Origin of the sequence: Microlunatus ginsengisoli (assembly GCF_039537205.1) — a bacterium.
GTDB lineage: Bacteria > Actinomycetota > Actinomycetes > Propionibacteriales > Propionibacteriaceae > Microlunatus > Microlunatus ginsengisoli.
The window spans coordinates 1-57671 of sequence record NZ_BAABAB010000007.1; the positions used below are offsets into that span (position 1 = coordinate 1).

A 57671-nucleotide genomic window follows, 5' to 3' on the forward strand; every position below is an offset into this window, starting at 1 on the left:
CGGCGTGAGGGTGCGCAACCCGCCGGGCCGCCGCCGGCCCCACCCAGTGCCGCCGCGCTGGCAGCCGGGGTGGCGGTCGAGCTCGAGCGCACCGTGACCGCGATCGGACTGGTCGCCCTGGGCGGCCGGTTCCTGCAGGTCGGATCCCCGCTGGCCGGGCAACGCGTCACCCTGCGGCTGGACGACCATCTAATCCATGTCATCGCCGACGGCCGGCTCTGGCGAACCCTGCCCTCACCGATCGATCCGGCCACCCGCCGCCGGCTCCGGGGCGCCCGCGTCGCCGGACCCCCGCCACCCATCGAGCACGATCCGATTCGGGTTCAACGGCGGGTCTCCTGCCGAGGCCAGGCTCAAGTCTGCGGTCAACGGATCCAGATCGGCCTGCCGCACGCCGGCAAGATCGTCACCATCGAGATCGGCGACGATCACTTCAACATCTACGACCAGCACGAGACGATGCTGTGCATGGTGCCGCGCACAACCACCAAGGAGGTGACCCGCTACAAGGCCTACGGCCATAAGGCCGCGAGCGCCTAGAAAGTGTCAAGGATCATCTGAAGCCGATCCGTCCACCATCAAGTGAGTCCAGACACATGACGGGGGGGCAATGACCGGGGGGGCAATGACCGGGGGGACAATGACCGGGGGGACCGGGGCATGACCGGGGCGCGTGTCCTGTCCCGGTATGTACTTGACAGTCTCGTGTCAGCTGATGCTTGACACGTGGTCGGGGTCGGCTGATCGTCAGACGACGTGGCCGTGTTCGAGGTAGGCGGCAGTGTGGCGGCGAGCGGCTTCGGCGACGCGGCGGGCGAGGCGGTCAGGCATGAGTTCGCCGAGCTGGTCGACGTCAAAGAAGCGAGCCTCTGAAATCTCGCTGGTCTTGAGGTCGAGCGCGGCGACCTCGGCGTCGGTCAGGTGTCGTCCGCTGAAGATGATGAGGAGCTTGTCGCCCTCAGCGGGGTGTGGGGCCCAGTCGAGGACCAGGAGTTCGCCGACCTCAAGGCTTGCGCCGAGCTCCTCACGCACCTCCCTGAGCGCGGCCGCGAGCGGGCTTTCGCCCTGTTCGACGTAGCCTCCGGGGATCTCCCATCCGTCCTTGTATGTGGGCTTGACCAGCAGCACACGATCGCGATCGTCTCGGAACAGGACGCCGGCCGCGACGCGGGGGGTGGCGAACTTCTCGGACTCGCTGGACACGGGAGCCAGGATAGGGGCTACGTGCTGAGCACTCCGGTGCGCCTGGCGAGGCCGTGTAGCTCGATGGTCGGCTTGAGGCGGCGGCTGCGGAGCCACTCGTGGACGAGCGAATGGGTCAGGAAGTGGCGGCGGACCTGCTCGGGGGCCAGCGTCTCTGCGGTGAGGACCCGAGCGAGCGCGTCGGTCTGCGCGTGTCGGAAGTGGAGCGCGCGGGCGACCTCGAGATTGTGGCGCACCTGACGCTCCATCGGCATCGGGGAGGCGTCGACCAGCTCACCGAGATGGGCTGCGCGCTGATAGTCGCCCAGCTCCGCGGCTACTGCAACTTCGTGAATTGCGACGTTGGTGGGCCCGAACGCAGTCCAGAGGTGGTTCGCGTCCGCGCCTAGTGTCTCCGCGGCCCTCTGGGCGCCGGCCAAATGGCGCCGGGCCAGGACGCGGTCTTTTGATCGTGCGCTGACCATTGCTCCCACCAGATGCGTTGTGCCGACTGCTGATAGGAGGGCGGGCGTCCGGCTCGGCTGGCGCGCGGCACTGAGCGTCTGATCAACGACTGCAAGGGCGTCATCGAATTGCGCGTTCGAGAGGAGAGCGTGAGCGATGGTTCGTTGCACCGAGATCCGGGCCGCCAGATTTGAGGTGTCCTGTACGAGACGATCGCCTCGGTCGGCACAGATGAACGCCAGGTCGGTCTCCCCCACCTTGGTCAGTACGGCCGATGCAACCTGATACAGGTAAGCCATCTGGGTTCGGGCCTGCTCAGCAGCCTCTTCCCTGCTGTTCTCGACCGTGGATAGTGCGAGCGGCAGTAGCCGTTGGAGGTCCGCGATGACAAAGCCGAACTTTGACGACTGATACGCCGACCAGATCCGTGAGACCGATCCCTCAAGGTCCGCGATGGAAATCGGGTCTGCAGCCTTCCCCAGATAGCGTGGATTGACGAAGCGGTAGCTGAGGAGTTGGCGACGGAGCGCCGGCACGCTTCGCCCGCGAGTCGCGTCGTCAACCTGAACGATGTCGTCCGGCAGCAGCTCCAGGGGCGAGATGTCCAGCACCTTCGCGAGTAGGGCGATGTTGGGCAACATCTGAAGGGTCGCCCGGCCGGACTCGATCTTCTCCACCCAGCTCTCGGTCTTGCCGACGAGGTCGGCGAGCGCAACTTGAGAGATGCCGCGACGGCGGCGGTAGTAGCCCACCTTCTCTCCCGGCGTCAGGTGGTTTGCAGCGCCCTTCATGGAGACAGGATCGCACGGATTCTGACATACCCCGGAAAAAGATTGCGGGTTGCTTGATCGAACCGCCCGCAAGGTGGGTTCAGGCGCCTTTTGCAACCGAATCCGGATGCACGCCTGAAGGAGAGGGACCGGTCATGGCGATCGAGTTGGAGTTGGTGTCGGCGGTGGCGTTGATCACCGGCGATGTGCGGGAGAAGAAGACGTATGAGGGTCGTGGTGAGGCTCGTCGGGAGACCGGTCGCGCCACGGATGCGGATGGTCGTCCGGTCTCGATCGCGAACGCGGTGGTGATCACGGAGCCGCTGGGGCTGCTCGGGGATGCGCAGGTGCAGTTGCCGGATGTGCAGCTGTCGCAGGTCGAGCCGGGCTCGGTGATCAAACTGGACGGCCGGCTGGGCGCACGATTGGCGGGTCGCGACTTCGGCGGGATCGGCGCCACGGTGTCGGGCGAACGGGTCATCCCGGTCGGCAACTACGTGGAGTGGACCGTGGCGGCCGCGAACGGCAAGAAGCCGGCCGAGTCCCGGGCGTCTTGATCATGGCGGGGCGTGCGGCCGCGGTGGGCAGGGTGCTGGCCGCGATGGTGCGGGGCACGGGCCGGGAGGCATGGTTCTGGCTGTCCGGGTTCGCCGGCCTGGCCCGCCGCTACCGGGTCGCGGTGGTGTCGTCGACCGGCTGGTTGACGGTGACGGCGTGGCAGGCCTGGTGGCAACTGTTCCTCCTGGCCGCCGCCCCGATCATGTTCTTCGCCGGCTGGTGCCGGGTCTGGCCGGTCTCCTATACGCGGCGGGTGTCGGAGCCGATGTGGCGCCGCCGGGTCCGCCGTTGGGTCCGGAAACAGTGGCCGATGATCACCGACAGTTGCGGCCTGACCCGCCGCACCGGCCAGCTGGTCGGCGGCCCGGTCCAGGTGATCGTCCCCCGCCTCGCAAGGTTGCGGTGGCAGGGCGGCCGGCTGTGCGGGGAGCTGGAGTTGCTGCCCGGTCAGACGGTCGATCAGGTCGAGGCGGCCGGGGACGCGTTGCGGGTCACGGTCAGCGCACATCGGATCCGGATCATCCCGAACGCTGCGGTGACCGGGTGCGGGGTGGCGTGGACGTTCGGCGACCCGCTCGCCGTCCCGATCCCGATTACCGTCCCGGCGCCGGATACGCCGGTCGACGGGTTGGAGTCGATCGTACTCGGGGTGACGGAGGATGGGGAGCCGTGGCGGCTGCCGCTCCGGGTCCCCACATTCGGCGCCGGCCGGTCGGGGGCCGGGAAGTCGTCCCTGATTCAGGGCATGTTGATTCAACTCGGCCCCGCCATCCGGGCCGGTCTGGTCGAGGTCTGCGGGATCGACTTGAAATGCGGGGTTGAGTTGGCGTTCGCCGCACCCATGCTGACCCGCTACGCCACGAACCCACGGGAAGCGGTCGTGCTGCTGGAGCAGCTGGTCGAGTGGATGGAGGACCGGCTGGCCCGGCAGGCCGGGATCAGCCGGGACCACACCCCGAGCGTGGCGGAGCCGTTGGTGGTGGTGGTGGTCGATGAGTTGGCGATGCTGACCGCCTATCTGACCGATCGGGACCTGACCCGCCGCGGCGAGGCGGCCCTATCCAGGTTGTTGTCGGCGGGGCGGGCGGCCGGGTTCGTCGCCCACGGGTTCGTGCAGGACCCGCGGAAGGAGACGGTGAAGATGCGGCACCTGTTCCGCCAGGCCGTCGGGCTCGCCCTCCGCGAACGCGAAGAAGTATCGATGGTGCTCTCGGACGGTGCGGTCGCGGCCGGGGCGTGGTGTCACAAGATTCCCGCCACCACTCAGGGTGTCGGCTATGTGCTGGGTGAGGCGGACGGTCGGCCGGTCCGGGTCCGCGGGTTCCTGGTCACCGATGACGACATCAAGCTGGCCGCGGAACGCTTCCCCGCCCCACGACAGCACCGCATCGACACCACCCTCGCTGAGCCCGAACCGGGCAGCACACGAGCCGGCGGCCGGGCCAGGACCCGACGCAAACCCGCCACCACGACCACGGCAACGGACGGTGACGGCACCGGCTGGGAGGAGGCAGTTTCATGATCAGGATCCGTGACGGGTTCCCGGAGACGGTGGGCCAGCTGCGGCCAGGCCCGGTGCCAGAGGTGTCGTCGTGGACGGGCACGGTGACGGGGCTGTGGCAGATCCCGGTCCGCTATGACTGCCGGGCGTCGTCGGTGGATCAGGCCCGGCTGGTGATCGCGCGGATGGCGTCGTGTGACCCCGGTCAGGTGGCGGATCTGGCCAGAACCTGTCCGGTGTTCGGACGGCCCGAGGCGGGTGATCCGCGATGACAACGACTGCTGCGCTGGTGGGTGGTGGGCCGGCGTGTGCGGGGACGGATACGGAGACGTGGTTCTCGACCGTGCCGGCGGATCAGGTGGTCTGTTTGCGGATCTGTGCTGATTGTCCGGTCCGGGAGGCGTGTCTGGCGGGGGCGTTGGCCCGGGATGAGCAGTGGGGCATCTGGGGTGGTCGGATCTTCACCCCACGGTTCGTGACGGCGGCGGTCGATGACGTGGCCGGCCGCTGGATGGTCCGCGGTCTCACCCGTGATGGGGTGCAGCTCGGCCGGGGCTGGTTCAAACGCCGGGAGGATGCGGAAGCGTTGCTGGTCGAGCTGATGGCCGACAGCGCTGACCGTGCCCGGTGTGCGGAGACGGCACCCGGTTGGCGGAAAGGGCCGCACTGGTTCACCGACGCCGATGCCGCATAACCCCGGCTTCCAACGACCGACCCTGGGTGGCCGGCCAGCACGGCAACGGTGATCGAGACGAGAAACGGAGGTGGAGCGGTGAGTTACACGACGAGTGTGTGCGTGTTGGTGTGCTGTGACGGGTGCCTGCAGGTGTTGGAGTGGGAAGACGACGCGATCTGGCACCACACCACGGCCAGGGAGGCGGCGGAGTCGGCCCAGGCGTCGGGCTGGTTGATCACCGACCGGACCCAACTGTGCCAGGCCTGCGCGGAGGCCCGGGTCGAGCACGGCCAACCTTCCGAGCTGACCCGCTGGCTGGGCGCGGACGGGTTGCCGCCGGCTCCGCAGCCGATCCATGGTGAGGGATTGGCGGGGTTCGGCTGCTGATGTTGTCGACACGCATGCTGCCGGCGTCGGTGCGGGATCAGGTCCATGATCGGCTGTCCCGACCCGATCTTGGCCGTTGGTTGGGGCAGGTGGAGCAGGTCGGTCATTGTGCCCATCCGATCCGGGTTACTGGTTGCTCGGACACGATCGACGCGACGACGGGTGTCGTGCTCGCCTCGTACAGTTCGGGGTCGGAGCCGGACGGGATCACGTATCTGCGGTGCGGGAACCGGCGCCGGGCGGTGTGTCCGTCGTGTTCGTTCCAGTATCAGGGTGACGTGTTCCATCTGATCATGGCGGGCGCCGCCGGCGGTTCGAAGGATGTGCCGGCGTCGGTGGTGACGCATCCGTTGGTGTTCGCCACCCTGACCGCACCCTCGTTCGGGCTGGTGCATGCGGCGAAGAAGCCGGGTCGAAGTGGTGGCCGCCGCTGTCGGCCCCGCTCCGGCGACGGCCGGAAGGTGTGTCCGCATGGCCGGCCTAGGTGGTGCATGGCCGTTCATCAGCACACCGACCCGCTGGTCGGCGATCCCCTGTGCGTTGACTGCTATGACTATCACGCTCAGTTGGTGTGGCAGTGGTGGGCGCCGGAGTTGTGGCGGCGGTTCACGATCACCCTGCGCCGGCAGCTGGCCCGGCATCTCGGGATCTCCGAGGCGGCGTGTCGGCGGCGGGTCCGGGTCCAGTTCGCGAAGGTGGCCGAGTTCCAACGCCGCGGCCTGGTCCACTTCCATGCCTTGATCCGACTCGACGGCCCACCCACCGCGACCGAGGACTACCCGCCGCCGAGGATCGGGTTCGGCGCCGACACCCTGGCCGAGCTGGTCGAGACCGCCGCCGGGATGGTGTCCTGTGAGGCGGCACCGGTCGACGCTCAGGATGTGCCGCGGTTGTTGCGGTTCGGCCGGCAGGTCGACGCCCGCCCCGTGCACGACCAAGCCGACCGGGATCATCCCGAGCAGGGTGGCGGGTTGCATCCGGAGACGGTGTCGGCGTATGTGGCGAAGTACGCCACCAAAGCCGCCGCCGATGTACTCGACGGCACCGGGAGCGCGGGTCGGCACCTGGTCCAGCTGCGCCAGGTCCTCGGTCGGCTCGTGGTCCGGGCCACGATCGCCGGCCTGACGGGTGCGGACGGTCCGTACAAGGGCTGGGGCCGGTGGGTCGACATGCTCGGCTTCCGCGGCCACTTCGCCACCAAGTCCCGCCGCTACTCGACAACCCTCGGCCGGCTCCGACAGGTCCGACGCGACTACACCCGCCGCCGACACCTCGACCGGCAGCGCGCGGGCGACGACAGCGCGGCGGGTTGGGCCGATCGTGACGACCAGGACCAGGCCGAGCCCACGACGTTGGTGATCGGCTCGTGGCGGTTCGCCGGCATCGGCTGGCTCACCACCGGCGACGCCGCGTTGGCGGCTGCTTCGGCTGCCCGGGCCCGTGACGACTAACCGAGTGTCTTGGTCTTTCTGGCCTCGCGCGGACGACTGGTCGAGCTGACCACATCTCGGCCTCCCCCGATGATCAGCCGCACTTGGTCGGAGGACCGGTTGTCAAGGGTGAGCGCAGCGAATCACGAAGTGACGCCGAAGGCGCTCTTGATGGCCGGGCCGGAGACCAAACGATCCCAATCGGGGGAGGCCGAGAACGGAACCAGGCAGGAAGGTGAGTTGATCATGGAGGAGCTGTGGACGACGGAGGAGCTGGCGCGGTATATGCGGGTGAATCCGTCGACTATCCGACGGTGGCGGTTGGATGACGTTGGGCCTCGGTTCGTGCGGGTCGGGACGGTGTACCGGTATCCGGTCAGTGCGGTGGAGGCCTGGATGGCGGACCGGGTTCGGAGCAGTCTGGCGTCATGACGGGTGAGTTGTTGCCGCCGCTGGGTGTGCGGCTGACGGTGGACGTGCAGGTGCGTGAGGGTGCGCGCGGTGTCACGTACTACGCGCGGGTCCGTTGGACTCATCCGGTGACGCATCATCGGGAGGGTGTGAAGCGGAGCCACGCGAGTCTGGAGGAGGCTCAGGCGTGGATCGAGCGTCTCGAGGGTGTAGCGCGGACGGGCATCGACCCGGGCCAGCTGTTGTCGGAGTATGTCGGGCAGCTGGGTGATCGGTGGGCCCGTGGGATTGATTCGACGTCGACGTTCGACCCGTATTCGGCGGGCTTGCGGAAGCGGGTGGTGCCGACGCTTGGTCATCTGCCGGTGTCGATGATCACGGCGGGGCTGGTCGATCGAGCGATTGATGCGTGGGAGACGGAGTTCGGCCGGTCGACGGTGAAGAACACGGTTGCCGTGCTGGTCCTGGTCCTGGACGAGGCGGTGCGTGATGGGCTGATCCAGCGGAATCCGGCGAAGGATCGGTCGCGCCGGCGCACTGTCGGTCGGACGCCGGTCGTGCCTGCGGGGCCGGAGAGCCCGCGAGATCTCGCGTTGCCCGATGTTGCGGTGTTGACTCGGCTGGTCGAGGCAGCTGCGGACCGGGGCGGGCACCAAGCGTGGGGTGACTGTGTGATGATCCTAGCGACGACGGCTTTGCGGATCAGTGAGGTTGCCGGTTTGCAGGTCGGTGACGTGGATCTGTCGCGGGGGCTGCTGCATGTGCGCAGGCAGACGTATCCGGGTCGGGGTGGTCTGGTGACGAAGCAGACGAAGGGTCGGCGTCGGCGGACGGTGCCGATCATCGATCCGCTGAGGGGCACGCTCATCCGCCTGACTGCGGATCGCGCGAGCGATGCTCGGCTACTCGTGGGACCGCGCGGCGGCGTGATCACGACGGCGACGCTGCGGGACGCGACCGGCTGGGACGAGATGGTCGAGAAGCTGGGGCTGGCCGGTCTCGTCCGTCATGGGTTGCGGCATACGGCCCTCACGTGGATGGCCGATGCCGGCGTCGAGCTGCACCTGCTCCAACGCGTTGCGGGGCACCAGGACCCGGCGGTGACCAGCCGCTATCTGCACCCGGATCACCAGGCGATGTTGGACGCTGGCGCCGCGTACTCGCGCTGGTGGGCCCAATCTGGGCCGACGAAGCCTGCTCTGACGCTGATCGACGGTGATGCATCGTGAGCGCGAATTCCGCTTCTGACCAGGCAGAATGCTCCGCCGATCGTGTGTCGGGCTGACAGGATTTGAACCTGCGACCCCTTGACCCCCAGTCAAGTGCGCTACCAAGCTGCGCCACAGCCCGTGACGTGGCCCTTCCCGTCGGGAAGTGGGCCTCGGACACTATAGCGGCTCCGGGCGGGCACTCCTCGCCAGTTATGCGGCGAGGTCGTACCGGCCCGACTTCGCGGCGCGCCAGAACGAAGCGGCCAGCCGTCCCGATCCCAACGGGTACGTCCCCGCGTGCGGGGTGGTGATCCAGTGGTGCCCCGTCGGTGATCGCCAGACGAACACCCCGGGCTCGGGTTGTCGGACCCGCCAACCGCTGTGGGTCTTCAGCCGGTGCTCCGAGCGGCTCAGCGGGCCAAGATTGCCGACACCGGTCTGCCCCGGCGGACCGCCGCGATCGCTCGGCACGTACGGCACCGTGTGATCGAGGTCGAGCCGCCGGCCGGTCGCGCCGCTGTGGGGGAACATGCTCGCCGGCATCCGCAGACCGATCAGCCGGCGGAGTGACCGGGGGATCTCGTACCCGTCCAGTGGAGCGAGCTCGGCCCCGAGGTCGACGACCGGACGAATCGTCACCCGGCAGCCGGTGTCGGTCAACCAGCGACGGACCTGGCCGAGCACCAGGGTGCCGAGACCCTCCAGCCGGGCCGGGCCGGTTCCGAGCGCCAGGGTCTCGGCGGAGACATGGACGACCAGCTCGACCCGCGGCCGCGCCACGTCGGCGTCGACGGCACGGGTGGTGACGTCGACCGACAGGTGTCCGTCCCCCTCCGGATCCGGATCGGGAGCGCGATCCCGATCCGGCGTGGTCCGAGTCGGAGCCGCGGCCGAGTGACGCCGGAGCAGGTTGAGCGCACGGTCCGGCCTGGCGAGGATGCCGATCGCCTTGGATCGGCGCACGTCCACCGAGTCCGTGTCGCCCTCCGCTGCGAGGATCTCGGCGATCCGGTCGACCATGGCCAGGAACCAGATCACGTCGCCGGCGGCCGCCCGCGCGATCAGCAGCTTCAGGCCGCCCTCGCTCGCCCTGCCGCTGCGAACGAACCGCTCCGCCTCGTACGCCCTTGCCCGTGCCTCCTCGCCCGCCGGGTCGGCTTCGACGATCTTCGCCGCCAGCAGGTTCTCGAAGCGCGCCCAGGACAGTGCCGAGATCACGCCGTCGATCGCGGCGTCGACCTGCAGTGCGCCGTCCAGGCTCAGCCGGCGCGTCTCGTGCGCGACCCGCCGGGCCTTCCAGGCACGCACTCTCCCCGCGCCGACGGCGGCCCACAGGCGCGGAAGCCGGTGTCGCAGGTCGAGTGCGTCGCCGATCAGCTCCCAGGCGGCACCGGTCGTGGTCTCCAGCTGCGCACCGAGCTCCGCGGCGGCGAACTCCTGGACCGGCGGCGTTCCCTCGCCGCCCGGCGTCCGCGCCCGCTCGCCCTCGATCTGACGACCCCGCGGATCGACGGAGCCACTGTGCAGGTCGGCCCAGTGGCAGGCCAGCTCCAGCAGCCGGCACTCCGCCCGCACTCGAATCCGATGCTGCTCGGCAACGAGCCCGGACAGGCTCCGCGCATCGAGCTGCGTCTGGTCGGATTCGAACATACATTCAGCGTACGAGACCCCACCGACAGTTCCGCCGACACAGCCCCGGTCCGGCCGCGCGGGCTATCGCTTCCGCAGCGCGCGGATCAGCCCCTCCTGGGCGACCGAGCCGATCAGCACGTCGTCCTGGAACAGCCGCCCCAGGGACAGTCCCAACCCGCTCGATGCCGAGGGCGAGTTCTGGTCGTACAGCAGCCAGCGATCGGCCCGGAACGGCCGGTGGAACCACATCGCGTGATCGATCGAGGCGGCCTGCACGTTGAGCCCGATGAACACCCCGTGCGGGATCGTGCTCGCCGACAGGAGGGTCAGGTCGCTCAGATAGGCCAGTGCCGCCTGGTGCAGCCGCCGCTCGTCCGGCAGCGGCGCATTGGTCCGGACCCACATCCGGGCCAGCGCCGGATGGGTCTGATCCACCAGCGAACCGCCCGGGCGCGAGTCGCCGACGTACCGGACGTCCAGCACGCCCCACTCCCGCTCCCAGACCGAGATCGGCCGGCCGGACACCTTCGACAGCACCTCGCCCAGCGCCGGGCACTCCTCCGGCGGCGGTACGTCGGCGGGCGCCACGTCCTGGTGCTCGAACCCCTCCTCGGCCTCGTGGAACGAGGCGGAGAGATAGAAGATCACCGACCCGGCCTGCCGCGCGACCACCCGGCGGGAGGAGAACGAGCCGCCGTCGCGGACCGCCTCGACGGCGTACACGATCGGGACGTCGGTGCGCCCCGGTCGCAGGAAATAGCCGTGCAGCGAGTGCACCACCCGGGTGACCGGTGCGGTCCGGGCCGCGGCCATCAGCGCCTGCGCCAGCACCTGGCCGCCGAAGACACGCTGCAGCGAGGTGTCGGGCTGCCTCGCCCGGAACAGATCGCTTTCGATCTCCTCCAGTTCGAGCAGGTCGATCAGCTGGTCGACGGACTGCACCACGGCCCGAGCCTAGCGGTGCCTAGACTCGGCACCGTGCCTACCGAGCCGCCGACCACCGAAGCGCCGCTGAGCGGAACCGTCGCACTCGTCACCGGCGCCTCCAGCGGGATCGGCCGCGCCACCGCGGGCCGGTTGGCCGCGCTCGGTGCCGATGTCGCCATCGTCGCCAGGCGCGCGGACCGGCTGCGGGAGCTGGCGGCCGATCTGGTGGACGGCTCGGGAGATCGTGCGCCCCGGATCGTTCCGATCGAGACCGACGTCACCCGGCGCGACGAGGCCGAGGCCGCCGTCCAGCGCACGGTCGACGAGCTCGGCCGGCTCGACATCCTGATCAACAACGCCGGCGTGATGCTGCTCGGTCCCATCGTCGACGCACCGGTCGAGGAGTGGGACCGGATGCTGGAGGTGAACGTCCGCGGCCTGCTGTCCTGCGCACACGCCGCCCTGCCCCACCTTCTCGCCGCCGCCGACGAAGGTCCGCGCAACGTCGCAGACCTGATCAACGTGTCCTCGGTGGCGGGCCGGGTGCCCAGGCTCGGCAGCGGCGTCTACAACGCGACCAAGCACGCGGTCGGGGCGTTCAGCGAGTCGCTGCGCCAGGAGGTGACCCAGCGGCACGTCCGGGTCGCGCTGATCGAGCCCGGCGCGGTTGCCACCGAGCTGGCCGGGCACAATCGCCCCGAGGTCCTCCAAGGGCTGCGACAGCGGTTCGCCGATATGGAGCGGCTGGCCGACGACGACATCGCCGACGCGATCGGGTACGTCGTCACCCGGCCCCGCCACGTCGCGATCAACGAGGTGCTGATCCGGCCCACCGAGCAGCAGCAGTAGCAGGAGGGGTAGATGGCGCTCAGACCCTTTGTCGGCAAGCGAGGCAGGCAGCGCACCGACCTGCCGCCCGGGCAGTACGACGTCGGCCGCGACTTCCCGGTGCTCACCGCCGAGGTGACGCCGCGGATCGACACGGCGCGTTGGACGATGACCGTCGACGGGCTGGTCGAGCGGCCGACCACGTGGAGCTGGGACGAGCTGCACCAGCTGCCGGAGACTGCCTACGAGGGCCCGATCCACTGCGTGACCACCTGGTCGAAGTTCGACACCAGCTTCGCCGGGATCGGCGTGGACGTGCTGCTGGACGCGGCCCGGCCGCTGCCCGGCGCCAGTCACGTGCTGGCCACCTCGACCACCGGCTACACCACCAACCTGCCGCTCGACCATCTCCGCGGCGGCCAGGCCTGGATCGCCTGGACCTTCGACGGGAAGCCCCTCCCCCGCGAGCACGGTGGACCGGTGCGGCTGCTCGTCCCGCACCTGTACTTCTGGACGTCCGCCAAGTGGATCACCCGGTTGACGCTGCTCGACCACGACGAGCGCGGCTTCTGGGAACGCAACGGCTACCACGACCTCGGCGACCCGTGGCGCGAGCAGCGCTACTGGGGGGACTGAACCGTGGAGGGGCGATGCTGAACCCGGTCGGCCGGTGGTGTCGAGGACGAGTCGTGGAGGTCGCGCACCCGAACGCCCGGGCCGTTGTGCTGCGGGTCGAGGTGCCGCAGCGGCTGGACCACCTGCCCGGCCAGCACTACGTGATCAGGCTGCGGGCGGAGGACGGCTACACCGCGTCCCGCTCCTACTCCCTCGCCTCGGCGCCGGACGAGGAGGTGCTCGAGTTCTATGTCGAGGAGCTCGCCGACGGCGAGGTGTCGCCGTACCTGGCCGAGGCGGTCGAGGTCGGCGACGAGCTCGAGCTGCGCGGACCGATCGGCGGCTGGTTCGTCTGGGACGGACGTACGCCCGCGGTCGGGATCGGCGGTGGCACCGGCGTCGTGCCGCTGGTGTCGATGCTCCGGCACGCGCGCCGGCTCGGCACCGAGGGGCTGTTCCATCTCGCCGTCGGTGCGCGGACGCTGGCCGAGCTGCCGTACGCCGACGAGCTCGGCGAAGCGCACGCCGCCGTCGCGCTGTCCCGTGAGCGCTCCGCCGCCGGGCGGCCGGCCGGGCGGCTCGCCGCCGCCGAGATCGCCCCGTTCGTCGATCCGCAGAGCACCTACTACATCTGCGGCTCGGCCGGCTTCGCCGAGGCCGCGTCGGAGCTGCTGATGAGCCTCGGGATCCCGCCCGGAGCGGTCCGGGTGGAGCGGTTCGGCCCGTCCGGCTAGCTGTTGCGCCCGGAGCCCGGCGCTACTCGTCCTTCTCCCGGTCGGCGAGGAACTTCTCGAACTCCGCCGCGATCTCGTCCGCGCTCGGCATCTGCGACTCTCCCGCGCCCGCCAGCGCGTCGTACTGCTGCTCCAGGGTCGCCACCAGCTCCTGCACCTCCGACGATCCCGACATCTCCGCTGCGATCTCGTTCATCGTCTCGGCGGAGGCGGTCTCCAGCGGCTCGATCGGCACCGCCAGGCCTGTGGCGGCGTTCAGCGAGCGGGTCAGCCGCAGGGTCGCCTCCGGAAACGCCGCCTGGGCCAGGTAGTGCGGCACGTGCGCGACGAAACCGAGCGCCGCCCGCTCCCGCTGGCCGAGCCGGAACTCCAGCAGGCCGGCGAAGCTGCCCGGCACCTCGACCCGGTCGATCCAGCTGCGATAGCCGGTGACCAGGCCGGGATCGGTGCTGTGCGCGGTCAGCATCACCGGCCGGGTGTGCGGAACCGCCATCGGGATGCCGTGCAGGTTCACCGAGAGCCGGACGCCGAACTGCTCGACCAGCCCGATCACCGCGGCCGCCATCCGCTCCCACTGGGTGTCCGGCTCCGGCCCGGTCAGCAGCAGGAACACCTCGCCGTGCTCGTCGACCACCCGATACAGCCGCAGCTCCAGGTCGGCGTAGGACTTCCACTGATTGGTGTCGAAGATCATCACCGGCCGGCGCGACCGGTAGTCGTGCAGCTGGTCGTGGTCGAAGGTGGCGAGCACCTCGTGCTCCAGTTGCTCGATCACGTGAGCGGTGAACAGCCGCCCGGTCTGGCCCGCGTCGATGAAGCCGTCGAACTGATAGACCAGGACCGGCCGCTGACCGGCCAGCTTGGCGGCGACCTCCTCGTCGAGCGTGTAGAGCCCGCGCGGGTCGGTGAACATGCCGCCAAATCTACGCGACCGACGGGCGCGCTCCGGCGATGGCGTTCAGCACGCGCTTCTCCGAGACGGACACCTTCGTACGCAGGCTCTGTGCGAACAGGCTGACCCGCAGCTCCTCCAGCAGCCAGCCGATCTCCTCCACCGGTTCGGGCAGCCGGCCCGGCGGGGCGAGGTCGCACAGCTGGGCGTACGCGTCCTCGCAGCGCGCGATCACCTGATAGCCCGCGCGTTCCCGTCCGGGGGCGGTCCGCAGACCGACCAGCCGCTGCCGCGCGGCGCTCAGATAGCGGGGCAGGTCGACCAGATGACGGTACCGCGTGGCGGCCAGGAAGCCGGCGAAGACGAGGTTGCCGACCTGCTCCGTCACGTCCGCGGCCGCCGACGCGTCGACGGCCGCGACCGCCGGCAGCTCGGCCAGCAGCTGCTGGTGCAGCCGCAGGATCTCTGCGGTCAGGTTCACCATCGAGCGCATCAGCTCGGCGTTGTCGACCCGGACGGTGTCGCAGAGGGCGACGAACGCGGCCTCGGTCCGCACCGACGTGCCGCCCGCCCGCTCGATCAGCTCGCCGACCGAGGCCAGCCGGGCGTCCGCCAGCAGCGCGGGTACGCCCGGGTACGGGCTGTGCCCCAGCGCGAGCTTGTCGACGTTGCTCAGGTGCCCGACCACCCACCGGGTCGGGTCCGGGGTGTTCAGCAGCACCAGCCGGCGCAGACCGGCGACGTGGGCGACGTCTTGTCGTTCGGGCGTCTCCAGCACCCGCAGGCCGACCGCCGTCCCCTCGTCCACGAGTGCCGGATAGCCGACCAGCCGCCGGCCGCCGCGGTCCAGCTCGAGCTGGTCGCCGATGGTGCCGAACACCCAGCCGGTGGCGCCCGAGCGGGCGAGTTCGGCGCCGGCCAGGGTCAGGCTCTCCCGGACCTGTCCGGCCAGCTTGTCCTTCAGCTGGGCGAGGTCACGACCGGAGGCGACCACCGCGCCGTCGGCCGCGGTCACCTCGAACCGCACCTGCAGGTGACGCGGTACGTCCGCCGGTTGCCAGCCCGTCGCCGACTGGCCGGTCAGCCCGCGGATCGCCCGGCCGAGCGCGGTCGGCAGATCCTCCGTGCCACCGGCGGGATGGGCACCTGCGGGATGATCGTGCAACCAGTCCAGCGCCCGGCCCGCGAACTCCGCCGCCGGCACCAGCTGGCGGCGGACCTCTTTCGGCAGGGTCTTGATCAGCTCGGTGGCCAGTTCCCGGCGCAGGCCCGGGACCTGCCAGCTGAACGGCGCCGGCTCCAGCTGGTTCAGCAGCGCGAGCGGCAGCACGACGCTCACCCCGTCCGCGTCCGAGCCCGGGTCGAAGACGTACCTGACCGTCAGTTCGTGGTCGTCGATCAGCCAGCTCGACGGGAACGCGTCCGCTCCGGTGAGCGCGCCGACCAACAGGTCGTCCAGACCGAGATCCAGCAGCTCCGGGGTCTGCTGCCGGGCGTGCTTCCACCAGTTGTCGAACGGCACCGCGCCAGTCACGTCGGCCGGGATCCGCGCCGCGTAGAAGTCGAAGATCACCTCGTCGTCCACGGTCAGGTCGCGCCGGCGCGCCTTCTCCTCCAACTGCTCGGCCTCCGCCCGGACCTCCGCGTTGCGGGCGAAGAACCGGTGCCGGGTGCGCCAGCGCCCCTCGACCAGGGCGCTGCGGATGAAGATGTCACGGGCCTCGGCCGGGTTGATCTTGGCATAGCCGACTCGCCGGCCGGCGACGATCGGGATGCCGTAGAGCGTGACCTGCTCGTACGCCAGCACCGCGCCCGAGCGGGACGACCAGTGCGGCTCGGAATACGACCGCTTCAGCAGGTGCGCGCCGACCTCCTCGACCTGCGTGGCGTCGATTCCGGCCACGGTGCGAGCCCAGAGCCGGGTGGTCTCGACGATCTCGGCCGCCATCACCAGCGGCGGCTGGACCCTGGCCAGGCTCGAACCCGGGTTGATCGCGAACCGGGTGCCGCGGGAACCGAGGTATTCCCGGATGGGAGCCCGGCGGCGGCGCCCGCCGGTCTGCGGCGTGCCCGGTCGGGGCCGCTCGTCGCGCAGGTCGGCCAGCCCGACGTGGGACAGCAGCCCGGCCAATGCGGCGGTGTGGATCCGCTCCGGCCCGGCCGGCTCGGTGTTGCGGTTCAGCCCGAGGTCCTTGCCGATCTCGCGGAGCTGGGCGTGCAGGTCCTGCCACTCCCGGATCCTGAGGAAGTGCAGGAACTCGTCGCGGCAGAGCCGCCGGAACGCGTTGCCGGACAGCCGGTGCTGCGCGTCGCGGACGTACTCCCACATCCGGAGCAGCGCCATGAAGTCGCCGTCGGCAGGTGCGTTCTCGCGCCCGCTCTCCTCCTCCCCCATCGGGGCCCAGAACCGCCGGTGCAGCTGGTCTGCCTTCTCCCGGTGCTCGGCCGGCCGTTCCCGCGGGTCCTGGATGGACAGCCCGGCGACGATGATCGACATCTCCCGCAGGCAGCCCTGGCGCTCGGCGGCGAGCAGCATCCGGCCCATCCGCGGATCCACCGGGATGGCGGCCAGCCTCCGGCCGATCGCGCTGAGCCGCGGGTGGTCGCGGTCGCTGCCGCCTTTCAGGGCACCCAGCTCCTCCAGCAGCCGGATCCCGTCGGTGATCTGGGTCCGGTCCGGCGCCTCCACGAACGGGAAGGACGCGATGTCGCCGAGGTCGGCGGCCGCCATCTGCAGGATCACCGCGGCCAGGTTCGTCCGGAGGATCTCGGGCTCGGTGAACTCCGGCCGGCCCAGAAAGTCCTCCTCGTCGTACAGCCGGATCGCGACCCCGGGCGCCAGCCGGCCGCACCGCCCGGCCCGCTGGTTGGCCGACGCCTGGGAGATCGGCTCGATCGGCAGCCGCTGCACCTTGGTCCGCGCCGAGTAGCGCGAGATGCGGGCCGTGCCGGCGTCGATCACGTACCGGATGCCGGGCACGGTCAGCGAGGTCTCGGCGACGTTGGTGGACAGGACGATCCGGCGCCCCGGATGGGACTGGAACACCCGGTGTTGCTCCGCGGCGGACAGCCGGGCATACAGCGGCAGCACCTCGGTGAACCGCAGCTGCAGACCGTTGATCGCCTCGGCCGTGTCGCGGATCTCCCGCTCGCCGGAGAGGAAGACGAGGATGTCGCCGTTGCCGAGGGCAGACAGCTCCGCGACCGCATCGGTGATGCCCTTGAGCTGGTCCGCCTCCCCGTCGACCAGCAGCGGCCGATAGCGCACCTCGACCGGGTACGTCCGCCCGGACACCTCGATGATCGGTGCCGGATGTTCTTCGGTGTCGGCGAAGTGGGCCGCGAACCGCTCGGTGTCGATGGTCGCCGAGGTGACGATGATCTTGAGATCGCGCCGGCGGCTGAGCAACTGCTTGAGGTAGCCCAGCAGGAAGTCGATGTTCAGGCTGCGCTCGTGCGCCTCGTCGATGATGATCGTGTCGTAGCGGCGCAGGTCCCGATCGTGGGCGATCTCGGCCAGCAGAACTCCATCGGTCATGATCTTGAGCCGGGTGTCCCGGCCGGCCCGCCGGGTGAACCGGACCTGATAGCCGACCAGGTCGCCGATCTCGACCTTCAGCTCCTCGGCCACCCGCTCCGCGACCGTCCGCGCCGCGATCCGGCGCGGCTGGGTGTGCCCGATCGAGCGGCGGCCCAGCTCGAGGCAGATCTTCGGCAGCTGGGTCGTCTTGCCCGAGCCGGTCTCCCCCGCGACGATGACCACCGGGTTGTCCCGGATCGCCTCGGCGATCTCGTCGTGCCAGGCGGTGATCGGGAGCGCTTCGTCGTAGCTGATCTCCAGCACCGGTGCGGGCTGGGTCCGGGCGGGCTGGGTGCGCGCGGTCTGCATCAGTGCGGGGGGTGCAGCGGCGAGTGCGGAGCGCCGAGGTGGTGCAGCAGGTCATGGGCGGCGGCGTCGGTCAGCGTCCACCGGCTCAGCCGGCCGTCCCGGGTGTTGGCCACCAAGCCCGAGTCGCGCAACGAGACCAGCGCCTGGGTCACGGTGTTCGGGCTCAGTCCGGTCGCCGTGGCCAGCGCCTTGACCGGCGAGCCCGGCGCGGCGTGGATCGCGATCAGCAGCTGGAGCCGGGTCGGGTCGGAGAACGCGGCGAGCCGGCCGACCAGATCGGGCAGGTCCCGATGGGCGACGTCGACCGCCTCCCGGGCGACCTCACCGGGATCGACCACCGGGTCCGGGTTCGGATCGTCGGCCACCAATCCGCCCTCCCCTCGGTTCCGAATCTGGCGCGAGACATGTGTTCATCCAGACACATGTGCCGTAGCGTGTCCCCCGGACCAGGACCGGGGACCGGTGAAGCGAGGTTACGCCATGACCGAGACGAGCCTTCAGACCGAACGGGCCCGGCCGAGCCTCCGGGCGCTGCTGACCACCGACGGCCGGGCCGCGCACTCCTTCCGGACCCGGGTGACGGCCGCGTTCGTCACCATCGCCGCACTGCACGTGGTCGGCCTCGGACTGCTCGGTCTCGGCGTAGCCGCCGGCACCGCCGGTGCGGTGACGGTCGGCGCCGCCGCCTTCGCCTACTTCCGCGGGCTGATCCATTCCTTCGACTTCGACCACATCTCGATGATCGACAACTCCACCCGCAAGTTCGTCACCGAGGGTCGCAACCCCGCCTCGGTCGGGTTGGCCTTCTCTGCCGGGCACTCGACCGTGGTGGTCCTCACCGGCGTCCTGGTGATCGCCGGCGCCGGCTTCGTCCACGTCGCGCTGGACGAGTCCTCCGGCGCCGCGCGGGCGCTCGGTGTGATCGGCCTGTCCATCTCGGGCCTCTATCTGCTCCTGGTGGCCGTGGCGAACCTGGCCACCTTCGCCCAGGCCTGGAAGTTGCGCCGGGCGTTACGGAGGAATCCCTCGATGGAGCTGCCGCCCGGGGCGCTGACGCCGCGGGGACCGGCGGCCCGGGTGATGACCGCTCCGCTGCGCCGGGTCCGGCACCCTCGGCACATCTACCTGATCGGCTTCTTGTTCTCCCTCGGCTTCGACACCAGCAGCCAGATCGGTCTGATGATGATCACCGCCGGCGCCGCACTGGCCGGGGCGCCGCCGCTCAGCCTGCTCTGCCTGCCGATCCTGTTCGCCGCCGCGATGACCCTGGGCGACACGTCGAACGGCCTGATGATGCTGAAGCTGTACCAGAGCGCCGACGAGGATCCCGCCCGCAAGGTGAACTACAACCTGCTGATCACCGGCGTGAGCATCCTCTCGGCCCTCGCGGTGGGCACCATCGCGCTGAGCACGATCCTGTCCGAGGTGTTCGGCCTCCACCTCGCGCTGGTCGACCGGGTGGCGTCGGTGGACACCGAGTACGCGGGCTATCTGTTGGCCGGGTTGTTCGCCACGATCGGGGTCTCGGCCTGGCTGTTGTGGCGGCGGGTCGGTCTCGACCGATCGTGAGCGGCCCCGGCCTCAGCCGATCGTCAGGGGGGCCGTGCCGGCCGCCAGCAACGCCTGGGCGATCAGCTTGTGGCCCGCGGCGTTGGGATGGTCGCCGTCGTCGGCCAGCAGGTCGGTCGGGTCGTCGCTCCCGTCGCTGCCCTTGAACGGCGCGTAGAGGTCGACGTACGTCGCGTGCTGGGCCGTGGCGACCTGCTGCACGATCCGGTTGGTGGCGAGGGTCAGCGCGTCGCTGTCGGCCAGACCCTGCGTGGTCATCGACTTCTTCGCGACGTCGCCGTCCTCGAACACGTTCCAGTAGCCGGTGAGCAGGATGGCTGTCGGCTTCTGGCCGCGGAGCTCCCGGATCCGCTTCACGATCGCGGTCAGGTTGTCCTGCACGGAGCCGAGCGAGTCCTCCACGCACGCCAGCTGGTCGCTGCCCCCGCACGTTCCGGCCACGATCTGGTCGTAGGAGGGCCCGAAGTCGTTGGCGCCGATCGTCACCAGGACGATGTCGGCGCCGGAGATGTCGTCCTGCTCGGCCCCGTCGTGCTCGAGATCGTCCAGGACGTCGTCGCTGGTCTCGCCGCCCTGCCCGTCGTTGCGGACGTAGGTCTTCACGTCGTATTCGTCCGCGATCGCGGTCGCGTACTGCTCGGGGAACGGGGTGCAGTCGCAGTTGGTCCCGGCCGTGACCGAGTCGCCGATCGCCACCACGTGCACCTTCGACAGCCCGGGGCTCGGCGCCGCGGTCGGCGCCGGGAACATCGACGGCACCACCGGTGAGCGGGACGGCGGGTCGACGACGACGATCCGGCGCGCGGCCGCGCCGGTGATCACGGCGGCGGTGGCGGCTGCCACCAGGGCGAGCAGCGCGAGGACGGCGATGGCGTGCCGTCGGGCCCGGGACCTGGGCGTCAAGTCTGGTCGCCGCGATCGGAGAACGTCGTCCGCCCTTTGAGCTTGGTCGCCAGCTCGTCGTCGATCCCGTCGGCGACATCGGACATGATCCGGACCGCCTGGTGGAGGTGGGCGGCGACGAACGGCCGGGCGGGCACCGAGATGGTCACGAACACCCGGTCTCGGACCAGCTGGAACTTCACCCAGCGAGCCTCCACGTTGAGGTCGTTCAGCACCTCGGCGGCCCGCGAGCGCCCCTCCAGGTCGTGCACGACGGCGGCGAAGACAACGACCTCCTGGGCGTCGGTGGCGGTGCGCAGGAAGATCATCGTCGAGCCGACCCGGATCGCGACGTCACCTTCGTCGTCGCGGATCGGCGGGTGGCCGTACAGGGCCGTCAGCTCGGCGTCGATCAGGTCGTTGAGGTGCTGCCGGTCCCGCGGCAGCACGCAGCGGAACTCCACCGGCGCAGCAGTTCGCTCGAGGCCCCGGCCTGGGGGCTCCTGCGGGCCCGGCGGCTGGAGCACCTCGGCCAGCTGATCGGGCGCGAGGAAGACCGGATGCTGGACGCCGTACACGTCCCGCAGGGCCGCGACGGCCAGTGCGGCGAGCCGGTCGCAGTCGTCCGGCGAGACCTCGGTCCAGAAGTTGGGGCCGGCCTCGACGCTCGGCGGCAACCAGCCGAGGCTCTCCATCGCGGACAGATCCTCGGCGTCGAGCTGGAAGTGCTCGCCCAGCTCGGCGTTGCTGGCGGCCTCGGCCCGGACGGTGTCGCGCGCGGGTGCGCTGAACCGGACGTACGGGCCGCGCTCGACGGCGCCGGTGTCGGTGCCGATCGTCAGGTCTCCCGAGTCGTCGATCATCGAGACCACCTCGGCCAGGCGACCCTCGAACTCCGCCCACGCCTGCACCGTGCTGCGGTCCAGGTCGAACCCGTCGATCTCCATCCGGCACCTCCTCGCGACCGAACCTAGCGCACCGGTCGCAACCGGCTCAGGAGGTGATCGGCACGGTCAGGCTGTCGATGGCGGTCTGCTTGTAGTAGTCCTTGGAGTCCTTGCCCACCTGCAGCAAGAACTCGTAGGTGAAGTCCAGCGTGACCGAGGTCGCGCCCTCGTCCAGGGCGGGGATCACGAAATCCTGGCCGTAGGTGTAGGGGAAGGTCACGATGAAGCCGGGCGAGATGTTGGCGGTGTCCACCAGCGGCCGCGGCGAGTCGAGCGGACCGGAGTCGTCCCGGGCGGTGATGGTCATCGTCACCCGGGTCAGGTAGATCTTCTGCCCGGCCCGGCCGTTGACCGTGGTCAGCGACAAGGCGAGCGGCTTGTTCACCGAGGCGGTCCAGTCCTCCACCGGCACGCGCGGGGTGTACGAGGCGTTCACCGTCACACCGCTGGCCTTGATCACGTGCTGGGTCGGCACCTTGCTCAGGTCGTTGCGGGGCGGGCTCGGCTGCGCCTCGGGATCGGTTGCCGTGGCGCTCGGAATCGGTGACGCCGCAGAATCGCCGGGTGCCGAACTGCTCACGGTGCCCGCCGGCGGCGGCGTCGCGGAGTCGTCGGCGCAGCCCGCCAGGGCGATCAGGGCCGGGGTGACCAGCGCCACCGCGACGGCGTGAAGCAGCCGCCGCCCGACCCGATCGCGAACCGCCACGACACCCCCGTCTGTCGCGGTCAATGTAGCTGCCGGGCCGTCCGCGCGGTGGCGATTCGGTCGATCCGTGACCGAATCGCCACCCCCGGGCCCGGGTCAGCTGCAGCCGCTGGTGCTGCCGCAGCCCTCGCAGACGTAGCAGGAGCCACTGGGCCGCATCTTCGTCCCGCAGGTGAGGCAGAGCGGGGCGTCCACGCTGGTGCCGGTGATCTTCTCGAACAACTCCGACGTCGTTCGCGCCGTGGTGGGGACCGGGGCGTCGAACTGATCGGTGTCGACCTCGTCGCCGGCGTCGTTCTTCAGCGACTCCGACTCGCTGACCTCCTCCGCCTCCGCCGGCAGGTACGACCCGGTCTCCACCTGCCGGGCACGCTCGGTCGCGGTGTAGATCCCCAGCTCGGACCGCTCGTCGAAGGACAGGTAGTCCAGCGCCAGCCGGCGGAAGATGTAGTCCATGATCGACTGCGCCATCCGGATGTCCGGGTCGTCGGTCAGGCCGGCCGGCTCGAACTTCAGGTTGGTGAACTTCTGGACGTAGGTCTCCAGCGGCACGCCGTACTGCAGCGCGATCGAGACGGCGATCGAGAACGCGTCCATCACGCCCGCCAGGGTCGAGCCCTGCTTGCCGAGCTTGAGGAACACCTCGCCCAGACCGTCGTCGGGGTAGGAGCCGGAGATCATGTAGCCCTCGGCGCCGCCGACCGAGAACGACCGGGTCTGGCTCGGCCGGGCTTTCGGCAGGCGCTTGCGGGTCGGCTGCTTGTAGACCACCTTCTCGACGGTGACCGGCTCGGCCTTGGTCTCCTCGACCTTGGCCGCCTTGGCGTCGGCGAGCGGCTGACCCACCTTGCAGTTGTCCCGGTAGACCGCGAGCGCCTTCAGACCCAGCTTCCAGCCCTGCAGGTAGACCTCCGCGATATCGGAGACGCTCGCCGACTCGGGCAGGTTCACGGTCTTCGAAATCGCCCCGGACAGGAACGGCTGAGCGGCCGCCATCATCCGGACGTGGCCCAGCGGCTTGATGGCGCGCTGCCCCATCGCGGTGTCGAACACCTCGTAGTGCTCCGGACGCAGCCCGGGCGCGTCCACCACGTGGCCGTTCTCGGCGATGTATTCCACGATCGCCTCGGCGGTCTCGGCGGTGTAGCCGAGCTTCTTCAGCGCCCGCGGAATGGTCTGGTTGACGATCTGCAGCGACCCGCCGCCGACCAGCTTCTTGAACTTGACCAGCGAGAAGTCCGGCTCGATGCCGGTCGTGTCGCAGTCCATCATGAAGCCGATCGTGCCGGTCGGGGCGAGCACCGACGCCTGCGCGTTGCGGTAGCCGTTCGCCTCGCCGATCTTGACCACGCCGTCCCAGGCCTTGGTGGCCCGCTTGTGCACGGCCGCGTCGAGCGAGCCGATCGGCCGCAGCGAGTCGTTGGCGGCCTGGTGCTTGCGCATCACGCGCTTGTGCGCGTCGGCGTTGCGGGCATAGCCGTCGTACGCGCCGACGATCCCGGCCAGCTCGGCCGAGCGGCGGTAGGCGGTGCCGGTCATCAACGACGTGATCGCCGCGGCGAAGGTCCGGCCGCCCTCGGAGTCGTAGCCGTGACCGGTGGCCATCAGCAGCGCGCCCAGGTTGGCATAACCGATACCCAGCTGGCGATAGGCCCGGGTGGTGTCACCGATCGCCTCGGTCGGGAAGTCGGCGAAACAGATCGAGATGTCCATCGCCGTGATGATCAGCTCGACCGCCTTCTCGAACAGCTCGGCGTCGAACGTGTCGTCGTCCCGCAGGAACTTCAGCAGATTGAGGCTGGCCAGGTTGCAGGAGCTGTTGTCCAGGCTCATGTATTCCGAGCACGGGTTGGACGCGGTGATCCGGCCGGTCTCGGGGTTGGTGTGCCAGTCGTTGATGGTGTCGTCGTACTGGATACCCGGGTCGGCGCACTCCCAGGCGGCGAGCGCGATCTTGTCGAACAGCGCGCGGGCGTCGACGGTCTCGATCACCCGGTTGTCCAATCGCGCCCGCAGCCCGAAATCGGCGCCGTCCTCCACCGCGCGCATGAACTCGTCGGTGACCCGCACCGAGTTGTTGGCGTTCTGGTATTGCACCGAGGTGATGTCCTTGCCGCCGAGGTCCATGTCGAAACCGGCGTCGCGCAGCGCGCGGATCTTGCGCTCCTCGTTGGCCTTGGTCTCGATGAACTCCTCGATGTCGGGGTGGTCGACGTCGAGCACGACCATCTTGGCCGCCCGCCGGGTGGCGCCGCCGGACTTGATCGTGCCGGCGCTCGCGTCCGCTCCGCGCATGAACGAGACCGGCCCCGAGGCGGTGCCACCGGAGCTGAGCAATTCCTTGCTGGACCGGATCCGGGACAGGTTCAGCCCCGCGCCCGAGCCGCCCTTGAAGATGAAGCCCTCCTCGCGGTACCAGTTCAGGATCGAGTCCATCGAGTCGTCGACGCTGAGGATGAAGCAGGCGCTGACCTGCTGCGGCGACGCGGTGCCGACGTTGAACCAGACCGGTGAGTTGAACGAGAAGTACTGGTGCAGCAGCATCCAGGTCAGCTCGTGCTCGAAGATCTCCGCGGAGTCCGGATCGGCGAAGTAGCCGAAGTCCTCCCCCGCCTTGCGGTAGGTCTTCACCACCCGGTCGATCAGCGCGCGGAGGCTCTGCTCGCGAACCGGGGTGCCGAGCGCGCCGCGGAAGTACTTGGTGGTGACGATCGTGGAGGCGTTCACGCTCCAGAAGTCCGGAAACTCCACCGACCGCTGCTCGAACACGACCTCGCCGGTCTTCCAGTTGGTCTGGACGACGTCGCGACGCTCCCAGCTCACCTCGTCGTACGGGTGCCGGCCGGCGGTCGTGAAGACACGCTCGATCCGCAGCCCGCCCGCGCTTGACGCGCCGGCGCTCGCCGCTGACTGGCTCGCGCCGCGGGCGCGCTTGTCGGCGCGCCCGTTCGTCGGACGAGTGGTTTCGGTCATCTTGTGCCTCTCTCGGTGCGAACTGTCGTGCTGCGAGTGGTGCCGGGGTGAACCCGCGCAGGCCTTCCCCTGCCACGCGGGCCCACCCCGAGAACGTGGAGCCCTTACGGGCTGCGGGTGGGGCTGGTCGGGGCCGGCCGGCCAGGCGTGAGCTTGTGCGGGGTGAAGGCGCTGACCTTGCGGTCGGCGGCGAGATCGGGGATCAGGGGCTCGAGCCCGGTCGGCTCGGACTCGACCCGGAGCAGCGCGATCTCGTCCTCGAAGTCGTCGACCGAGTCGAACTGCCGGTAGACGCTGGCGAACCGGAGGTAGGCCACCTGGTCGAGCTCACGAAGCGGACCGAGAATCGCCACTCCGACCTCGTCCGCCGGCACCTCGGGCTGCCCGCTGGCGCGCAGCGAGTCCTCCACCAGCTGACCGAGCCGGGCCAGCTGATCCTCGGTCACCGGGCGGCCCTTGCACGCCTTGCGCACGCCGCCGATCACCTTGTCTCGCTGGAACGGCTCGACCACCCCGCTCCGCTTGACCACGACGATCTGCATCTGCTCGATGGTGGTGAATCGGCGCTCGCAGCTCGGGCACTGGCGTCGCCGGCGGATGCTGCCACCGTCCTCGGCGACGCGCGAGTCCAGCACCTTCGAGTCGGTGTGCCGGCAGTACGGGCAGTGCATCGGACCGGCTCCTCACGGGCTGAAGGGGGATGACGCGCGCTGGATGGGGATAACGCTGGGGATGACTTGTGGGTGATGCTGTGGAACTGTGTGGATCATCGACCACAATCTGTGGATGAATGACACCTGTGTAACTACTAGATATGGACACCGTACGTCTGAACACCATTGTCCGCAAGACCTCTGACAGAAATCTCGTCGCGTGTCGGGACGGGTCGGCGAAGCCCCTGGCGAGAGCCAGGTGGTGGGCGATCGAGGATGGCGAGAGAGAGGCTCAGAGCAGGTTGCGCAGCACCGTGTAGACGGCGGCGACGATCAGGCCGATGACCAGCCACCGGGTCGGATGCACCCGCACCAGGCGGTCCGCAATCCGTCGCGGCGGGCGCACTTTCGGCCCGCCGGCCGCCTCGACGATCCAGAGCAGGCCGAGGATCGTCACGACGCCCAGGCCGATGAACGCCAGCGGATTGAAGGCGAACGCGGCCGCGACGTCTCCGTGCAGCAACGCGGCCCCCATCCGTGTCCCGCCGCACAGCGGACAGTTCCAGCCGGTCATCGTCCGGAACGGGCACGGTGCACCGACCCCGGTCGTGGCATAGAGGGTGCTGATGCCGAGACCGAGAGCGAAGAAGCCGCCGACATAGGTCAGCGCCGAACGGGCGACGAACTCCTTCGCCCGGTACGGCGTCGGCGCCGGTGCGCTCTCGAGGGTCACCAGACCATTGTGCCCACGTGCCGGGCCGGTCGCAGCGCCACGCCCAGGCATTCCGAGCCTAGACTTCGACGTGATGTCGAGCCCTCCGCCGATCTACGGGCCGGTGACCCACCAGTACGGCGAGCCACCGCCGCCGCCGGCGTACGGCGCGGCGGGCCGTGCCGCGCCCGACGCCCGAACCACACCCGACGCTCGAACGACGCCGACCGCGACGGCCGGTCCGGCGAGCTGGGGGCGCCGGTCGGCCGGGTTTCTGATCGACGTCGCTCCCCTGGTCGCCGCGCTCGTGCCGCTGACCGTCGGCTATCTGTGGCTGGTGGCCGCGCTCGTCCGGGCGCCGCTGGGCACCGAGTCGACGCTTCCCGATCTCTCCTCGATCGTGGTGTGGCTCGCCGTCGGCGGAGTCGCACTGCTGGCCGCACTCGGGTGGACCGTCTACAACCGGTGGATCCTCGGCGGCGGCACCGGGCGCTCGCTCGGCCGACGCGCCCGGAAGGTCTGTCTGCTCAGTGTGCAGACCGGCGAGCCGATCGGCGCGCCGAACGCCTTCGCCCGCGACCTGGTGCACCTCCTCGACGCGCTCAGTGTCGTCGGCTTCCTCTGGCCGCTCTGGGACGACAAGCGCCGGACCTTCGCCGACATGATCACCGAGACCGTGGTCGTCGACGAGCGCTGAGGCTCAGGGAAGGGCGGCATGGCTCGTCGCGGCCGGCCGGTAGTCCTCGCCGGTGACCTGCAGCGCGGTCGGGATCACGACGGCGAGTGCGGCCACCGCGAGCATGGCCGCGGCTACCAGCACCAGGGCGATCCCCCGGTCGGTCAGCCGCCACGGCGCCGCCGTCGCCGCCGACGACACGCCAGCCGCTGAGGCGGCACGGATCCGCGTCGGAGGCGCAGGGGTGGACCGGCAGGCGCGCGGCTGGGCCGACGCTGCCGCCGACCGCAGGCGCGGTGCCCGCACGCCCGAGGCTGGACGCAGCCGGGGGCCGGTCGTGCGTTCCCGGCCGCGCGCGGGGCGGGTTTCGAGCTCGGCAACGCTCATCGCGAATCCCTCCTCTTCACCGGCGTCGGCGCAGCCGAAGCCAGATAGAACGTCTGTTTGATTTATATCGTACCTACGTGCGAATGCCAAGGCTCTGGGCGGACTTTTTCGACCAATTGTTCGACCCGGCACCGGCATGTCGTCACTTCATCACCGGGCACTGACAGTTCTGACCGCCGCCGCTAGGCCGGCGATCACTGGTCTGCTCGTTAACACGCGCGTCACATCTCGGCTCAGATGCCGGACGCCTCCGGCGTGAGGCGCGTCACCGAAGGGCTCCGGGCGCGGGCGTGCCGGAGCGAGCCGCCAGACCGGAATGTGACGTAGCTCATCCGAATTCGCGTAATACCACTCGATGCGGTGGACTACATTCATGCCAGTTGATGCACTGGTCTAGAGAAGGAGCATGGCGTGGCAGTGGAGGGATCTCGTGGCGCGGAGCAGCCACCGGTGCCCGTCTTCTTCCTGTCCGACAGCACCGGGATCAGCGCGGAGACGATGGGCAACGCCCTGCTCATCCAGTTTCCGGACCTGCGTTTCGAGCGGCGGCTGATCCCCTTCATCTCCACGGTCGAGGAGGCCCGCAAGGTCGTCGGGATCCTCGATGCGGCGATGCGGGGTCCGATCACTCCGCTCGCCTTCTCCACGACGGCGGTGACCGAGATCCGCGACGAGCTGCACAAGACCAGCTGTCCGCTGATCGACTTCTTCGACCTGCACATGAGCCGAGTCGAGTCCATTCTGGGCACCCGCGGGCTCCATGTCGCCGCCCGGCTGCACGGCGTCGGAGACGTCAAGCGCTACAACGCCCGGATGGCAGCGGTGGAATACGCGATCGAGCACGACGATGGCCAGAGCCTGCGGGCTCTGGACAAGGCCGACGTCATCCTGGTCGCGCCGTCACGATGCGGAAAGACCCCGACCACGATGTACCTGGCGCTGCAGCACGGCGTCTTCGTCGCCAACTATCCGCTGGTCGATGAGGACTTCGACGACAACGACCTGCCCCGGCCGATCCGCGGACTGCGCGACCGCTGCTTCGGCATCACCACCAACCCGGCGCGACTCAGCCAGGTTCGCCAGGAGCGCCGACCGAACTCTCGCTATGCGTCGCTGGAGCAGTGCGCGTACGAGCTCAGGCGCGCCGAGGCACTGTTCCGCTCCCACCGGATCCCCATGATCAACTCCGCGACGAAGTCAGTCGAAGAAATGTCCACCGTCATCCTGCAGACCCGCAACGCCGGCTGAGCACCCCAAACCCCGAGGAAGGCCCGCCATGAGCACCGACGTGATCACCGCCACCCCGTCCGCCACCGTCCAGGACAAGAACGTCCTCTGGTTCTCCGAGCTCGGCCTGGCCGATCTCGAGGCGGTTGGCGGCAAGAACTCCTCGCTCGGCGAGATGGTCAGCAATCTGGCCGATGCCGGCGTCCGGGTCCCGGACGGGTTCGCGACCACCGCCGACGCCTATCGGCGCTTCATCGGCACCACCGGGCTGGCGGAGACGATCGGCTCGCTGCTGGCCGGCTTGGACACCGACGACGTCAAGGAGCTGGCGCGCGTCGGCGCCCGGATCCGGGCCGCGGTCGTGGAGCAGCCGTTCCCGGCCGATCTCGAGGCCGACATCCGCTCGGCCTACGACCGGCTGGCCGGCGACGACCCCGACGCGTCGTTCGCGGTCCGCTCCAGCGCCACCGCGGAGGACCTGCCCGACGCGTCGTTTGCCGGTCAGCAGGAGACCTTCCTCAACGTCCGCGGCATCGAGGCCATCCTGACCGCGATCCGGGAGGTCTTCGCCTCGCTCTACAACGACCGCGCGATCGCCTATCGGGTGCACCACGAGTTCGCCCACGAGACGGTAGCACTGTCGGCGGGGGTGCAGCAGATGGTGCGCTCCGACGTCGGCGCCTCCGGGGTGATGTTCACCATGGACACCGAGTCCGGCTTCCGCGACGCCGTCTTCATCACCTCCAGCTATGGTCTCGGCGAGGCGGTGGTCCAGGGTGCGGTGAACCCGGACGAGTTCTATGTCTACAAGCCGGCGCTGCGGGCGGGCCGGCCGGCGATCTTGAAGCGGGGCGTCGGCGGCAAGGCGATCAAGATGGTCTACACGGCCGACCGGACGGTCGGCAAGACCACCGAGTTCGTCGACGTGCCGGTCGACCAGCGCGGGCTGCTCAGCCTCACCGACGACGAGGTGACCGAGCTCGCCCGGCACGCGCTCGCGATCGAGGCGCACTACGGCCGGCCGATGGACATCGAATGGGGCAAGGACGGCCGGGACGGAAAGCTCTACATCCTGCAGGCGCGGCCGGAGACGGTGAAGTCGCGGCAGGCCGCGGGGAGCCTGCAGCGGTTCAAGCTGAACGAGAAGGGCAGCTCGCTGATCGAGGGTCGCGCCATCGGCCAGAAGATCGGCGCCGGTGCGGTGCGGGTGCTCACCTCGCTGGAGCAGATGCACGAGTTCACTCCGGGCGAGGTGCTGGTCGCCGACATGACCGACCCCGACTGGGAGCCGATCATGAAGCGCGCCTCCGCGATCGTCACCAACCGCGGCGGACGGACCTGCCACGCGGCGATCATCGCCCGCGAGCTCGGCATCCCGGCCGTGGTCGGCACCGGTGGGGCGACCCGGACGCTCGCCGACGGACAGCAGGTGACCGTGTCCTGCGCCGAGGGCGACACCGGCTACGTGTACGACGGGCTGCTCGACTTCAGCGTCGAGGAGACCCAGCTGGATGCCATGCCGGAGATCGGCGTCAAGATCATGATGAACGTCGGTACCCCGGAGCAGGCCTTTGCCTTCTCCCGGTTGCCGAACGCCGGCGTCGGTCTGGCCCGGCTGGAGTTCATCATCAACCGGCAGATCGGGATCCATCCGAAGGCGCTGCTGGACTTCGACACCCTGACGGGCAGCCTGCGCGAGCAGGTGGCCGAGGCGGTGGCCGCGTACGACTCGCCGCGGGACTACTTCGTCCAGCGGGTTGCCGAGGGGGTGGCCACCATCGCGGCAGCCTTTGCGCCGAACCCGGTGATCGTGCGGATGAGCGACTTCAAGTCCAACGAGTACGCGAACCTCGTCGGCGGCGAGCTCTACGAGCCGCACGAGGAGAACCCGATGATCGGCTACCGGGGAGCATCGCGCTACCTCTCCCCCGATTTCGCCGAGTGTTTCGCGATGGAGTGCGAGGCGCTGAAGTACGTCCGGGACGAGATGGGCCTGACCAACGTCAAGATCATGATCCCGTTCGTCCGGACCCTGGGCGAAGCCGAGGGCGTGATCGATCTGCTCGCCCAGCACGGACTCCGGCGCGGCGAGAACGAGCTGCAGGTCGTGATGATGTGCGAGCTGCCGTCGAACGCGGTGCTGGCGGATCGCTTCCTCGACCACTTCGACGGATTCTCGATCGGCTCGAACGACATGACCCAGCTGACCCTGGGCCTGGACCGCGACTCCGGCCTCGTCGCGGCCACGTTCGACGAGCGCGACCCGGCGGTGAAGTTCATGATCGAGGCGGCGGTCACGGCCTGCAAGGCGCGCGGCAAGTACGTCGGTATCTGCGGCCAGGGCCCCAGCGACCACCCCGATCTGGCGGCGTGGTTGCTGGATCTCGGGATCGAGAGCATGTCGCTCAACCCCGACACCGTGGTCGAGACCTGGCTGGCCCTCAGCAAGCATCCCGCGAGCGGGCTCGAGCGGGACTAGGCAGCCTGGAGCAGGGCCCACAGCTCGGCCTTGGCCTCGAAGCGGTCGAGGTCGAGGCCGAGCAACGCGCCCGCTCGCCGGACGTGGGCCTTCAGCGTGTGCCGGTGGATGCCCAGCTCGCGCGCTGCCGGCTCCCAGGCCGCGTTGTGCGAGAGCCAGGCCTCGACCGCCCGGCGCAGCTCCCGGGCGTCGGGATCGCCGAGCAGCGGCGCCAGCCGCCGCTCGGCAGCGGCACCCACGTCCTCCCGCGACAACAGCCCGAGCAGCGGGCCGCTTCCCAGCTCGATGATCGGCGATCCGGTCCGACCCCGATCCAGCTCCTCCAGTCCTTCGCGCAGTGCGGCGCCGACCCCCGTCCAGCCCACCGGCCGGGACAGCACGACCGGCGGGTGACGCAGGGCCAGCAACTCCGCGGCGCCGTCCGCGGCTCGGTCCTCGACGATCGCGACGAAGACGTCGCGCCAACGGGTCGCCAGCACCACCTGGCCGGCCCCGGCCCGGACGCTGAGCGCGTGCTCCAGCTCCCCGGGCTCGCTGACCGAGCCGAACCTGGTCTGCAGCACCCGCAGCGGCGCCTCAGGCAGCCGGCGGCCGGCGACCGACAGCACCCGGCGCGCCGCATCGAGCGCGCCGGACGTCGCCAGCTCGAGCAGCTCGGCGTTCAGCGTGAGCGCTGACTCCTGCTGCCGGGCCGCGTCCTCCACGGCGAACTCGGCCAGCGCGACCGCACTGGTGATCACCGCCGTCGCCGCGGTGTCCGGGCGCGCCTCGGTGGCCACCGCCAGCACCCCCCGCAGCTCGTCGCGGCGGCCGAGCGTCTGCAGATTGACTACCCCCCGGGCCACCTCCAGCGCGGCACCGGACCGGAGCCGCCGCTGCAGCAACCGGCGCGCCTCCCGCCGCACCGCAGCCGCGTCGCCGGTGCTCAGCGTCCTGCGGCCGTGCACCGACATCGGCTCGCCGTGCAGATCGAGCAGCACGACGGCCGCGCTCAGCCGGTGCGCCAACTCGTCCAGGACGGCCGCGATCCGGTCCCGCGACAGCGCCGCCAGGGACAGCGAGCGCTGGGCCTCCAGCGTCCACAGGTCGCGGGCGTGGTCCTGGGCCGCCTGTGCGTCGGCGATCCGCCGGACCACTGCGAGGAACGGGGTCCGGAACGGCACCTCGATCAGCGGCAGCCCGTGTGCGGTGCACGCGGCGATCAGCTGCTCGGGCGTACCCGAGCGGACCACCTCGGTGCCGAACCCCACCGCCGCGACGCCGAGCGCGGCCAGCCGGCCGACGTAGGCGTCGTAGCTGTGCTGCGGTGCGTCGTCGGGGAACTGCGTGCCGGTGGTGAGCAGTAGGTTGCCGGGCTCGAGGAACGGGGTCGGGTCGGCGAGGTCGGAACTGTGCGCCCAGCCGACCTCGACCGTGTCCGGACCGCACAGCAACCGCAGGCCGAGCGCCTGGACGGCCAGCAGTTCCGCGAGTGGCATGGCCATGACCACAAGAGTACCTGCCAAAGTGGCACGGGGCCTGCCGGTCTGGCACTGCTTGCCGGGCCTAACGTGGGTGCACGATCTTCGAAACCGAAGGAGCCTTGATCCATGTCCGTTGCACCCGACACCGTCCTCGGCGGCCCGACCCTGCCGCAGGAGCGCCGGCTCGTCACCGCGCTGCCAGGGCCCAGGACCCAGGAGCTGCAGGCCCGCAAGGCGGCCGCCGTCTCCTCCGGGGTTGGCGTCACGATGCCGATCTATGCCGCGGCTGCGGGTGGTGGCGTGGTGGTCGACGTCGACGGCAACTCGCTGATCGACCTCGGCTCGGGCATCGCCGTGACCACCGTCGGCAACGCCGATCCGGCCGTGGCGGCCGCGGTCGCCGACCAGGCGGCCCGGTTCACCCACACCTGCTTCATGATCAGCGGCTACGAGGGCTACGTCGAGGTCGCCGAGCGGCTGAACCGGCTGACCCCCGGCGACCACCCGAAGCGCACGGCGCTGTTCAACTCCGGCGCCGAGGCGGTCGAGAACGCGATCAAGATCGCGCGGATCGCCACCAAGAAGCAGGCGGTGGTCGCGTTCGACCACGCCTACCACGGCCGCACCAACCTGACCATGGGGCTGACCGCGAAGTCGATGCCCTACAAGAGCGGCTTCGGCCCGTTCGCCGGTGAGATCTATCGCGCGCCGATGTCGTACCCCTATCGCGACGGCGGCCTGTCCGGCGCCGAGGCGGCCCGGGCCGCGCTGCTCCAGATCGAGAAGCAGGTCGGTGCGAACAACCTCGCGGCGATCATCATCGAACCGATCCAGGGTGAGGGCGGATTCATCGTGCCCGCCCTCGGCTTCCTGCCCGAGCTCGCCGCCTGGTGCAAGGCCAACGACGTGGTGTTCATCGCCGACGAGATCCAGACCGGGTTCGCCCGCACCGGCGCCATGTTCGCCTGTGAGCACGAGGGTGTCGTTCCGGACCTGATCACCACGGCCAAGGGCATCGCCGGCGGCCTGCCGCTGGCCGCTGTCACCGGTCGCGCGGACCTGATGGACGCACCGCACGCCGGCGGGCTCGGCGGGACGTACGGCGGCAACCCGGTGGCGTGCGCGGCCGCCGTCGCCGCGCTGGACGCGTTCGAGCACGGTGGTCTGATCGAACGCGCGCAGCAGATCGGTGAGATCGCGCTCGCCCGGTTGAACGCCGCGAAGCAGGCCGATCCGCGGATCGGCGAGGTCCGCGGTCGCGGCGCGATGATCGCGATCGAGATCGTCGATCCGACCACCGGTGATCCCGACGCCCAGCTGACCGGTGCCGTTGCCAAGGCCGCGCACGCCCAGGGCGTGATCGTGCTGACCTGCGGGACGTACGGCAACATCATCCGGTTGCTGCCGCCGCTGTCCATTCCCGACCACCTGCTGACCGAGGGCCTGGACGTTCTGCTGGACGCACTGGCCCGCAACTGAACCATCCAACCGAGTCTGCAACGGAGGCACAGCCATGAGCACCGACACCGAGAACCGGGTCAGCGCGCAGCTGCCCGCTGATCTGCCCACCGGTCTGTTGATCAACGGCGAGTGGACCGACTCCTCGACCGGTGGACGGATCAGCGTGACCGACCCGTCCACCGGCGAGGAGCTGACCAGCATCGCCGACGCGAGCGCCGACGACGCCGTCGCCGCGCTCGACGCCGCCGCGGCCGCGCAGGCGGAGTGGGCGGCCACCGCGCCGCGCACGCGCGGAGAGATCCTGCGCAAGACCTTCGACGAGGTCACCCGGCGCAAGGACGACTTCGCCCGGCTGATGACGATGGAGATGGGCAAGCCGCTGGCCGAGGCCTACGGCGAGGTCACCTACGGCTCGGAGTTCCTGCGCTGGTTCAGCGAGGAGGCCGTCCGGATCAACGGCCGGTACGGGCTGAATCCGGAGGGCACCGGGCGGATGGTGGTGTCGTCGCGTCCGGTTGGTCCGGCGTACCTGATCACACCGTGGAACTTCCCGCTGGCGATGGCGACCCGCAAGATCGCGCCGGCGCTGGCGGCCGGCTGCCCGGTGATCATCAAGCCGGCGGCCAACACACCGCTGACCACGCTGTTGCTGGCCCAGGTGCTGATCGACGCGGGCGTGCCCGCGGGCGTGGTGAACGTGATCGCGTCGTCGGACTCGGCCGGCGTGACCAAGCCGCTGCTGTCCGATCCGCGGTTGCGCAAGCTCAGCTTCACCGGCTCCACGCCGGTCGGTCGCAGGCTGCTGGCGCAGGCGGCGGAGAACATCCTGCGGACGTCGATGGAGCTGGGCGGCAACGCGCCGTTCCTGATCTTCGACGACGCCGACCTGGACGCGGCCGTTGACGGCGCCATGATCGCCAAATTCCGCAACATCGGCCAGGCCTGCACGGCGGCCAACCGGTTCATCGTGCACTCCTCGCTGGCCGAGGAGTTCGTGGCCAGGGTGACCGAGCGGGTCCGGGCGATGAAGATCGGATCGGGCCTGGCGGACGGCGTCAACATCGGGCCGCTGATCGACGGCAAGGCCGTTTCCGGCACCGAGGAGCTCGTCGCCGACGCGGTCGACCGCGGCGCCCGGGTGACCACCGGCGGCGAGCGGGTGGACGGGCCGGGCTTCTTCTACCAGCCGACCGTGCTGAGCGACGTCGCACCGGGCACCCGGCTGCTCCATGAGGAGATCTTCGGCCCCGTGCTCGGGGTGACCACGTTCGACACCGAGGAGGAGGGCGTGGCCGCGGCGAACGACACCGAGTACGGCCTGGTCAGCTACGCCTACACCCGGGATCTGGCCCGGGCACACCGGCTGATCGACTCGCTCGAGACCGGGATGATGGGGCTGAACACCGGGCTGGTGTCCAACGCCGCGGCGCCGTTCGGCGGCGTGAAGGCGTCCGGGCTCGGTAGGGAGGGGAGCCAGGAGGGAATCGAGGAATACCTCGAGACCAAGTACACCCTGATCCCCGCCTGAGGTGGAGCTCCGGACGCTGCGCTACTTCGTGGCGGTCGCCGACGCCGGTTCGGTGAACGCGGCCGCCCAGCGACTGCACCTGACCCAACCGTCACTGGCGCGCCAACTGCACCGGCTGGAGCGGCGACTGAACCTGACGCTGCTCGAGTCACGAGGCGGCCGCTTGGTGCTGACCTCGGCCGGCCGGAGCTTCCTGCCGCACGCCCGCGATCTGCTCGCGCGGGCCGACGCCGCCACCGCGGCGGTGGCCGAGCTGGCCGCCGGCCGGCTGCCGGTGATCACGGTGGCCGCGCAGAAGCTGGCGATGTCCGCCGTACTGGCACCGTTCGTCGCCGGGCTGGGTGCGGACGACCTGTGTCCGACCGTGGTCGGCTGCGAGGGTGCCGACGGCTACCGGCGGCTGGACGCCGACGTCGACCTGGTGTTGGCGGCGACACCGCCGGCACCGGGGCTGGACCGGCTCCGGGTGGTCCGGATCCCGATCGTGGCCTATGCCCGGCGTGATCATCCGCTGGCGGGCCGGGTGTCGGTCGAGGTGGCCGAGCTGGCCGGGCACCGGCTGGTGGCGACCGGGGCGGCCACGGACGTACGTCGCCGGCTGGACTCGGTCGTCGGGGCGATCGGAACCGAGCCGGCCAGGGTGGCCGAGGTCGCCTCGGAGCGGTTGGCGCAGGCGTTGGCGGCGGCGGGGCGCGGGGTCGCCGTCGTCACGGACGGACCACGGTTCGACCTGCTGCCGATCCGGGTTCTCGACGCCGACGGTGGACCGCTGGTGCTGGATCTCTACGCTGGCTGGAAGCCGGAGCACCATGCCGCCGAGGCCGTGGCAACGCTGGCCCGGCGGCTGCAACGGTCGGCGCCGGCCGCCGGACGGGACGAGTCCGCCGCGTAGCCGGCCCGGACCTCCCTACTTGATCGTGCTGTTGCTGGCCCGGAGCGTCGGCGGCCTGGCGTCACGCAGCGGGAGCCCCGTGTACTGGTCGCGGATGGCCTCGATCAGGTGCTTCGCCCGGATGGTCAGCGCATACGGACCGTTGCCCACGGAGTGCTGCAGCCTGTCCTTGGTCACCACGACCCCGAGGTCGGCGCCCTTCCAGCGGTAGTCGCCGGCGCCGTAGATGCGCAGGAAGAAGGCCTCGGAGTCGTTCTGCAGCTGGTGCCAGTCCAGCGCGGCCCGGCGGAACACCAGCGCGCCGCTGCGATCGATCACGTACTGCCCGGTCGGCGCCGAGTCGGTGATCAGCTCGACCACCGGCGAGGTCTCCTTGATCACCATCTGGCTCCACAGATCGGCCGAGGCCAGCTCGAGCCAGCGCTCGTTGATCTCGGCCACGTCCAGCTCGAAGTCGACGCCCATGAACTCCAGCAGGTGGAACGCGAACAGGGGTACGTCGGCATAGGCGCCCGCGGTCACGTTGGTGATCGACGACGCGCCGCTGATCCGCGGGTTCAGCTCGCCCAGATAGGCCTCGCCGTCGTCGACGTCGATCAGCACGTCGACCTCGAAGAAGCCGCGGTAGCCCTCCTGACCGAGCCGGTCGCCCAGCCGCCGGACCAGGTCACCGGCCCGGCGTCGGAGGTCGTCGTCGAGCACGTCGGGGAACATCTCGTTGCCGCACCAGCCGCCGCGGTACGGGGTCAGCTCGGGATGACCGGTGAGCTCGGTCATGAACGGTCCGACGATGGTCCCGCAGCGGGTCAGCACGGCCTCGACCGCGACCGGGCGGTTGTTGATCCGCCGCATCACCTTGACCTCGTGACCGACGATGTCCTTCGCACATCGCTTCCAGCCCGGCTCGTCGTCGATGAAGAAGGTCGTCTTGCCGGAGTCGCCGTAGGCGGTCTGGACGACCAGATCGGTGCCCAGCCCGGCCGCGGCGGCCTGCCCGATCAGGTCGTCGTAGCTCTCCACCACGGCGAGGATGTTCGGCACGCTGGGCGCACCGACTTCGTTACCCAGCCGAGTCGTCACCAGCTTGGAGTCCAGATGCTCGCGCAGCGCCGCCTTGGGCAGGATCAGGTCGTAGCCGAGCTCGGCACAGATCCGCTCGGTCTCGTCGTCGAAGAACACCATGCAGATCTTCGGCCGGACGCCCGGAACGGTTCGGCTGCCGATGTAGGCGATCACCTCGGCGTTGGCGAGCAACCAGTTGTTGATCTCCTCACCGGAGTCGAACTCGATGTAGGGCTTGCGTTTGGGCGTGAACACGCGCGGGTGGGCGCCGTCCCAGCCGTCGTAGTAGGTGATGTAGGAGAAGTTGCGCACCCAGCGGTCCAGCCCGAGCAGGTTGAACGGGGTGGCGCCGACGAAATAGATCGGGGTCTCGTTGGTGCGCAGGAAGTGGCGCACCTCGGAGATGTTGCGCAGCGGGCGCCGGATCGGGTCGTCGTCGGTGGGGGCGAACGCCGCGTCGTTGCCGTAGGTCAGCTCGGTGCCGCTCGCCTCGTGGGACTCGGCGTCGATGCCGGTGTCGGTCACGACGGGCCGTCGCCGGCCGCCTCGGCGGCGTCATGGCCCAGGTGAGTGTGGTGGTGACCGTGGATCCGGCCCTCCGGGATCGGGGCGGCCCGCTCGCTGAGCAGCGGCAGCGACGGATCCCATCGGGTGCCGTCTCGTTCGTCGCGGCGCTTCCGGGCGATCGCCGACAACGCCTCCAGCACGACCCGGTTGGCCAGCGCCGCGGTGATGTCGGCGTGGTCGTAGGGCGGGCTGACCTCGACCACGTCCATCCCGACCACCGGCAGCTCCAGGCACAGCCGGCGGACCGCGTCGAGCAGCTGGCGCGCCGACAAGCCGCCCGGCTCCGGCGTCCCGGTGCCGGGCGCGTGCCCGGGGTCGCAGACGTCGATGTCCACCGAGAGGAACACGCCTTCACACTCGTCGGTGGCGATCGCGGACGCCTCGGTCAGGCACTCGCCCAGCCCACGATGGACGATCTCGGTCATCTCGAACGAGCGCATGTTCTGCTCGGCCATCCAGTCCAGCGTCTCCGGCGGTGGCCAGTAGCCGCGCAGCCCGACCTGGAGGAAGCGGTCTCCGCGCAGCGCACCGGACTCGATCAGCCGGCGCATCGGCTGGCCGTGACCCCACAGCGAGCCGAACTCGATGTCGCCGGTGTCGGCATGCGCATCGAAGTGGATCATCGAGACCCGGCCGTGGCCGAGCACGTTCGCGCAGCCCTTCGCGTCCGGATAGGCAATCGAGTGATCCCCGCCGAGAATGATCGGAATGGCACCCGAGCGGGCGGCCTTCTCCACCGCCGCCTCCAGCGCCGGCAGCGCCACCTCGATGTCCCCGGAGTACATCTCGACATCGCCGGCGTCGTAGACGTTCAGCTCGGTCAGCCCGTCGGTGCGCAGCGCCAGCGACGGCCGGGAGCCGTCGTGCGGCAGGTAGTCGGTCATCCGGATCGCCTGCGGGCCGAACCGGGTGCCCGCCCGGTAGGACGTACCGCCGTCGAACGGCGCGCCGAGGATGACCACGTCCGCGTCGGCGTAGCTGTCGGTGTCGTCGAGGTCGCACGGACGGACACCGAGGAAGGTGATGTCCGGTCCGAACTGGGGCCCGTATCTGACCATGACCGCGCTCCCCTTTCGCTCAGAAATCCAGGTGCTCGTGCTGCTTCATGTTGTGGGCCGCCTCGTGCTTGAGGGTTTCGTTCCGGAAGAACGCCGGCTGCCTGGCCCGCATGATCAGCATGAACACGATGCCGATCAGGATCAGGCCGAGACCGAGCACCAGTACCAGGCCGATGCCGAACACGCTGGCCCCGCTGCCGTACTCCGGATCGGCGCTGTCTCGCAGGGTGATGATCAGAACCCAGAACAGTCCGAGTCCACCGAGCAGGGGGAAGACGAACTTGAACACGATGTTGAACGTGTTCTCGAACAGCATCTTGCGGAAGAACCAGATGCAGCCGAAGGCGACCAGCCCGTAGTAGAAGCAGATCATGATGCCGAGCGAGAGAATCGTGTCGGTCAGCACCTTCTCGCTGAGGATGGTCATCACGGTGTAGAAGATCGCCGCACCGATGCCGGCCGCGAAGGTCGCCGTGCTCGGCGACTTGTACTTCGGGTGGATGTGGGCGAACCGCTTCGGCATTGCGCCGTAGGCGGCCATCGCCAGCAGGGTGCGCGACGTCGGCAGGAAGGTGGTGATCAGGCTGGCTGCCGACGAGGCCAGCACGGCCAGGTAGAGGCCCAGGCTGAGTGGGAAGCCGAGGATCGGCTCGGCCAGGTTGCCGAAGACGTTGTCGGAGACGTCCTCGTTCTTCAGCCCGAGGCCGGTGGTGCCCATGCCGGCGTACATCTGCATGGCGATGGTGACGATCAGGTACGTCGCCAGAATCGACAGCACGCAGAGCAGGGCGGCCTTGCCGGGGGTGGTGTCGGAGTCCTTCGACTCCTCGTTCACCGTCAGCGCGGTGTCCCAGCCCCAGAACCCGAAGATCGATCCGGACAGGCCGAGGATGAACGCGGACAGGGTGAGCCCGGACGGTGAGAACCACGACCAGGAGAAGTCGGTGCCGGTGCCGGTGGTCTCGTGCTTGGCGATGGCGAAGACGGCGAAGATCAACAGCATGATCATCTGGAAGGACACCAGGATGATCTGCACCCGCTCGGTGGCGTCGATCCCGCGGTAGGCGACCCAGGTCGCGACCGCCAGGAAGGCGAGACAGGTGACGACGTTGACCGCCTTCACCGTCCACAGGTCGCTGATCGTCTCCGACTGCACGATGGCGCCGATGAACTGGTAGAGGAACTGGACCGCCACCCCGGCCAGGTTGGACAGCACGATGACGGTTGCGATCACCGCGGTCCAGCCGCCGATCCAGCCGATGTAAGGCCCGAACGCCTTCGAAGTCCAGGTGAAGGAGGTGCCGCTGTCCGGCATCACCTTGTTGAACTCTCGATAGGCGTACGCCGCGAAGAACATCGGCAGGAAGCCGGCGATGATCACCACCGGCGTCTTCTCCCCGACCGCGAGCGCGAGGATGCCGACGGTCGCGGTCAGGACGTACGCGGGAGCGACCGAGGAGATCCCTAGCAGGGTGCCGCCGAACAGGCCGACGGAATCGTGCTTCAAACCCTTGTCTGCCATCCCAACCCCCTTCTCGAGTTGAGTGGATGTGTGAGTGTGCGCAGCTACCCCAGTTGGATCATGGCGCGTCGTGCGTCGGGTGGCAATGCTCTCCGCCGGCCTTGCTGGTCGCGGGCGCGTCCAAGCTCGGATTGGCGTCGAAGAAGCCGAACGGCTTGAGCCAGAACGAGATGGTGTCGACCGGCATCATCGGCCAGTCCTCGACCCGGGTGATGTGGTGGATGCCGAAGACGTACCAGAGCACGACGTCGGTGCCCACCAGCGGCGCGTCGTCGGCGATCCACCGCGCGATGCCCTGCTGATGCGGCTCCGGGCCGCTGCCGACCCCGCCGTCGGACTGGGTCGGGTAGTCGCCCGCCGGCCAGCGCTCCCGATCGTCCTGGGCCGTCACCCACAGCGTGTGACCGATCACCGGCGCTCGCTGGATCACCGCCGACTCCGGGTCCAGCAGGCTCGGGATCGCCGCACCCGGGACGATCTTGTACGCGGTCGGCGTGCCGTGCCGGTTCTTCTTCTCCGCGTGCATCACCTTCCACGCGCGCTGGGTCTCCCAGTTGTAGTCGCGGGCGGCGGCGCTCTCGGACTCGATCGTGGTCGCCTGGGTGGTCATCGCCAGCCCGTACGGGTTCTCCGGTGAGATCGGCGGTGCCACCGAGTCGACCTCGACCACCGTGTTGTCCTCGCCGTCGATGTCGAGGTCGAGCTTGGCGATCAGGAAGTGCTGGTGGAACGGGGCGTACGTCCGGGTGTCCACGGTGGTGCCGTAGGGCGAGGAGTCGCCGTCGTTCTCCAGCGGCGTGGTGACCATCAGACCGGTGGCCCGGACCTCGCACTCGATGTTGCCGTCTTGGTAGAACCGCCAGTAGATCAGGTACTCGTAGTTGGCCACCGTGGCGTGCACCGAGACCACCATCCGGCGCATCCGGCGGACCTGGGCGCCGGTCTCGGCGTCGACGTGCTTCCACAGCACGGCGTTGTCCTCCTCGTGCAGGCAGATCGCCTGCGGGATGACCTCGGGCTGTCCCTTGGAGTCCGGGATCACCGCATCGACGTAGACGATCTCGCCCAGGCAGTCGCAGCCCAGCTCGAGCGATGTGGTCATGTAGCCCAAGCCCCACTCGCCGATGTCGTACGCGGTCCGCCGGTAGTGGTCGTAGCCGGGATCGCGGTAGGGCACCACCATCTCCGCGAAGCTCATCCGGTAGGCGACGTCGCGGGTCTGTCCGGTGATCGGGTCGTCGAAGGCGACCTGGTAGATGACCGGGCCCTCACGGAAGTTGAAGCCGAGCCGCATCGACCAGTTCTGCCAGCGCAGCTCGTTTCCGTCCAGGGTGAACGAAGCCCCGTCGGGCTGGGTGATCTCCAGCGGCTTGAGGTCGGTCCGCGGCGCGATGCCGGTGAGTTTCGGGTCGTATTCGGCCCGGACCTCCGGCAGGCCGTAGTCGTGATGGTCCTCGATCTCGAGCAGTTCGAGGGTGTTCATGTCGACGATGATCTTGAGACCGGAGATCGGATGGGCGTAGGGATTGCCCTCGGGAGTCTCCCGCATCCACAGGTCGCACCAGCCGAGCCGGCGGTCGCGCCACTGCTCCGGCATCACCGCCCGGCCGTAGGTCCAGACATCGAACAGCACCAGGGACAGGTCGGTGATGCCGCGGGCGGCGAGCGCTGCCTTCACCTCCTCGTTCTCGTGCAGGGCGTGATCGCAGTCGTGGTACTCGTCCACGGTGAAGTTGGGACACACGCCGGGGACGTGGGTCCAGGACACCACCGCATCGGCGACCAGGTCGACCACGGCCTCGTAGACGTCGTTGGTGGCCTTCTCCCAGAGCACCGACAGCGACCGGCGCGGCACCGCGTCGCCCGGCCGCCATGCCTTGACGTCGGCCTTGGACGGCTCGGCCAGCTCGATCGAGGCGAACCGCCAGGCATCCGACACCCCCTGGTCCCGGCGCAGGACGGCCGCGGTGGCGCGGTACTCGTCCTCCGAGAGCGGATCGAGCGGGTGTGCGGACATGGGCCTGCGCCTCCTCGGCTGTCGGGAGTCAAGAAGATCACTCTGTCAATCCCGCCAGCGCCGGTCAATGACCCGACAGGCTCAATCGTCATGCCCGCCGGGCTTGCCGGCGGCGCGCTCGACCCGGCCCTCAGCCGGCCATCGAGGCCGCCAGGTCGGCGCTGATCGAGTCGAAGGCGGAGACGGTGGAGAACAGCCGCCACGCGTCCTGCGGCGTCGGCCAGCTGGACAGCTTCGCCGCCACCACCCGGGCGGCCCGGTTGACGTAGATCATCTGGCCGTGGATGCCGAGGCAGAGCAGCACCGGCCGCGAGGCGTCGGGGATCCAGAACTGGTTGCGATAGAGCCCGCCCGGCATCCGGTTGTCCCCGGGGCTCTCGGCGAAGGCGCGGACCGAGTCCGGGCCGCCGGCGAAGCTGTCCTCGATCCACCACGGCGGCACCACGCCGGCGCCGGTCAAGGACGTACCGGACCTCAAGATCATCAGCCCGAACCGGGCGATGTCGCCGAGGGTGGCGGAGATGCCGCCGTCGTACATCCCGCTGCCCTCGGAGTCGACGCCGATGTTGGCGTCGAACTCGGCCCCGATCCGGGACCAGACCAGGTCGCTCGCCACCTGGGCGAACCGCATCCCGGTGGCGGCCTCGATCACCCAGCCGAGCACGTCGGTCTCACAGCTGCGGTAGTCGAACGCCTGGCCGTGCGGCCGCGCCTGGCGCAGCGACAGCAAGAAGTCACGAAGGCTGCCCGGGACGTCGGGCGAGAGCCGCGGCGCCCAGCCGAAGGCCTGTTCGAGCACCCGGACCTCCGCCCACGGGTCGAGGTATTCCTCGGAGAACTTGATCCCCGAGCGCATGTCGAGCAGGTTCCGCACGGTAGCGCCGGCGTAGCCGCGGTCGTGGAAGGCGGGAATGTAGTAGGTCACGGGCGCCTCGACGTCGACGACGCCCTGCGCGGCCAGCGCTCCGATCACGGTGCCGACCACCGACTTGGAGACCGACATCAGCAGGTGCAGGGTGCTGGGCTCCATTCCGTTCCGATAGCGCTCGACGAGCACCGCCGGGCCCTGCTGGGGATGGTCGTGGACGACCATCCAGCCGTCGGTGTCGGTGTTGGCGATGACGTAGTCGACGTCGGCGACGCGGCCGTCGTTGCAGAGCACGGCAAGCCGATCGGGGTCGTACGTCCGACTCGGGAGCCGCGGGGCGTGCCCCGCGCCACGCGCGATCGGCACGGTCGGAAAGATCTCCGCCATGTGCTGGAAGGTCCACTCCAGCTGTCCCGCGGTCTGCCAGTTGTCCAGCGTGACGGGGAATGGTGGACGACTTGCTCCCGAACCGATCACCGCGACGTTCCCTTCACAACCTGCCTTCACGAGGCGTCAGGCTACCTGCGGTTCGGCCGCCTGTCCGGCGGCCCGGCCCGAGTGGGACTCGCCCCGACACGCCGTCGAACAGATGTTTGAATCTGTCGGTTCCGGGGTCTATGGTTCGAACATGCCTGATCGCGAGGACGCCACGAGCACCGACACGCCGCCCGTCGGTTACCAGATCACCGACGAGAAGCCCGCACCCGCGCCCGCCCGCCGGCGCGGCCGACCGAAGGCTGCCGACGTTGTCGCCCAGCTCGCCGAGCTGGGCGGTGTGACGTCGCTGCCGGACGGCCCGACCGACGCCTATGGGCTGACGCCGCGACAGCGCCGGATCCTGGAGACGATCAAGGAGACGGTGGAGCGCCGTGGCTATCCGCCGAGCATTAGGGAGATGGGCGACGCGGTCGGCCTGGCCAGCTCCTCCAGCGTGGCGCACCAGCTGAAGATGCTCGAGCAGAAGGGCTTCCTGCGCCGCGATCCCAACCGGCCGCGGGCGCTGGAGGTGTTGCTGCCCGCCGCGGTCGATGCCCCCACGGTCCGCTCCGCGAGCGACGGCGGAGACGAGACCGGCTTCGGCGACAAGGCACCGCAGCCGGTGCTGGTGCCGGTGCTCGGCCGGATCGCGGCCGGTGGTCCGATCCTGGCCGAGGAGCGGGTCGAGGACGTCTTCGCCCTCCCCCATCAGCTGGTCGGCGACGGCACGCTGTTCCTGTTGGAGGTGCGCGGCGAGTCGATGATCGACGCCGCCATCTGCGACGGCGACTGGGTAGTCGTGCGGCAGCAGTCGACCGCGGACAACGGCGACATCGTGGCCGCGCTGCTCGACGACGAGGCGACGGTGAAGACCTTCAAGCGGGCCGACGGTCACGTCTGGCTGCTGCCACACAACCCGGCCTACTCCCCCATCGACGGCGACCACGCCTCCATCCTCGGCAAGGTGGTCGCGGTCCTCAGGAAGGTCTGATTCACAGCGCGCTGGGTTCCGCCGTCGCCATCTGGGTGCGGAAGCGGGCGACGGCGCGCAGCTTGTTGGCCACGTCCAGACCCGCGACCTTGTAGGCCTCGGAAAGCGTCGGGTAGTTGAAGACGGTGTCGACCAGGTAGTCGACGGTGCCGCCGCAGCCCATGATCGCCTGGCCGATGTGGACCAGTTCGGTGGCGTTGGTGCCGAAGACGTGCACGCCTAGGATCTCGCGGGTGTCGGAGTGCACGATCAGCTTCAGCATGCCGTAGGAATCGCCAGTGATCTGGCCGCGGGCCAGCTCGCGGTAGCGGGAGATGCCCACCTCGAACGGGATCGAGTCCGAGGTCAGCTCGGCCTCCGAGCGCCCACAGTACGAGATCTCCGGGATCGTGTAGATGCCGATCGGCTGCAGCCCGCGGAGCTCGTTCGCGGGCTCGCCGAAGGCGTGCGACGCAGCCAGCCGGCCCTGGTCCATCGAGGTCGCGGCCAGCGCGGGGAACCCGATCACGTCGCCCACCGCGTAGATGTGCTCGACCGTGGTGCGGTAGTGCTCGTCGACCGCCAGCCGGCCGCGGTTGTCGGCCGCCAGCCCGCCGAGGTCGAGGTTCAGCCCGCCGGTGTTTCCCTGCCGGCCCGCTGAGTGCATGACGACCTCGGCGGCGACCCGCTTGCCCGACGCGAGGGTGGTGATCGTGCCGCGCGGGCCACTCTCGACCGAGGCGACCGTCTCGCCGAACCGGAACGACATGGAGTGGTCGCGGAGGTGGAACTTCAGCGACTCGATGATCTCGGGATCACAGAAGTCCAGCATCTGGGGACGCTTCTCCACCAGCGTCACGCGGGTGCCGAGGGCGGCGAACATCGAGGCATACTCCACCCCGATGACGCCGGCGCCGACTACCACCATCGAGTCCGGCACCCGCTCCAGACTGAGGATCTGGTCGGAGTCGAGCACCCGGATCCCGTCGAAGTCGACGTTGGCCGGCCGGGCCGGCACCGTCCCGGTGGCGATGATGATCTTGTCGGCCGTGAGCGTCCGGTGGATCGAGGTGCCCTCGACGTCGACCGACAGGGTGTGCGGGTCGATGAAGCTGGCGAAGCCGGGCAGCAGCTCGATGTGGTTGCGCAGCAGCTGGGCGCGCACCACCTCGACCTCGCGGCCCACCACGTGCTGCAGCCGGGCCAGCAGGTCGGAGATGGTGATCTCCTCCTTGACCCGGTAGCTGGCACCGTACAGATCGCGCTGCTGCATGCCGGTCAGGTAGAGGACCGCCTCGCGCAGGGTCTTCGACGGGATCGTGCCGGTGTTCACGCAGACGCCGCCGACCATGGACTTGCTGTCGATCACGCAGACCTTGTAGCCGAGCTTGGCGGCCATGATCGCGGCCTTCTGACCGCCCGGCCCGGATCCGATCACCGCCAGGTCGAAATCGTACGAGTGCTCCATACGCGCAGACTTCCACACCATTGTTACGAGGGCTAGCGTCGGCGAGCGATCATCGCGTCGCGAGATAGATCGACGCCGGGGCGTTGGCGAAGTCGGTGCCGGAGCGCCAGGCCGGCGGCAGGCCCGCCTTGGAGCTCAGGGATGTCTGAGCGCTGGTCTGGGTGGGTCCGCCGGCGCCGTCCGGCAGATCGCGGAAGCGCACCATCCCGGACTTGGCCGGGGTGAGCACGGCGAGCCAGTACGGCTGTCCGGCGACCACCTGGACGGGATCGACGCCGATCGCGTTCCAGTCGCCCGCGGCAGGTGCTGCGGTTCGGCCGGTCGCCAGCAATCTGCCCGGCTTGCGGCCGGCGTCGGCGTAGACGCCCACGATCACCTCCCGCGCCGTGCTGCTCTGGTCGAGATAGAGCCGGACCACCGATGCCGCGCCGCTCGACGCGGCAGTGGAGCGGAACGCCTCGGCCGTCCCCGCGGGGTTCGCGTCGACTCGGGGCTGCACGGCCGACGAGCCCACCAACGCCGGATCGGTGGGTGCGGCTTCGATCGCCAGCCCATGGCCGTCCCCGGCCGAGACGGCGACGAAGTCCGATCCGGCCGGTGGGGTGCCGAAGTCGCCGAATCCGCGATAGATCGCGATCGAGCCGTCGCGGCGCAGGAACACGTCGGAGCCGGTTGCCGACGAGGTCGTGGCGATGTCGGCGGCCCGCGGCGGGCCGGACTCCCCCCAGACACCCCAGCCAACGACCGAGCCGTCGGATTTCACCGCAACGCTGTGGTCCTGTCCCGCCGAGATCGCCACCACGCCGGTCAGGCCGGGCGGCGGGGTCGCCTGCCCGACCACGTCGCTGCCCCATCCCACCACGGTCCCGTCGGCGCGAAGCGCCAGCGCGTGCCGCTCCCCGGCGGCGACGGCGACCACGTCGGTCAGGCCCGCCGGCGGATCCAGTGCGGGACCCAGGTCGCCGTAGCAGCCGAGGTTCGGACCGACCGCGCCCCAGCGCACCACCGTGCGCTCGGTCGTCACCGCGAGCGCATAGCCGCACTCCGATCCGGACACCCCGCGGTAGCCACCCGCAGCGATGGCGATCGCGTGCAGGCCGGCCGGAACATCGACCGCTCCGGTCGTATTCGCACCCCAGGCCGCAACGGTCCCGTCGTCGCGCAGCGCGAGCGCGAAGCCCGCGCCCGTCTCGACGTCGACGACGTGGTCGAGCCCGGCCGGAGGTCGGTCCTCGCCGTGCACTGCACCGCCCCAGCCGACGACGGAGCCGTCGGCTGAGACGGCGAGGTCGTACGGGTTGTCGTAGACGTCGCTGGCCGCGACGTCGACGACGTCGTCCAGGCCGGCCGGCGGGGTCAGGGCCGCGGCGGAGGAACCACCGCCCCAAGCGACGACCGTGCCGTGGACAGCCGGAGAGCCTGTCGCCGGCGGGTCGGCGCTGGCCGGTTCGGCGATCGCCGCCGAGCCGAGCGCAAGCGCGATGATCGCAACCGTCGACGTCCAGGTGTTCCGCCCGTGCCTGCGCATCTCGCTCCCTCGCGTTGCCTTGCGGCGGACACTAGGGGACGCCCGTAGGGCTTGCGCGGTGCGCGAAGAATTCACCTCAACCCATCAGGGCGAGCACCTTCTCGACGGTCCGGACGTTGCGAACCGTCGCGCTCACGCCGACCAGCTTGGCGAACTTTTCCGCGAGTTCCGACGTGCCGAGGCCCTGACCGTAGTGGACGTACACCTCGGTGCCGGCCACCGTGAACGGCTCGTGCTCCTTGGCCAGCGTCGCCAGCCGGTCCGCGGCACCGGCCGGTGCCCGGGCGGCGAGGAAGGCCACGGTGACCTTGCTCGGCTCGCCGTCGGGGTACGGGTTGGCGGCGAGGATCTTCGTCAGCCCGGCCTGCGAGCGGACGCACACGTCGACGCCGAACCCGAACTCGTCCTTGATCGCGGAGGCCAGCTCGCGCTCCAGCGTGGCCGGTTTCTTGGTCGAGCTGAAGACGAGGTTGCCGCTGTTGATGTACGTCGCCACCTCGCTGTAGCCGAGCCCCTCGGCGAGCGCTCGCAGTCGGGCCATCGGGACCTTCTTCGCTCCACCGACGTTGATCCCGCGCAGGAACGCCGCGTACGTCGTCATGGCCTCATCTTCACATCGGCCCGTCCGGCCGGGGCGATGACCTACAGTTGGCGGCATGGGTCACGGCGACGACCTGGCGATGCCGTCAGGCGCTGACGTCACCTCGCTGACCCGATTCCTGCACCAGGCGCATGACCGGTTCGTCGTCACCGGGCAGACCCACCGCGCACTGCGCCGGGTGGTCGCCGAGTCCTGGCAGCGCAGTCTCGCGGCGGGCCTGGACCCGGAGGTCTCCCTGGCCCGGATCGGGCTGGACGACGGCCGGCTGGCCGAGATCCGAGCGGCGCATCCGCTGGCCGCCGCGATGCCGGTGATCCGGCGGCTGCTGGTCGACGGCCTGAGTGACGCCGGGATGCTGGTCGCGGTGAGCGACGCGGCCGGGCAGCTGCTCTGGGTGGAGGGCGATCGGCAGATGCGCACCCGGGCGGAGGGCATGCACTTCGTGCCGGGCGCGGACTGGAGCGAACAGAGCGCCGGGACGAACGCGCCGGGCACCGCGCTCGCCCTCGACACCCCGGTGCAGCTGTTCGGTCCCGAGCATCTGGCTCGCCAGGTCACACCCTGGAGCTGTTCCGCCGCACCGATCCACGACATCGACACCGGCGCGATGCTCGGGGTGCTCGACATCACCGGCGGCAACGACGTCGCCGCGCCGCACACGCTGGCGCTCGTGCGGGCGACGGTGGCGGCGGTAGAGGCCGAGCTGCGGCTGGAGCGGCTCACTCCGAGAGGACCCGAGCTGACCGCCGTGCAGTGGCTGCGGCCACGGCTGGCGGTGCTCGGCGGCCGGTCGGCGACGCTGCGCTTCGGCGCTCAGGCCACCACGTTCAGCCCGCGACACAGCGAGATCCTGGTGCTGCTCGCCGAGTCCTCGGACGGGCTGACCGCGGCCGAGCTCGCGGTGGCGATCAGCGAGACCGAGCAGGCCGGGGTGACTGTGCGCGCCGAACTGTCCAGGCTCCGTGGGCTGCTCGGACCGCTCCGGCTGGACTCGCGGCCGTACCGGCTCGACGGGGACTTCTCCACCGACATCGCCGACGTCCGGGCCGATCTCGCCGGCGGACGGCTCCGGCGGGCGGTGGCGCACTATCGCGGACCGCTGCTGCCGTACTCCGAGGCGCCGGGCGTCGTCGACCTGCGCGAGGAGTTGCACGCGGTGCTGCGCTCGGCGCTGATCAGCAGCGGCGATGCGGACGCCCTGCTCGCCTTCGCCGACACCGCGCACGGACGTGACGACTTCGAGGTCTGGGCGGCCGCAATGAACGCGTTGCCGGCCAGCTCGCCGCGCCGGCCACAGGTCGCGGCCCATCTGGAGCGACTGGACCGGCTGTTCGGCTGAGGCTGCTGTCGAAGGGCTCAGGGCACATACCGCGTTGCAACGTTGCCGCAACCGCGATCGACCTAGCGTCGGCCCATCGAAGCTCGCCGCCCGGGGGGCGGCCGGACGAAGGAGTCTGATCAGCGCATGACGGTCTACGCGAATCCCAACACCGACGGCAGCGTCGTCAGCTACCGCTCCCGCTACGACAACTGGATCGGCGGTGAGTGGGTACCCCCGGTCAAGGGCCAGTACTTCGAGAACCCGTCGCCGGTCACCGGCAAGACCTTCTGCGAGGTCGCTCGTGGCACGGCCGAGGACATCGAGCTGGCCCTCGACGCCGCCCATGCCGCCGCGCCGGCCTGGGGCAAGACCGCCGCCAACGACCGGGCCAACGTCCTCAACAAGATCGCCGACAGGATCGAGGCGAACCTGGAGATGCTCGCCGTCGGCGAGACCTGGGACAACGGCAAGGCGGTCCGGGAGACCCTCGCCGCCGACCTGCCTCTGGCCGTCGACCACTTCCGCTACTTCGCCGGGGTGCTGCGTGCCCAGGAGGGCCACATCAGCCAGATCGACGAGGACACCGTCGCCTACCACTTCCACGAACCGCTCGGCGTGGTCGGCCAGATCATCCCCTGGAACTTCCCGATCCTGATGGCCACCTGGAAGCTCGCCCCGGCGCTGGCCGCCGGCAACGCCGTCGTGCTGAAGCCCGCCGAGCAGACCCCGGCCTCGATCATGTTGCTGGTCGAGCTGATCGCCGACCTGCTGCCGCCCGGCGTCCTCAACGTGGTCAACGGCTTCGGGGTCGAGGCCGGCAAGCCGCTCGCATCGTCGAACCGGATCCGCAAGATCGCGTTCACCGGCGAGACCACCACCGGCCGGTTGATCATGCAGTACGCCAGTCAGAACCTGATCCCGGTCACGCTCGAGCTCGGCGGCAAGAGCCCGAACATCTTCTTCTCCGACGTCGCCAACACCCAGGACGCCTTCTACGACAAGGCTCTCGAGGGGTTCGCCATGTTCGCCCTGAACCAGGGCGAGGTCTGCACCTGTCCGAGCCGGGCTCTGATCCAGAACTCGATCATGGACTCGTTCCTGCCGGCGGCGACGGACCGGGTGAAGAAGATCCAGCAGGGCAACCCGCTGGACACCGAGACCATGATGGGCGCCCAGGCCAGCAACGACCAGCTGGAGAAGATCTTGTCCTACATCAAGATCGGTGCCGAGGAGGGCGCCCGGATCATCACCGGTGGTGAGCGGGTCGATCTCGGCGGCGAGCTGTCCGGCGGCTACTACGTCGCGCCGACGATCTTCTCCGGCCACAACAAGATGCGGATCTTCCAGGAGGAGATCTTCGGCCCCGTGGTCGCGGTCACCGGCTTCGACGGATACGAGGACGCGATCGAGATCGCCAACGACACGCTGTACGGCCTCGGTGCTGGCGTGTGGTCACGCGACGTCAACACGGCGTACCGGGCGGGCCGCGACATCCAGGCCGGCCGGGTCTGGACGAACTGCTACCACGCCTACCCGGCGCACGCGGCGTTCGGCGGCTACAAGGGCTCCGGCATCGGGCGAGAGAACCACGCCATGATGCTGGACCACTACCAGCAGACCAAGAACCTGCTGGTGTCGTACTCCCCCGACGCGCTCGGCTTCTTCTGATCGGCAGGTTCTCGATCATGGTCGAGCGAGTGGCCGTGACCCCGGCGGCGGCGGAGCTGCTCCGCCGCCTCCGGGACACCCACGGTCCGCTGATGTTCCACCAGTCCGGCGGCTGCTGCGATGGGTCGTCGCCGATGTGCTACCCGCTCGGCGACTTCCTGACCGGGGACTCCGACGTCCATCTCGGCGACCTCGACGCGGGCACCCCCGAACCGATTCCGGTCTGGATGAGCGAGAGCCAGTTCCGTTACTGGCGGCACACCCACCTCACCATCGACGCGGTACCCGGCCGCGGGGCCGGCTTCTCGCTGGAGGCGCCGGAGGGGGTGCGGTTCCTGATCCGCTCCCGGCTGTTCACCGACGCGGAGTACGCTGAGCTCGGCGAGGTCCCTCCGGTCAGCGGTTCCGAGCGAGCACCTGCAGTCGGGAGTAGGCCGCGCTGAACTTGTTCTGGTCGATCGGGCTCGAGCTGTACTGCCAGAACGTGTAGAACGGCCACTTGCCCGGCAGCGTGCCCGGCGTCGACGTGCCGTAGCGGGCCACCCACAGCGGGTTGGTCTTGGCGAACTTCGTGCTGTCGCCGGTGCAGCGCTTCCACCAGTCGGCGGTGGTGTAGATCACCGCGTCCCGGTTGGTGCGCTTCTTGTACTGGGTGACGAAGTCGGAGATCCACTTGACCATCGCGGTCTTGGACAGCCCGTAGCACGTGTTGCCGCCGTACGGGTTGTATTCGATGTCGAGCACGCCCGGCAGGGTCTTGCCGTCGGCTCGCCAGCCGCCGCCGTACTTCACGAAGTAGTCGGCCTGGGTCTTGCCGCTCGCTCCGGACGGGTTGGCGAAGTGGTACGCCCCGCGGATCAGTCCGGCCTTGGCAGCGCCGCCGTACTGCGAGCTGAAGTACGGGTTGCGGTAGCTGTTTCCCTCCGTGGCCTTGACGTAGGCGAAGACCCGCTTCTGCGACGTGTAGCTCGCCCAGTTGACGTTCTTCTGGTAGCTGGCGACGTCGATGCCGAGCACGCCGCTCATCGGCACGAGCTTCTTGCTGGCCGCTGACGACACGGCGCCGTCGGCGGTGAGCGCTGACTGGACCCCCTTGGCGGCAATCTCGAGCCGGGCCGTACGCCAGCCCATCGGCGCGTTGCCGGCCTCGATCCCGACGGCCCTGGCCTCGGCGTTCGGCACGAGCCGCTTCGCCGCCGGCCGCTGCACGGTCGGTAGCTTCGTGGTCGGGAGCTTGCGGGTGGGCAGGCCGATCCGGGTCGCGGGCCGCGGGTCGGCGGTCGGGTCTGGAGCCGCGTCGGCGGTCGGGACCGTGACGGCCAGCAGGCTCAGCGACGCGACGCTCACCAGCAGGGTGAGCCGACGGCTCTGGGGGCGAGGGGTCATGGCGGGTTCCTCGGTCGGGCGGCGGCGACTGGTGGCCTCGCCATGTCACTGGCGCCCCCGCAGGCTCGTGCTGCACTCTAAGTGAATCGCATCACACGGTCCACAGAGTGCTGATCAGGTCTCAACCTTCACTTCACATCGATCCCGCCCGGCCCGCCGCGCCCGTTGGTCGACCGCTTCAGGGTGTGAAACACGGTCCACCGGACGACGCGAGAGTTATCCACAGATTGCTCTCGCGGAACCTGACGATGGCGAATCCGCCGATGGGGTGATCGGCATGAATCAGATCTGGACCACCCATGAGTTGGTGGAACGCGGCTTCACCCATGCCGAACTGGCCCGGCTGGTGCGGGCCGGAAGTCTCGCGAGGGTCCGGCCCGGTGCGTACGAGCTGACGACCGCCGGCACTGCCGACCTGGGCCGACGGGCGCACGCGGGTCCACATCACCCGCAGTCGCGGAGGCGGCGCCCGGACGCGCCGGCTCGTGCAGGTCCACGGGGCCACGCTGACGCCGGCCGACGTGGTCGTGGTCGACGGCGTTGCCGCGACCAGCGTGGCGCGGACGGTGCTGGACCTGGCCCGTACCGTCCCGTTCGAGCAGGCCGTAGCGGCCGGTGATCGCGCCCTCGCGAGCGGCCTGGACCGGCTCGCGCTCGACGGGTGCCTCGATCGGATGATCGGCTGGCCGGGGTCGCGCCAGGCGCAGCGGGTGGCCGACTTCCTCGATCCGCTGAGCGAGAGTGCCGGCGAGTCGGTCAGCCGGGTGCGGTGCTGGGAGGAGGGGCTGCCGGCACCGCAGTTGCAGTACGTCATCCGCGACGCACACGGTCGGCAGGTCGCGCGCTGCGACGTCGCCTAGGAGGAGTACCGCACCGTCGGGGAGTTCGACGGGAAGGTGAAATACGGCGAGCTGTTGCGGCCGGGCGAGACCGCAGCGGACGTCGTGCTCGCCGAGCGGCGCCGCGAGCAGGCGATCCGCGACCAGGGCTGGCAGGTGGCCCGCTGGCTGTGGGAGGACCTGTATCGGCCGGGCGCGGTTCGGGACCCGGCTGCGCCAGGCCTTCCGGCTCGCCGCTGCCTGATCCTGCATCCTCTGTGTTAGCCAGGGGCGTGAGGCGGCAGCGGGGGGTGTGAAGCGTGCCGGTCGCCTCAGCGGCGCGGGCGCTGTGTGGCGGACACCGACTTGATGACCAGCCGGAAGCCGGGCGAGGTGTCCATCGGAACGCGCGCGAGCGGGACGGCGGCGTCGATCAGGGCCCGCAGCTCGGGACGGGCCAAGTCGTCGGGCCCGGCGAGCCGTACCGAGCGGACCACCTTTCCCTCACCCCGCAGCAGACCTGCCGGATCGGCGAGTTCCGTCGCCCGCTGCAGGAAGCACAGATTCACCCGCGTGCGGTCGGCCGCCAGCGAGAACGGCGCGTCGGACGGACGTTCGGTCGGCCCGAAGCCGATGACCAGGAAGTTGTAGTTGTCATACACCATCTGGATGGCGCCGGGGAACCGCTCCCGCATCGCCTTCCGGCAGCCTCGGATCTGCGCCTGCATCGCCGGAGCGAACTTCGCGATGAAACCGTCGAGCTCCGCTTCCGGGTCCACCGGCTGACAGTAGCGCTTCACACCTCCGGCTGACGCCGCACACCCCGAGTGGAGGGTGTGCGGCGGCAGCGAGGGGTGTGAAGCGACAGTCAGGGGTGTGAAGCGGCAGCGCGGGGTGTGAAGCGGCAGCGGGGCGGCCTGAGCCCAGGGGGCACAAGGCGGGAGGGCTACACCATCATCTGGCGGGCGGTGGGCGGGATCGGCCGGGGCAGCTTGGTGGAGCCCGAGAGGTACTGGTCCACGCCGGCGGCGCAGGCCCGGCCCTCGGCTATCGCCCAGACGATCAGGGACTGGCCACGGCCGGCATCGCCGCAGGCGAACACGCCTTCGACGTTGGTCGCGTAGTCCTCGTCCCGGGCGATGTTGCTGCGCGGATCGCGCTCGACCCCCAACTGGTCGACCACCGTGTCGGACTCCGGGCCGGTGAAGCCCATCGCCAGCAGCACCAGGTCGGCCGGGATCTCCTGCTCGGTCCCCTCGATCGCGACCAGCTTGCCGGCGTCGAACTTCACCTCGCTCATCCGGAGCGAGGTGACCTTGCCGTCCGCACCGCAGAACTCCGAGGTGGAGACCGAGTAGACCCGCTCCCCCGCCTCCTCGTGTGCGGAGGACACCCGGTAGATCATCGGGTACGTCGGCCACGGCTGGTTGACCGGCCGGTCGTCCGGCGGGGTCGGCAGGATCTCCAGCTGGGTCACCGACTTGGCGCCCTGCCGGATCGAGGTGCCGAGGCAGTCCGCACCGGTGTCGCCGCCGCCAATGATCACGACGTGCTTGTCCTTGGCGGTCACCTGGTTCTCGACCTTCTTGCCGCGGGCCACCCGGTTGGCCTGGGGCAGGAACTCCATCGCCTGGTAGATGCCCTCGAGCTCGCGGCCGGGCACCGGCAGGTCGCGCCCGATGGTGGAGCCGACCGCGATCACGACCGCGTCGTAGCGCTCCTTCAGCTGGGCCCAGGTCGGGTTCACCCCGACGGTGACGCCGCAGCGGAAGTTCGTCCCCTCGTCCTTCATCTGCCGGATCCGGCGGTCGAGGACGTACTTCTCCATCTTGAACTCGGGGATGCCGAAGCGGAGCAGGCCGCCCGGCTCCTCGGCCCGCTCGAACACCGCGACGGTGTGACCCGCGCGGGTCAGCTGCTGGGCCGCGGCCAGCCCGGCCGGTCCGGAGCCGACCACGGCGACCGTCTTGCCGGTGTGCCACTCGGGCGGCTGCGGGGCGACCCGGCGCTCGTCCCAGGCCTTGTCGATGATCGAGACCTCGACGTTCTTGATCGTCACCGCGTCCCGGTTGATGCCGACCACGCACGCGGTCTCGCACGGCGCCGGGCACAGCCGGCCGGTGAACTCGGGGAAGTTGTTGGTGGCGTGCAGCCGCTCCAGCGCCTCGTTCCAGTCGCTGCGCCAGACCAGGTCGTTCCACTCCGGGATCAGGTTCCCCAGCGGACAGCCGGTGTGGCAGAACGGGATGCCGCAGTCCATGCACCGACCGGCCTGCTCGGTGATGATCGGCAGCAGGGCCCGCCCGGGCGTGCCGGGATAGACCTCTTTCCAGTCGTGAATCCGCTCGTGCACCGGCCGCCGCTCGGCGACCTTCCGCGGCGTGGTGATGAAACCTCGGGGATCAGCCATGTGCGGCCTCCATCATGCGGGTGGTCGTCGCGGCCTCGTCGAGACCTTCGCGGGCGGCCTGGTCGCGGGCGGCCAGCACCCGGGCGTAGTCGCGCGGCAGCACCTTAGTGAACCGGCCGACGGCGCTCTCCCAATCGGCCAGCAGGCCGTCGGCGACCGCCGACTCGGTCTCCTCGAAGTGCCGGGTGACCAGGTGCTTCAGCTCGTCCTGGTCGGCCGGCGAGAGCTCCAGGGCATCGACCAGCTCCGTGTTCAACAGGCTGGTGTCGAGGTCCAGGAAGTAGCCGATGCCACCCGACATGCCCGCCGCGACGTTGCGCCCGGTGCCGCCGAGGACGACCACGAGGCCACCGGTCATGTACTCGCAGCCGTGATCGCCGAGGCCCTCGACGACCGCGGTGACGCCGGAGTTGCGGACACAGAACCGCTCCCCCACCTTGCCGCGGATGAAGATCTCGCCGGACGTGGCGCCGTACGCGATCACGTTGCCGGCGATGATGTTGTCCTCCGCGACGAAGGTCGCCGACCGGTCGGGACGGATCACCAGCCGGCCGCCGGACAGGCCCTTGCCGAGGTAGTCGTTGGTGTCGCCCTCGAGCCGCAGGGTCACCCCGGCCGGCAGGAACGCGCCGAAGCTCTGCCCGGCAGAGCCTTGGAACGTGATGTCGATCGTGCCGTCCGGGAAGCCCTTGCCCTGGGTGGCCTTGGTCACCTCGTGGCCGAGGATGGTGCCGACGGTCCGGTTGACGTTGCGGATCTTCAACGACGCACGGACCGCGTCGCCGGTCTCCAGCGCCGGCTTGCAGAGCGCGATCAGCTCCTGGTCCAGCGCCACCTCGATGCCGTGGTCCTGGCCGGTGACGTTGTGCATCGGGGTGCCCTCGGGCAGCTCCGGCCGGTAGAGGATCGGCCGGAGGTCGAGCCCGTGCGCCTTCCAGTGCGCCTCGGCGGCGGCAGTGTCCAGCACCTCGGCATGGCCGATCGCCTCCTCGATGCTGCGGAAACCGAGCGCCGCGAGGTGCTCGCGCACCTCCTCGGCGATGAACTCGAAGAAGTTCACGACGAACTCCGGCTTGCCGGAGAACTTCTTGCGCAGCTCGGCGTTCTGGGTGGCGACGCCGACCGGGCAGGTGTCGAGGTGGCAGACCCGCATCATGATGCAACCGGACACGACCAGCGGTGCGGTGGCGAAGCCGAACTCCTCGGCACCGAGCAGAGCGCCGATCACCACGTCCCGGCCCGTCTTCAGCTGGCCGTCGACCTGGAC

At 69.8% G+C, this 57671-nt stretch carries 51 protein-coding genes, 1 tRNA gene and 1 pseudogene (1 of these 53 running past the window's edge); 25 read left to right on the top strand and 28 right to left on the bottom strand.

Annotated features, from left to right (window positions below):
* A pseudogene (locus ABD747_RS05130) lies at nt 1-540 on the top strand (IS481 family transposase); the annotation flags it as partial.
* A 207-nt stretch (nt 541-747) separates the two neighbouring features.
* Here ABD747_RS05130 and ABD747_RS05135 read toward each other — a convergent pair.
* Together ABD747_RS05135 and ABD747_RS05140 are read right to left on the bottom strand one after the other, a co-directional pair.
* Nucleotides 748-1203, bottom strand: coding sequence for an NUDIX hydrolase (locus ABD747_RS05135; protein ID WP_344802048.1), 456 nt, complete (start codon nt 1201-1203; stop codon nt 748-750).
* Nucleotides 1204-1220: 17 nt separating this feature from the next.
* Nucleotides 1221-2438, bottom strand: a complete 1218-nt coding sequence (locus tag ABD747_RS05140; RefSeq protein ID WP_344802050.1) for a helix-turn-helix domain-containing protein — start codon at nt 2436-2438, stop codon at nt 1221-1223.
* Between the two features lie 53 nt (nt 2439-2491).
* Here ABD747_RS05140 and ABD747_RS05145 point away from each other — a divergent pair, with 53 nt between their 5' ends.
* The 8 genes from ABD747_RS05145 (at nt 2492) to ABD747_RS05175 (ending at nt 8609) form a co-directional block, all read left to right on the top strand.
* The gene (locus tag ABD747_RS05145; RefSeq protein WP_344802052.1) at nt 2492-2974 is read left to right on the top strand and encodes a hypothetical protein; all 483 of its coding nucleotides are present in this window, start codon (nt 2492-2494) and stop codon (nt 2972-2974) included.
* Between the two features lie 2 nt (nt 2975-2976).
* Nucleotides 2977-4497 (top strand): hypothetical protein, encoded by a 1521-nt coding sequence (locus ABD747_RS05150; protein WP_344802054.1) that lies wholly within the window; start codon nt 2977-2979, stop codon nt 4495-4497.
* The gene (locus ABD747_RS05155) at nt 4494-4748 is read left to right on the top strand and encodes a hypothetical protein (protein WP_344802056.1); all 255 of its coding nucleotides are present in this window, start codon (nt 4494-4496) and stop codon (nt 4746-4748) included. Before ABD747_RS05150 ends, ABD747_RS05155 begins: the two co-directional genes overlap by 4 nt.
* Nucleotides 4745-5170 carry a WhiB family transcriptional regulator gene (locus ABD747_RS05160; RefSeq protein WP_344802058.1) on the top strand — a complete coding sequence of 142 codons (426 nt, stop codon included), beginning with the start codon at nt 4745-4747 and terminating at the stop codon, nt 5168-5170. The genes ABD747_RS05155 and ABD747_RS05160 overlap by 4 nt, the downstream gene beginning before the upstream one ends.
* A 78-nt stretch (nt 5171-5248) precedes the next feature.
* A complete protein-coding gene (locus ABD747_RS05165) occupies nt 5249-5539 on the top strand; it encodes a hypothetical protein (RefSeq protein WP_344802060.1) in 291 nt (96 codons plus the stop codon).
* Nucleotides 5540-5553: 14 nt separating this feature from the next.
* Entirely contained in the window at nt 5554-6990 is a 1437-nt protein-coding gene (locus ABD747_RS05170; RefSeq protein WP_344802498.1) for a replication initiator, read from the top strand.
* A gap of 225 nt (nt 6991-7215) precedes the next feature.
* The gene (locus ABD747_RS26665) at nt 7216-7401 is read left to right on the top strand and encodes a helix-turn-helix transcriptional regulator (RefSeq protein ID WP_425562487.1); all 186 of its coding nucleotides are present in this window, start codon (nt 7216-7218) and stop codon (nt 7399-7401) included.
* An 8-nt stretch (nt 7402-7409) separates the two neighbouring features.
* Complete coding sequence (locus tag ABD747_RS05175; protein WP_344802062.1) at nt 7410-8609, top strand: site-specific integrase; 1200 nt, start codon at nt 7410-7412, stop codon at nt 8607-8609.
* Between the two features lie 47 nt (nt 8610-8656).
* On the opposite strand, the gene ABD747_RS05180 is transcribed toward ABD747_RS05175, so the two are convergent.
* The 3 genes from ABD747_RS05180 to ABD747_RS05190 all read right to left on the bottom strand — a co-directional run bounded on the left by ABD747_RS05180 (nt 8657) and on the right by ABD747_RS05190 (nt 11168).
* Nucleotides 8657-8730: transfer RNA gene (locus tag ABD747_RS05180), tRNA-Pro, on the bottom strand.
* A gap of 71 nt (nt 8731-8801) precedes the next feature.
* On the bottom strand, nt 8802-10241 hold the full coding sequence (locus ABD747_RS05185; RefSeq protein WP_344802064.1) for a DUF222 domain-containing protein: 1440 nt from the start codon (nt 10239-10241) through the stop codon (nt 8802-8804).
* 63 nt (nt 10242-10304) lie between these two features.
* A complete protein-coding gene (locus tag ABD747_RS05190; RefSeq protein WP_344802066.1) occupies nt 10305-11168 on the bottom strand; it encodes an acyl-CoA thioesterase in 864 nt (287 codons plus the stop codon).
* A 33-nt stretch (nt 11169-11201) separates the two neighbouring features.
* On the opposite strand from ABD747_RS05190, the gene ABD747_RS05195 reads away from it, so the two are divergent.
* Genes ABD747_RS05195 through ABD747_RS05205 form a run of 3 tightly spaced genes read left to right on the top strand, consistent with a single transcriptional unit; the run spans nt 11202 to nt 13327 of the window.
* The gene (locus ABD747_RS05195; RefSeq protein WP_344802068.1) at nt 11202-11999 is read left to right on the top strand and encodes an SDR family NAD(P)-dependent oxidoreductase; all 798 of its coding nucleotides are present in this window, start codon (nt 11202-11204) and stop codon (nt 11997-11999) included.
* Between the two features lie 12 nt (nt 12000-12011).
* Complete coding sequence (locus tag ABD747_RS05200) at nt 12012-12614, top strand: sulfite oxidase-like oxidoreductase (RefSeq protein WP_344802070.1); 603 nt, start codon at nt 12012-12014, stop codon at nt 12612-12614.
* 53 nt (nt 12615-12667) lie between these two features.
* Nucleotides 12668-13327: an FAD-binding oxidoreductase gene (locus tag ABD747_RS05205; RefSeq protein ID WP_344802072.1), complete on the top strand. Its 660-nt coding sequence runs from the start codon at nt 12668-12670 to the stop codon at nt 13325-13327.
* Between the two features lie 22 nt (nt 13328-13349).
* Here ABD747_RS05205 and ABD747_RS05210 read toward each other — a convergent pair whose 3' ends face one another.
* The 3 genes from ABD747_RS05210 to ABD747_RS05220 are packed head-to-tail and all read right to left on the bottom strand — an operon-like array spanning nt 13350 to nt 18473.
* A complete protein-coding gene (locus ABD747_RS05210) occupies nt 13350-14240 on the bottom strand; it encodes a proteasome assembly chaperone family protein (protein ID WP_344802074.1) in 891 nt (296 codons plus the stop codon).
* Between the two features lie 10 nt (nt 14241-14250).
* Nucleotides 14251-18108, bottom strand: coding sequence for an ATP-dependent RNA helicase HrpA (hrpA, locus tag ABD747_RS05215; protein ID WP_344802076.1), 3858 nt, complete (start codon nt 18106-18108; stop codon nt 14251-14253).
* Nucleotides 18108-18473, bottom strand: coding sequence for an ArsR/SmtB family transcription factor (locus ABD747_RS05220; protein WP_344802078.1), 366 nt, complete (start codon nt 18471-18473; stop codon nt 18108-18110). The genes hrpA and ABD747_RS05220 overlap by 1 nt, the downstream gene beginning before the upstream one ends.
* A gap of 115 nt (nt 18474-18588) precedes the next feature.
* Between ABD747_RS05220 and ABD747_RS05225 the strand changes: the two genes are divergently transcribed.
* Entirely contained in the window at nt 18589-19677 is a 1089-nt protein-coding gene (locus ABD747_RS05225) for a HoxN/HupN/NixA family nickel/cobalt transporter (RefSeq protein WP_344802080.1), read from the top strand.
* Between the two features lie 12 nt (nt 19678-19689).
* Here ABD747_RS05225 and ABD747_RS05230 read toward each other — a convergent pair whose 3' ends face one another.
* The 6 genes from ABD747_RS05230 to ABD747_RS05255 all read right to left on the bottom strand — a co-directional run bounded on the left by ABD747_RS05230 (nt 19690) and on the right by ABD747_RS05255 (nt 26571).
* Nucleotides 19690-20580: an SGNH/GDSL hydrolase family protein gene (locus tag ABD747_RS05230; protein WP_344802082.1), complete on the bottom strand. Its 891-nt coding sequence runs from the start codon at nt 20578-20580 to the stop codon at nt 19690-19692.
* Nucleotides 20577-21506, bottom strand: coding sequence for a T3SS (YopN, CesT) and YbjN peptide-binding chaperone 1 (locus ABD747_RS05235; protein ID WP_344802084.1), 930 nt, complete (start codon nt 21504-21506; stop codon nt 20577-20579). The genes ABD747_RS05230 and ABD747_RS05235 overlap by 4 nt, the downstream gene beginning before the upstream one ends.
* A gap of 46 nt (nt 21507-21552) precedes the next feature.
* On the bottom strand, nt 21553-22212 hold the full coding sequence (locus ABD747_RS05240; RefSeq protein WP_344802086.1) for a hypothetical protein: 660 nt from the start codon (nt 22210-22212) through the stop codon (nt 21553-21555).
* A 96-nt stretch (nt 22213-22308) separates the two neighbouring features.
* Nucleotides 22309-25185, bottom strand: coding sequence for a vitamin B12-dependent ribonucleotide reductase (locus ABD747_RS05245; protein WP_344802088.1), 2877 nt, complete (start codon nt 25183-25185; stop codon nt 22309-22311).
* Between the two features lie 104 nt (nt 25186-25289).
* Entirely contained in the window at nt 25290-25856 is a 567-nt protein-coding gene (nrdR, locus tag ABD747_RS05250) for a transcriptional regulator NrdR (RefSeq protein WP_344802091.1), read from the bottom strand.
* 274 nt (nt 25857-26130) lie between these two features.
* Nucleotides 26131-26571: a DUF2752 domain-containing protein gene (locus ABD747_RS05255; RefSeq protein WP_344802093.1), complete on the bottom strand. Its 441-nt coding sequence runs from the start codon at nt 26569-26571 to the stop codon at nt 26131-26133.
* Nucleotides 26572-26644: 73 nt separating this feature from the next.
* Between ABD747_RS05255 and ABD747_RS05260 the strand changes: the two genes are divergently transcribed.
* Nucleotides 26645-27247: an RDD family protein gene (locus tag ABD747_RS05260; protein ID WP_344802095.1), complete on the top strand. Its 603-nt coding sequence runs from the start codon at nt 26645-26647 to the stop codon at nt 27245-27247.
* 3 nt (nt 27248-27250) lie between these two features.
* Here the strand turns inward: ABD747_RS05260 and ABD747_RS05265 are convergent, their stop codons facing one another.
* Nucleotides 27251-27427 (bottom strand): hypothetical protein, encoded by a 177-nt coding sequence (locus ABD747_RS05265; RefSeq protein ID WP_344802097.1) that lies wholly within the window; start codon nt 27425-27427, stop codon nt 27251-27253.
* A 597-nt stretch (nt 27428-28024) separates the two neighbouring features.
* On the opposite strand from ABD747_RS05265, the gene ABD747_RS05270 reads away from it, so the two are divergent.
* A complete protein-coding gene (locus tag ABD747_RS05270; protein ID WP_344802099.1) occupies nt 28025-28861 on the top strand; it encodes a pyruvate, water dikinase regulatory protein in 837 nt (278 codons plus the stop codon).
* 28 nt (nt 28862-28889) lie between these two features.
* Complete coding sequence (ppsA, locus tag ABD747_RS05275) at nt 28890-31319, top strand: phosphoenolpyruvate synthase (RefSeq protein ID WP_344802101.1); 2430 nt, start codon at nt 28890-28892, stop codon at nt 31317-31319.
* On the opposite strand, the gene ABD747_RS05280 is transcribed toward ppsA, so the two are convergent.
* The gene (locus ABD747_RS05280; RefSeq protein WP_344802103.1) at nt 31316-32803 is read right to left on the bottom strand and encodes a PucR family transcriptional regulator; all 1488 of its coding nucleotides are present in this window, start codon (nt 32801-32803) and stop codon (nt 31316-31318) included. The genes ppsA and ABD747_RS05280 overlap by 4 nt on opposite strands.
* Nucleotides 32804-32908: 105 nt before the next feature.
* Here ABD747_RS05280 and gabT point away from each other — a divergent pair, with 105 nt between their 5' ends.
* From gabT to ABD747_RS05295, 3 genes are read left to right on the top strand one after another with little or no spacing between them, the layout of a single operon-like run.
* Nucleotides 32909-34261, top strand: a complete 1353-nt coding sequence (gabT, locus tag ABD747_RS05285) for a 4-aminobutyrate--2-oxoglutarate transaminase (protein ID WP_344802105.1) — start codon at nt 32909-32911, stop codon at nt 34259-34261.
* 34 nt (nt 34262-34295) lie between these two features.
* The gene (locus ABD747_RS05290; protein WP_344802107.1) at nt 34296-35771 is read left to right on the top strand and encodes an NAD-dependent succinate-semialdehyde dehydrogenase; all 1476 of its coding nucleotides are present in this window, start codon (nt 34296-34298) and stop codon (nt 35769-35771) included.
* Between the two features lies 1 nt (nt 35772).
* Nucleotides 35773-36663: a LysR family transcriptional regulator gene (locus ABD747_RS05295; protein ID WP_344802109.1), complete on the top strand. Its 891-nt coding sequence runs from the start codon at nt 35773-35775 to the stop codon at nt 36661-36663.
* A gap of 15 nt (nt 36664-36678) precedes the next feature.
* Here the strand turns inward: ABD747_RS05295 and ABD747_RS05300 are convergent, their stop codons facing one another.
* The 5 genes from ABD747_RS05300 to ABD747_RS05320 form a co-directional block, all read right to left on the bottom strand.
* Nucleotides 36679-38250, bottom strand: coding sequence for a biotin carboxylase (locus tag ABD747_RS05300; protein ID WP_344802111.1), 1572 nt, complete (start codon nt 38248-38250; stop codon nt 36679-36681).
* Nucleotides 38247-39350, bottom strand: a complete 1104-nt coding sequence (speB, locus tag ABD747_RS05305; RefSeq protein ID WP_344802114.1) for an agmatinase — start codon at nt 39348-39350, stop codon at nt 38247-38249. The genes ABD747_RS05300 and speB overlap by 4 nt, the downstream gene beginning before the upstream one ends.
* A 19-nt stretch (nt 39351-39369) precedes the next feature.
* Nucleotides 39370-40872 carry an APC family permease gene (locus tag ABD747_RS05310; protein WP_344802116.1) on the bottom strand — a complete coding sequence of 501 codons (1503 nt, stop codon included), beginning with the start codon at nt 40870-40872 and terminating at the stop codon, nt 39370-39372.
* Nucleotides 40873-40930: 58 nt separating this feature from the next.
* A complete protein-coding gene (locus ABD747_RS05315) occupies nt 40931-42889 on the bottom strand; it encodes a primary-amine oxidase (protein ID WP_344802118.1) in 1959 nt (652 codons plus the stop codon).
* A 130-nt stretch (nt 42890-43019) separates the two neighbouring features.
* On the bottom strand, nt 43020-44264 hold the full coding sequence (locus ABD747_RS05320; RefSeq protein WP_344802120.1) for a serine hydrolase domain-containing protein: 1245 nt from the start codon (nt 44262-44264) through the stop codon (nt 43020-43022).
* Between the two features lie 121 nt (nt 44265-44385).
* Here ABD747_RS05320 and lexA point away from each other — a divergent pair, with 121 nt between their 5' ends.
* Nucleotides 44386-45225: a transcriptional repressor LexA gene (lexA, locus tag ABD747_RS05325; RefSeq protein ID WP_344802122.1), complete on the top strand. Its 840-nt coding sequence runs from the start codon at nt 44386-44388 to the stop codon at nt 45223-45225.
* A gap of 1 nt (nt 45226) precedes the next feature.
* Here lexA and sthA read toward each other — a convergent pair whose 3' ends face one another.
* From sthA to ABD747_RS05340, 3 genes are all read right to left on the bottom strand, one after another.
* Nucleotides 45227-46672 (bottom strand): Si-specific NAD(P)(+) transhydrogenase, encoded by a 1446-nt coding sequence (gene sthA, locus ABD747_RS05330; RefSeq protein ID WP_344802124.1) that lies wholly within the window; start codon nt 46670-46672, stop codon nt 45227-45229.
* A gap of 49 nt (nt 46673-46721) precedes the next feature.
* A complete protein-coding gene (locus ABD747_RS05335; protein WP_344802126.1) occupies nt 46722-48200 on the bottom strand; it encodes an RCC1 domain-containing protein in 1479 nt (492 codons plus the stop codon).
* A 76-nt stretch (nt 48201-48276) separates the two neighbouring features.
* Nucleotides 48277-48801: a DUF1697 domain-containing protein gene (locus tag ABD747_RS05340; RefSeq protein WP_344802128.1), complete on the bottom strand. Its 525-nt coding sequence runs from the start codon at nt 48799-48801 to the stop codon at nt 48277-48279.
* A 55-nt stretch (nt 48802-48856) separates the two neighbouring features.
* Here ABD747_RS05340 and ABD747_RS05345 point away from each other — a divergent pair, with 55 nt between their 5' ends.
* From ABD747_RS05345 to ABD747_RS05355, 3 genes are all read left to right on the top strand, one after another.
* Nucleotides 48857-50140 (top strand): GAF domain-containing protein, encoded by a 1284-nt coding sequence (locus ABD747_RS05345; protein ID WP_344802130.1) that lies wholly within the window; start codon nt 48857-48859, stop codon nt 50138-50140.
* A 126-nt stretch (nt 50141-50266) separates the two neighbouring features.
* On the top strand, nt 50267-51790 hold the full coding sequence (gene adh, locus ABD747_RS05350) for an aldehyde dehydrogenase (RefSeq protein WP_344802132.1): 1524 nt from the start codon (nt 50267-50269) through the stop codon (nt 51788-51790).
* A 17-nt stretch (nt 51791-51807) separates the two neighbouring features.
* Nucleotides 51808-52233 (top strand): DUF779 domain-containing protein, encoded by a 426-nt coding sequence (locus ABD747_RS05355; protein WP_344802134.1) that lies wholly within the window; start codon nt 51808-51810, stop codon nt 52231-52233.
* On the opposite strand, the gene ABD747_RS05360 is transcribed toward ABD747_RS05355, so the two are convergent.
* A complete protein-coding gene (locus ABD747_RS05360; RefSeq protein WP_344802136.1) occupies nt 52187-53176 on the bottom strand; it encodes a lysozyme in 990 nt (329 codons plus the stop codon). The genes ABD747_RS05355 and ABD747_RS05360 overlap by 47 nt on opposite strands.
* 485 nt (nt 53177-53661) lie before the next feature.
* On the opposite strand from ABD747_RS05360, the gene ABD747_RS05365 reads away from it, so the two are divergent.
* Nucleotides 53662-54036: a hypothetical protein gene (locus ABD747_RS05365; RefSeq protein ID WP_344802138.1), complete on the top strand. Its 375-nt coding sequence runs from the start codon at nt 53662-53664 to the stop codon at nt 54034-54036.
* 36 nt (nt 54037-54072) lie between these two features.
* Complete coding sequence (locus ABD747_RS05370; RefSeq protein WP_344802140.1) at nt 54073-54279, top strand: hypothetical protein; 207 nt, start codon at nt 54073-54075, stop codon at nt 54277-54279.
* A 47-nt stretch (nt 54280-54326) separates the two neighbouring features.
* Here ABD747_RS05370 and ABD747_RS05375 read toward each other — a convergent pair whose 3' ends face one another.
* The 3 genes from ABD747_RS05375 to gltB all read right to left on the bottom strand — a co-directional run.
* Nucleotides 54327-54773: a hypothetical protein gene (locus ABD747_RS05375; RefSeq protein WP_344802142.1), complete on the bottom strand. Its 447-nt coding sequence runs from the start codon at nt 54771-54773 to the stop codon at nt 54327-54329.
* A 167-nt stretch (nt 54774-54940) separates the two neighbouring features.
* On the bottom strand, nt 54941-56404 hold the full coding sequence (locus tag ABD747_RS05380; RefSeq protein ID WP_344802144.1) for a glutamate synthase subunit beta: 1464 nt from the start codon (nt 56402-56404) through the stop codon (nt 54941-54943).
* On the bottom strand, nt 56397-57671 hold the 3' portion of the coding sequence (gltB, locus tag ABD747_RS05385) for a glutamate synthase large subunit (protein WP_344802146.1). It continues 3309 nt past the right edge of the window; 1275 of the gene's 4584 nt are visible here — the last part of the coding sequence; its start codon lies beyond the right edge, outside the window; the stop codon is at nt 56397-56399. Before gltB ends, ABD747_RS05380 begins: the two co-directional genes overlap by 8 nt.

Coding starts and splice junctions, on each gene's coding strand:
- ABD747_RS05155 (WP_344802056.1), top strand. CDS start 4,494: ATGATCAGGATCCGTGACGGGTTCCCGGAGACGGTGGGCCAGCTGCGG.
- sthA (WP_344802124.1), bottom strand. CDS start 46,672: ATGGAGCACTCGTACGATTTCGACCTGGCGGTGATCGGATCCGGGCCG.
- speB (WP_344802114.1), bottom strand. CDS start 39,350: ATGGTCAGATACGGGCCCCAGTTCGGACCGGACATCACCTTCCTCGGT.
- adh (WP_344802132.1), top strand. CDS start 50,267: ATGACGGTCTACGCGAATCCCAACACCGACGGCAGCGTCGTCAGCTAC.
- ppsA (WP_344802101.1), top strand. CDS start 28,890: ATGAGCACCGACGTGATCACCGCCACCCCGTCCGCCACCGTCCAGGAC.
- ABD747_RS05335 (WP_344802126.1), bottom strand. CDS start 48,200: ATGCGCAGGCACGGGCGGAACACCTGGACGTCGACGGTTGCGATCATC.
- ABD747_RS05355 (WP_344802134.1), top strand. CDS start 51,808: ATGGTCGAGCGAGTGGCCGTGACCCCGGCGGCGGCGGAGCTGCTCCGC.
- nrdR (WP_344802091.1), bottom strand. CDS start 25,856: ATGCACTGCCCGTACTGCCGGCACACCGACTCGAAGGTGCTGGACTCG.
- ABD747_RS05345 (WP_344802130.1), top strand. CDS start 48,857: ATGGGTCACGGCGACGACCTGGCGATGCCGTCAGGCGCTGACGTCACC.
- ABD747_RS05200 (WP_344802070.1), top strand. CDS start 12,012: ATGGCGCTCAGACCCTTTGTCGGCAAGCGAGGCAGGCAGCGCACCGAC.
- ABD747_RS05235 (WP_344802084.1), bottom strand. CDS start 21,506: ATGGAGATCGACGGGTTCGACCTGGACCGCAGCACGGTGCAGGCGTGG.
- ABD747_RS05280 (WP_344802103.1), bottom strand. CDS start 32,803: ATGGCCATGCCACTCGCGGAACTGCTGGCCGTCCAGGCGCTCGGCCTG.
- ABD747_RS05160 (WP_344802058.1), top strand. CDS start 4,745: ATGACAACGACTGCTGCGCTGGTGGGTGGTGGGCCGGCGTGTGCGGGG.
- ABD747_RS05225 (WP_344802080.1), top strand. CDS start 18,589: ATGACCGAGACGAGCCTTCAGACCGAACGGGCCCGGCCGAGCCTCCGG.
- ABD747_RS05340 (WP_344802128.1), bottom strand. CDS start 48,801: ATGACGACGTACGCGGCGTTCCTGCGCGGGATCAACGTCGGTGGAGCG.
- gabT (WP_344802105.1), top strand. CDS start 32,909: ATGTCCGTTGCACCCGACACCGTCCTCGGCGGCCCGACCCTGCCGCAG.
- hrpA (WP_344802076.1), bottom strand. CDS start 18,108: ATGCAGACCGCGCGCACCCAGCCCGCCCGGACCCAGCCCGCACCGGTG.
- ABD747_RS26665 (WP_425562487.1), top strand. CDS start 7,216: ATGGAGGAGCTGTGGACGACGGAGGAGCTGGCGCGGTATATGCGGGTG.
- ABD747_RS05260 (WP_344802095.1), top strand. CDS start 26,645: ATGTCGAGCCCTCCGCCGATCTACGGGCCGGTGACCCACCAGTACGGC.
- lexA (WP_344802122.1), top strand. CDS start 44,386: ATGCCTGATCGCGAGGACGCCACGAGCACCGACACGCCGCCCGTCGGT.
- ABD747_RS05210 (WP_344802074.1), bottom strand. CDS start 14,240: ATGTTCACCGACCCGCGCGGGCTCTACACGCTCGACGAGGAGGTCGCC.
- ABD747_RS05170 (WP_344802498.1), top strand. CDS start 5,554: ATGCTGCCGGCGTCGGTGCGGGATCAGGTCCATGATCGGCTGTCCCGA.
- ABD747_RS05245 (WP_344802088.1), bottom strand. CDS start 25,185: ATGACCGAAACCACTCGTCCGACGAACGGGCGCGCCGACAAGCGCGCC.
- ABD747_RS05310 (WP_344802116.1), bottom strand. CDS start 40,872: ATGGCAGACAAGGGTTTGAAGCACGATTCCGTCGGCCTGTTCGGCGGC.
- ABD747_RS05185 (WP_344802064.1), bottom strand. CDS start 10,241: ATGTTCGAATCCGACCAGACGCAGCTCGATGCGCGGAGCCTGTCCGGG.
- ABD747_RS05290 (WP_344802107.1), top strand. CDS start 34,296: ATGAGCACCGACACCGAGAACCGGGTCAGCGCGCAGCTGCCCGCTGAT.
- ABD747_RS05140 (WP_344802050.1), bottom strand. CDS start 2,438: ATGAAGGGCGCTGCAAACCACCTGACGCCGGGAGAGAAGGTGGGCTAC.
- ABD747_RS05150 (WP_344802054.1), top strand. CDS start 2,977: ATGGCGGGGCGTGCGGCCGCGGTGGGCAGGGTGCTGGCCGCGATGGTG.
- ABD747_RS05315 (WP_344802118.1), bottom strand. CDS start 42,889: ATGTCCGCACACCCGCTCGATCCGCTCTCGGAGGACGAGTACCGCGCC.
- ABD747_RS05360 (WP_344802136.1), bottom strand. CDS start 53,176: ATGACCCCTCGCCCCCAGAGCCGTCGGCTCACCCTGCTGGTGAGCGTC.
- ABD747_RS05380 (WP_344802144.1), bottom strand. CDS start 56,404: ATGGCTGATCCCCGAGGTTTCATCACCACGCCGCGGAAGGTCGCCGAG.